At 71.0% G+C, this 56,483-nt stretch carries 51 protein-coding genes and 2 pseudogenes (1 of these 53 running past the window's edge); 25 read left to right on the top strand and 28 right to left on the bottom strand.

Annotated elements, in window-relative coordinates; translation table 11 throughout:
* Together ACIOHP_RS42545 and ACIOHP_RS42540 are read left to right on the top strand one after the other, a co-directional pair.
* Positions 1-1,450: the 3' portion of an alpha-mannosidase gene (locus ACIOHP_RS42545; protein ID WP_401895992.1), read on the top strand. 1,601 nt of this gene lie to the left of the window's left edge; only the last 1,450 of its 3,051 coding nucleotides appear in the window; the start codon falls outside the window, past its left edge; it ends in the stop codon at positions 1,448-1,450.
* A gap of 3 nt (positions 1,451-1,453) precedes the next feature.
* A complete protein-coding gene (locus ACIOHP_RS42540; RefSeq protein ID WP_401895991.1) occupies positions 1,454-2,704 on the top strand; it encodes an alpha-L-fucosidase in 1,251 nt (416 codons plus the stop codon).
* 108 nt (positions 2,705-2,812) lie between these two features.
* Here ACIOHP_RS42540 and ACIOHP_RS42535 read toward each other — a convergent pair whose 3' ends face one another.
* Both ACIOHP_RS42535 and ACIOHP_RS42530 read right to left on the bottom strand, forming a co-directional pair.
* Positions 2,813-4,492: a carbohydrate binding domain-containing protein gene (locus ACIOHP_RS42535; protein ID WP_401895989.1), complete on the bottom strand. Its 1,680-nt coding sequence runs from the start codon at positions 4,490-4,492 to the stop codon at positions 2,813-2,815.
* Positions 4,493-4,700: 208 nt separating this feature from the next.
* Positions 4,701-5,840 carry an ATP-grasp domain-containing protein gene (locus ACIOHP_RS42530; RefSeq protein ID WP_361543521.1) on the bottom strand — a complete coding sequence of 380 codons (1,140 nt, stop codon included), beginning with the start codon at positions 5,838-5,840 and terminating at the stop codon, positions 4,701-4,703.
* Between the two features lie 270 nt (positions 5,841-6,110).
* Here ACIOHP_RS42530 and ACIOHP_RS42525 point away from each other — a divergent pair, with 270 nt between their 5' ends.
* The gene (locus ACIOHP_RS42525; protein WP_401895987.1) at positions 6,111-7,019 is read left to right on the top strand and encodes a metallophosphoesterase family protein; all 909 of its coding nucleotides are present in this window, start codon (positions 6,111-6,113) and stop codon (positions 7,017-7,019) included.
* Entirely contained in the window at positions 6,967-7,641 is a 675-nt protein-coding gene (locus tag ACIOHP_RS42520; RefSeq protein ID WP_401895984.1) for a 4'-phosphopantetheinyl transferase, read from the top strand. The genes ACIOHP_RS42525 and ACIOHP_RS42520 overlap by 53 nt, the downstream gene beginning before the upstream one ends.
* A gap of 8 nt (positions 7,642-7,649) precedes the next feature.
* Here ACIOHP_RS42520 and ACIOHP_RS42515 read toward each other — a convergent pair whose 3' ends face one another.
* Positions 7,650-7,877 (bottom strand): hypothetical protein, encoded by a 228-nt coding sequence (locus ACIOHP_RS42515; protein WP_266885729.1) that lies wholly within the window; start codon positions 7,875-7,877, stop codon positions 7,650-7,652.
* A 222-nt stretch (positions 7,878-8,099) separates the two neighbouring features.
* Between ACIOHP_RS42515 and ACIOHP_RS42510 the strand changes: the two genes are divergently transcribed.
* Positions 8,100-9,122 carry an alpha/beta fold hydrolase gene (locus ACIOHP_RS42510; protein ID WP_401895982.1) on the top strand — a complete coding sequence of 341 codons (1,023 nt, stop codon included), beginning with the start codon at positions 8,100-8,102 and terminating at the stop codon, positions 9,120-9,122.
* Positions 9,123-9,138: 16 nt separating this feature from the next.
* Here the strand turns inward: ACIOHP_RS42510 and ACIOHP_RS42505 are convergent, their stop codons facing one another.
* Together ACIOHP_RS42505 and ACIOHP_RS42500 are read right to left on the bottom strand one after the other, a co-directional pair.
* Positions 9,139-9,669: a toxin-antitoxin system, toxin component gene (locus tag ACIOHP_RS42505; protein ID WP_361543506.1), complete on the bottom strand. Its 531-nt coding sequence runs from the start codon at positions 9,667-9,669 to the stop codon at positions 9,139-9,141.
* A 32-nt stretch (positions 9,670-9,701) separates the two neighbouring features.
* Positions 9,702-10,358 carry a helix-turn-helix transcriptional regulator gene (locus ACIOHP_RS42500; RefSeq protein ID WP_361494374.1) on the bottom strand — a complete coding sequence of 219 codons (657 nt, stop codon included), beginning with the start codon at positions 10,356-10,358 and terminating at the stop codon, positions 9,702-9,704.
* 237 nt (positions 10,359-10,595) lie between these two features.
* Here ACIOHP_RS42500 and ACIOHP_RS42495 point away from each other — a divergent pair, with 237 nt between their 5' ends.
* From ACIOHP_RS42495 to ACIOHP_RS42435, 13 genes are all read left to right on the top strand, one after another.
* Entirely contained in the window at positions 10,596-11,255 is a 660-nt protein-coding gene (locus ACIOHP_RS42495) for a hypothetical protein (protein WP_361543503.1), read from the top strand.
* 106 nt (positions 11,256-11,361) lie between these two features.
* A complete protein-coding gene (locus tag ACIOHP_RS42490; protein WP_401895980.1) occupies positions 11,362-12,522 on the top strand; it encodes an NAD(P)/FAD-dependent oxidoreductase in 1,161 nt (386 codons plus the stop codon).
* A complete protein-coding gene (locus ACIOHP_RS42485; protein ID WP_401895978.1) occupies positions 12,519-12,821 on the top strand; it encodes a (2Fe-2S)-binding protein in 303 nt (100 codons plus the stop codon). Before ACIOHP_RS42490 ends, ACIOHP_RS42485 begins: the two co-directional genes overlap by 4 nt.
* Positions 12,814-14,205 (top strand): FAD-dependent oxidoreductase, encoded by a 1,392-nt coding sequence (locus ACIOHP_RS42480; RefSeq protein WP_401895976.1) that lies wholly within the window; start codon positions 12,814-12,816, stop codon positions 14,203-14,205. The genes ACIOHP_RS42485 and ACIOHP_RS42480 overlap by 8 nt, the downstream gene beginning before the upstream one ends.
* Positions 14,206-14,249: 44 nt before the next feature.
* Positions 14,250-15,155, top strand: a complete 906-nt coding sequence (locus ACIOHP_RS42475) for a dihydrodipicolinate synthase family protein (protein WP_401895973.1) — start codon at positions 14,250-14,252, stop codon at positions 15,153-15,155.
* 37 nt (positions 15,156-15,192) lie between these two features.
* Positions 15,193-16,194 (top strand): proline racemase family protein, encoded by a 1,002-nt coding sequence (locus ACIOHP_RS42470; RefSeq protein WP_401895971.1) that lies wholly within the window; start codon positions 15,193-15,195, stop codon positions 16,192-16,194.
* Between the two features lie 96 nt (positions 16,195-16,290).
* Positions 16,291-16,986, top strand: a complete 696-nt coding sequence (locus tag ACIOHP_RS42465) for a GntR family transcriptional regulator (RefSeq protein ID WP_266885698.1) — start codon at positions 16,291-16,293, stop codon at positions 16,984-16,986.
* Positions 16,987-17,071: 85 nt separating this feature from the next.
* Positions 17,072-18,067, top strand: coding sequence for a LacI family DNA-binding transcriptional regulator (locus ACIOHP_RS42460; RefSeq protein WP_307023656.1), 996 nt, complete (start codon positions 17,072-17,074; stop codon positions 18,065-18,067).
* Between the two features lie 146 nt (positions 18,068-18,213).
* Positions 18,214-19,560 (top strand): ABC transporter substrate-binding protein, encoded by a 1,347-nt coding sequence (locus tag ACIOHP_RS42455; RefSeq protein ID WP_401895970.1) that lies wholly within the window; start codon positions 18,214-18,216, stop codon positions 19,558-19,560.
* Between the two features lie 5 nt (positions 19,561-19,565).
* Complete coding sequence (locus tag ACIOHP_RS42450; RefSeq protein ID WP_401895968.1) at positions 19,566-20,525, top strand: carbohydrate ABC transporter permease; 960 nt, start codon at positions 19,566-19,568, stop codon at positions 20,523-20,525.
* The gene (locus ACIOHP_RS42445) at positions 20,522-21,382 is read left to right on the top strand and encodes a carbohydrate ABC transporter permease (RefSeq protein WP_401895966.1); all 861 of its coding nucleotides are present in this window, start codon (positions 20,522-20,524) and stop codon (positions 21,380-21,382) included. Before ACIOHP_RS42450 ends, ACIOHP_RS42445 begins: the two co-directional genes overlap by 4 nt.
* Before the next feature lie 33 nt (positions 21,383-21,415).
* The gene (locus ACIOHP_RS42440; RefSeq protein WP_401895963.1) at positions 21,416-22,999 is read left to right on the top strand and encodes a glycoside hydrolase family 13 protein; all 1,584 of its coding nucleotides are present in this window, start codon (positions 21,416-21,418) and stop codon (positions 22,997-22,999) included.
* 79 nt (positions 23,000-23,078) lie between these two features.
* Entirely contained in the window at positions 23,079-25,220 is a 2,142-nt protein-coding gene (locus ACIOHP_RS42435; RefSeq protein WP_401895961.1) for a discoidin domain-containing protein, read from the top strand.
* On the opposite strand, the gene ACIOHP_RS42430 is transcribed toward ACIOHP_RS42435, so the two are convergent.
* From ACIOHP_RS42430 to ACIOHP_RS42415, 4 genes are read right to left on the bottom strand one after another with little or no spacing between them, the layout of a single operon-like run.
* The gene (locus ACIOHP_RS42430; RefSeq protein WP_401895958.1) at positions 25,189-26,001 is read right to left on the bottom strand and encodes an ABC transporter ATP-binding protein; all 813 of its coding nucleotides are present in this window, start codon (positions 25,999-26,001) and stop codon (positions 25,189-25,191) included. The genes ACIOHP_RS42435 and ACIOHP_RS42430 overlap by 32 nt on opposite strands.
* Positions 26,002-26,021: 20 nt before the next feature.
* Positions 26,022-26,834 carry an ABC transporter permease gene (locus ACIOHP_RS42425; RefSeq protein WP_401895956.1) on the bottom strand — a complete coding sequence of 271 codons (813 nt, stop codon included), beginning with the start codon at positions 26,832-26,834 and terminating at the stop codon, positions 26,022-26,024.
* Positions 26,798-27,571 carry an ABC transporter permease gene (locus ACIOHP_RS42420; protein WP_307023648.1) on the bottom strand — a complete coding sequence of 258 codons (774 nt, stop codon included), beginning with the start codon at positions 27,569-27,571 and terminating at the stop codon, positions 26,798-26,800. The genes ACIOHP_RS42425 and ACIOHP_RS42420 overlap by 37 nt, the downstream gene beginning before the upstream one ends.
* Positions 27,568-28,536: an ABC transporter substrate-binding protein gene (locus ACIOHP_RS42415; protein WP_401895954.1), complete on the bottom strand. Its 969-nt coding sequence runs from the start codon at positions 28,534-28,536 to the stop codon at positions 27,568-27,570. Before ACIOHP_RS42415 ends, ACIOHP_RS42420 begins: the two co-directional genes overlap by 4 nt.
* A gap of 146 nt (positions 28,537-28,682) precedes the next feature.
* Between ACIOHP_RS42415 and ACIOHP_RS42410 the strand changes: the two genes are divergently transcribed.
* Positions 28,683-29,537: an IclR family transcriptional regulator C-terminal domain-containing protein gene (locus ACIOHP_RS42410; protein ID WP_361543461.1), complete on the top strand. Its 855-nt coding sequence runs from the start codon at positions 28,683-28,685 to the stop codon at positions 29,535-29,537.
* Here ACIOHP_RS42410 and ACIOHP_RS42405 read toward each other — a convergent pair.
* The 3 genes from ACIOHP_RS42405 to ACIOHP_RS42395 are packed head-to-tail and all read right to left on the bottom strand — an operon-like array spanning position 29,452 to position 31,627.
* Positions 29,452-30,390, bottom strand: a complete 939-nt coding sequence (locus ACIOHP_RS42405; RefSeq protein WP_401895951.1) for a PDR/VanB family oxidoreductase — start codon at positions 30,388-30,390, stop codon at positions 29,452-29,454. The two genes, ACIOHP_RS42410 and ACIOHP_RS42405, sit on opposite strands and share 86 nt — an antisense overlap.
* Positions 30,387-30,557: a hypothetical protein gene (locus ACIOHP_RS42400; protein ID WP_266885683.1), complete on the bottom strand. Its 171-nt coding sequence runs from the start codon at positions 30,555-30,557 to the stop codon at positions 30,387-30,389. Before ACIOHP_RS42400 ends, ACIOHP_RS42405 begins: the two co-directional genes overlap by 4 nt.
* Positions 30,554-31,627, bottom strand: a complete 1,074-nt coding sequence (locus ACIOHP_RS42395; RefSeq protein WP_361543455.1) for an aromatic ring-hydroxylating dioxygenase subunit alpha — start codon at positions 31,625-31,627, stop codon at positions 30,554-30,556. Before ACIOHP_RS42395 ends, ACIOHP_RS42400 begins: the two co-directional genes overlap by 4 nt.
* A 365-nt stretch (positions 31,628-31,992) precedes the next feature.
* On the opposite strand from ACIOHP_RS42395, the gene ACIOHP_RS42390 reads away from it, so the two are divergent.
* Positions 31,993-34,044, top strand: a complete 2,052-nt coding sequence (locus tag ACIOHP_RS42390) for a phosphocholine-specific phospholipase C (RefSeq protein ID WP_401895950.1) — start codon at positions 31,993-31,995, stop codon at positions 34,042-34,044.
* 15 nt (positions 34,045-34,059) lie between these two features.
* Here the strand turns inward: ACIOHP_RS42390 and ACIOHP_RS42385 are convergent, their stop codons facing one another.
* Positions 34,060-35,064, bottom strand: coding sequence for a hypothetical protein (locus tag ACIOHP_RS42385; protein WP_401895948.1), 1,005 nt, complete (start codon positions 35,062-35,064; stop codon positions 34,060-34,062).
* Complete coding sequence (locus ACIOHP_RS42380; RefSeq protein ID WP_401895946.1) at positions 35,061-35,867, bottom strand: phosphatase PAP2 family protein; 807 nt, start codon at positions 35,865-35,867, stop codon at positions 35,061-35,063. Before ACIOHP_RS42380 ends, ACIOHP_RS42385 begins: the two co-directional genes overlap by 4 nt.
* 225 nt (positions 35,868-36,092) lie before the next feature.
* On the opposite strand from ACIOHP_RS42380, the gene ACIOHP_RS42375 reads away from it, so the two are divergent.
* A complete protein-coding gene (locus ACIOHP_RS42375; protein ID WP_361494429.1) occupies positions 36,093-36,707 on the top strand; it encodes a TetR/AcrR family transcriptional regulator C-terminal ligand-binding domain-containing protein in 615 nt (204 codons plus the stop codon).
* Between the two features lie 146 nt (positions 36,708-36,853).
* Here the strand turns inward: ACIOHP_RS42375 and ACIOHP_RS42370 are convergent, their stop codons facing one another.
* The 3 genes from ACIOHP_RS42370 to ACIOHP_RS42360 are packed head-to-tail and all read right to left on the bottom strand — an operon-like array spanning position 36,854 to position 40,284.
* Positions 36,854-37,858 carry a DUF2510 domain-containing protein gene (locus ACIOHP_RS42370; protein WP_401895944.1) on the bottom strand — a complete coding sequence of 335 codons (1,005 nt, stop codon included), beginning with the start codon at positions 37,856-37,858 and terminating at the stop codon, positions 36,854-36,856.
* A gap of 58 nt (positions 37,859-37,916) precedes the next feature.
* The gene (locus ACIOHP_RS42365) at positions 37,917-39,071 is read right to left on the bottom strand and encodes an anhydro-N-acetylmuramic acid kinase (protein WP_401895943.1); all 1,155 of its coding nucleotides are present in this window, start codon (positions 39,069-39,071) and stop codon (positions 37,917-37,919) included.
* Between the two features lie 4 nt (positions 39,072-39,075).
* On the bottom strand, positions 39,076-40,284 hold the full coding sequence (locus ACIOHP_RS42360) for an MFS transporter (RefSeq protein ID WP_401895941.1): 1,209 nt from the start codon (positions 40,282-40,284) through the stop codon (positions 39,076-39,078).
* Positions 40,285-40,529: 245 nt separating this feature from the next.
* Between ACIOHP_RS42360 and ACIOHP_RS42355 the strand changes: the two are divergent.
* Positions 40,530-43,213, top strand: a pseudogene (locus tag ACIOHP_RS42355) (ATP-binding protein).
* A 79-nt stretch (positions 43,214-43,292) separates the two neighbouring features.
* Here ACIOHP_RS42355 and ACIOHP_RS42350 read toward each other — a convergent pair.
* From ACIOHP_RS42350 to ACIOHP_RS42315, 8 genes are all read right to left on the bottom strand, one after another.
* On the bottom strand, positions 43,293-44,084 hold the full coding sequence (locus tag ACIOHP_RS42350; RefSeq protein WP_401895939.1) for an SDR family NAD(P)-dependent oxidoreductase: 792 nt from the start codon (positions 44,082-44,084) through the stop codon (positions 43,293-43,295).
* A 64-nt stretch (positions 44,085-44,148) separates the two neighbouring features.
* Positions 44,149-45,267 carry a 3-oxoadipate enol-lactonase gene (gene pcaD, locus ACIOHP_RS42345; protein WP_401895937.1) on the bottom strand — a complete coding sequence of 373 codons (1,119 nt, stop codon included), beginning with the start codon at positions 45,265-45,267 and terminating at the stop codon, positions 44,149-44,151.
* Positions 45,264-46,595, bottom strand: a complete 1,332-nt coding sequence (gene pcaB / locus ACIOHP_RS42340; protein ID WP_401895935.1) for a 3-carboxy-cis,cis-muconate cycloisomerase — start codon at positions 46,593-46,595, stop codon at positions 45,264-45,266. Before pcaB ends, pcaD begins: the two co-directional genes overlap by 4 nt.
* Positions 46,592-47,197 carry a protocatechuate 3,4-dioxygenase subunit alpha gene (gene pcaG, locus ACIOHP_RS42335; RefSeq protein WP_401895934.1) on the bottom strand — a complete coding sequence of 202 codons (606 nt, stop codon included), beginning with the start codon at positions 47,195-47,197 and terminating at the stop codon, positions 46,592-46,594. Before pcaG ends, pcaB begins: the two co-directional genes overlap by 4 nt.
* A gap of 6 nt (positions 47,198-47,203) precedes the next feature.
* Positions 47,204-47,977, bottom strand: coding sequence for a protocatechuate 3,4-dioxygenase subunit beta (gene pcaH, locus ACIOHP_RS42330; protein WP_401895932.1), 774 nt, complete (start codon positions 47,975-47,977; stop codon positions 47,204-47,206).
* A 106-nt stretch (positions 47,978-48,083) separates the two neighbouring features.
* Entirely contained in the window at positions 48,084-49,286 is a 1,203-nt protein-coding gene (locus ACIOHP_RS42325) for a thiolase family protein (protein WP_401895930.1), read from the bottom strand.
* A complete protein-coding gene (locus ACIOHP_RS42320) occupies positions 49,283-49,927 on the bottom strand; it encodes a CoA transferase subunit B (RefSeq protein WP_401895929.1) in 645 nt (214 codons plus the stop codon). Before ACIOHP_RS42320 ends, ACIOHP_RS42325 begins: the two co-directional genes overlap by 4 nt.
* Positions 49,927-50,682, bottom strand: coding sequence for a CoA transferase subunit A (locus ACIOHP_RS42315; protein ID WP_361494460.1), 756 nt, complete (start codon positions 50,680-50,682; stop codon positions 49,927-49,929). Before ACIOHP_RS42315 ends, ACIOHP_RS42320 begins: the two co-directional genes overlap by 1 nt.
* A 194-nt stretch (positions 50,683-50,876) precedes the next feature.
* Between ACIOHP_RS42315 and ACIOHP_RS42310 the strand changes: the two genes are divergently transcribed.
* Positions 50,877-51,341 carry a MarR family winged helix-turn-helix transcriptional regulator gene (locus ACIOHP_RS42310; RefSeq protein ID WP_266885666.1) on the top strand — a complete coding sequence of 155 codons (465 nt, stop codon included), beginning with the start codon at positions 50,877-50,879 and terminating at the stop codon, positions 51,339-51,341.
* Here ACIOHP_RS42310 and ACIOHP_RS42305 read toward each other — a convergent pair.
* Positions 51,338-52,351 carry a DUF3048 domain-containing protein gene (locus ACIOHP_RS42305; RefSeq protein ID WP_401895925.1) on the bottom strand — a complete coding sequence of 338 codons (1,014 nt, stop codon included), beginning with the start codon at positions 52,349-52,351 and terminating at the stop codon, positions 51,338-51,340. The two genes, ACIOHP_RS42310 and ACIOHP_RS42305, sit on opposite strands and share 4 nt — an antisense overlap.
* A 199-nt stretch (positions 52,352-52,550) precedes the next feature.
* On the opposite strand from ACIOHP_RS42305, the gene ACIOHP_RS42300 reads away from it, so the two are divergent.
* Complete coding sequence (locus ACIOHP_RS42300; protein ID WP_401895924.1) at positions 52,551-53,741, top strand: zinc-dependent alcohol dehydrogenase; 1,191 nt, start codon at positions 52,551-52,553, stop codon at positions 53,739-53,741.
* A gap of 12 nt (positions 53,742-53,753) precedes the next feature.
* Here ACIOHP_RS42300 and ACIOHP_RS42295 read toward each other — a convergent pair whose 3' ends face one another.
* On the bottom strand, positions 53,754-54,815 hold the full coding sequence (locus ACIOHP_RS42295) for an ATP-dependent DNA ligase (RefSeq protein ID WP_401895922.1): 1,062 nt from the start codon (positions 54,813-54,815) through the stop codon (positions 53,754-53,756).
* A 75-nt stretch (positions 54,816-54,890) separates the two neighbouring features.
* Here ACIOHP_RS42295 and ligD point away from each other — a divergent pair, with 75 nt between their 5' ends.
* Complete coding sequence (gene ligD, locus ACIOHP_RS42290; RefSeq protein ID WP_361543398.1) at positions 54,891-55,907, top strand: non-homologous end-joining DNA ligase; 1,017 nt, start codon at positions 54,891-54,893, stop codon at positions 55,905-55,907.
* 7 nt (positions 55,908-55,914) lie between these two features.
* Here the strand turns inward: ligD and ACIOHP_RS42285 are convergent.
* Positions 55,915-56,394 (bottom strand): annotated as a pseudogene (locus tag ACIOHP_RS42285) (methyltransferase); the annotation flags it as partial.
* Positions 56,395-56,483: the final 89 nt, after the last annotated feature.

The raw sequence follows: 56,483 nt of genomic DNA, 5'->3' as shown, positions 1-56,483 counted from the left end.
CAACCGCCGCAGCGAACACAAGCTCCGCGAGGCCGAGTTGTGGGCGACGACGGCCGCCCTGCATGCGCCGGGCTACGCCTACCCCTACGAGAAGCTCGACCGCCTCTGGAAGACGGTCCTGCTGCACCAGTTCCACGACATCCTGCCGGGCTCGTCGATCGCCTGGGTGCATCGTGAGGCGGAGGCGGAATACGCGCGGGTGGCCGTGGAGCTGGAGGAGCTGACGGCGGAGGCGGTCGCGGCCCTGGGCGGCGGCGGGGCACGGGTCTTCAATACGAGCCCGTACGACCGCACGGACGTGGTCCGGGACGGCTCGGGCGCACCGACGTTTGTGACGGTGCCCGCGAGCGGCAGCGCGCCCCTCGCCGCCGAACCCGCGCACCCGGTGACGGTCGAGGGCAGCGTCCTCGACAACGGTCTCGTCCGCGTACAGGTGGCAGAAGACGGAACACTGTCGTCTGTATACGATCTTCGGGCGAAGCGTGAAGTTCTCGCCGAGCAGGGCAACCTCCTCCGACTGCACACAGACCTCCCGAACTACTGGGACGCCTGGGACATCGACAAGCACTACAAGAACCGCTTCACCGACCTGCTGGAGGCGGACGCGGTGACGGTCGTCGAGCAGGACCCGCTGCTCGGGGCGATCCGCGTCACCCGCACCTTCGGCAAGGGCTCGAAGATCACCCAGACGATCACCGTCCGCGCCGGCAGCCCCCGCATCGACTTCGAGACCGAGATCGACTGGCACGAGGCCGAGAAGATCCTCAAGGCGGGCTTCCCGATCGACATCCGCGCCCCGCACTCCTCCGCGGAGATCCAGTTCGGCCACATCCAGCGCCCCACCCACACCAACACCAGCTGGGAGGCGGCCCGCTTCGAGGTCTCCGGCCACCGCTGGGTGCACGTTGGGGAGCCCGGCTACGGCGTCGCGGTCATCAACGACTCGACCTACGGCCACGACGTCTCCCGCACGGTCCGCGAGGACGGCGGTACGACGACCAAGGTCAGCCTGAGCCTGGTGCGCGCCCCGCGTGTCCCGGACCCGGAGGCCGACCAGGGCAAGCACCGCTTCACCTATTCCCTGCTGCCCGGCGCGAGCATCGAGGACGCGGTCGCCGAGGGGTACGCCCTCAACCTGCCCCTGCGCGTGGCCGATTCGGCGGGCGAGCCGGAGCCGGTCGTCTCCGTCGACGGTGAGGGCATCACCGTCGAGGCGGTCAAGCTCGCCGACGACACCTCGGGCGATGTGGTGGTACGGCTCTACGAGTCCCGCGGTGGCCGCGCCCAGGGCGTCCTGCGCACCGGCTTCCCGCTCGCCGGAGCAAAGGTGACCGACCTGCTGGAGCGCCCGCTGACCGAGGACGAGGCGGCCGTCGACGGCACGGTCCCCGTGACGCTGCGCCCCTTCCAGATCCTCACCCTGCGACTGAAGCGTGCCGAGGTGAGCTGACCCATGCCCATACAACCCTGGTTCACCGACGCCAAGTTGGGGATCTTCGTCCACTGGGGCATCTACGCCGTCGACGGCGTCCAGGAGTCCTGGTCGTTCTACGACGACATCGTCCCGCACGACCGGTACATGTCCCAGCTGGAGCGCTTCACCGGCGCCAAGTACGACCCTCGCGAGTGGGCCGACCTGTTCGCCCGCGCCGGCGCCCGGTACGCCGTTCTGACGACCCGTCACCATGACGGAGTGGCCCTGTGGGACACGGAGTTCGGCGACCTCAACCTCGGCAAGGACTACATCGGCCCCTACGCCGAGGCGCTGCGCGAGAAGGACCTCAAGGTCGGCTTCTACTACTCGCACTCCGACTGGAACCACCCCGACTACGCCAGCACCCGCAAGCCGGGCCGCCCACCGGAGCAGGAGGACAACCGCTACTCCGAGTGCGCGGCCGAGGACGAGGACCTGGCGGCCTGGGAGAGGTTCATCGCCTACCGGGACGGCCAGATCCGGGAGCTGGCCTCCCGCCACCGGCCGGACCTGATGTGGTTCGACGGCGAGTGGGACCGCAGCGAGGAGCAGTGGCGTATCCCCGAACTCGCCGCGCTCATCCGCTCCTACAACCCCGACGTCGTCTTCAACGCCCGCATGCTCAGCGAGGGCGACTACGCCACCCCCGAGCAGGGCGCCCCCATCGAACCGCCCAGCGGTCCCTGGGAGTTGTGCCTCACCATCAACGACTCGTGGGGCTACCAGCACCAGGACCACAACCACAAGTCGCTCTCTCAGCTGGTCCGCTACTTCACCGAGACCATCGGCGGGGGCGGCAACCTGCTGCTCGACGTCGGCCCGATGGAGGACGGCACCATCCCGCAGCCGCAGGTGGAGCGCCTCGAAGGGCTGGGGGAGTGGATCGCGAAACACGCGGAGGCGGTGTACGGCACGGTGCGCGGGCTGCCGGCCGGGCACCACTACGGCCCCAGCACCCTCTCCGCCGACGGCCGTACGCTCTACCTCACCCTGTTCGACATCCCCCGCGCCGAGATCGGCGTCCGCGGCCTGGCCACCCCGGTCCGCAAGGTCACCGTCCTCGGCAGCGGCACCGAACTCGCCCACCGTGTCGTCGGCGGACTGCACGAGGCCGTCGGCGTGCTGTGGATCGACCCGCCCGCCGAGGCCGACCTCGACCCGCACGCCACGGTGCTCGCGGTCGAACTGGACGGGGAACTGGAGCTGTACCGAGGCGCGGGACGGTTCTGACGACGCCACGGGACGACGGTTCCCCGGCCCGCGAGGCCGAGGCTGTCGTCGAACTGCCCCCACGCCTGGCCGAGTCGGCGCAGGCGTGGGGGCAGCCGGTCAGTCCGCTCAGCCGGTGAAGCCGGCCGTGATCGAGGTGAACTGCCAGTTGCTCTGGCTGATGCCGGAGCAGTTGCTGACCACGCCGCCGCCCGGGCACGGCCGGTCACGGTTGACCGACCAGAACGCGAGCCGCGCGATGTGGTGGGAGTTCGCCCAGTCCCTGATCGAGGTCCAGGTGGCGGTGGAGGTGAGCTCCTGCTGGTCGGAGAGCCCGTTCATGCCGGAGATGCCGATGTGGGCGTAGGCGGTCGCGTCGTCCCAGCCGAAGGTGGACTTCAGCTTGGTCTTCAGTCCCTCCGTCGCGCTCACGGTGTTGCCGTACATGTCGGCGCCGCCGCCGAAGTCGAACGGCATGATCGTGAACACGTCGATGCCGGCGTTCAGCGCCTTGGCCTGCTCGATGAGCCGGTTGCCCCAGTAGGTGGGACCGGTCGTCGACGTCCCGAAGGTCAGGACGGTCCGCAGCCCCGGGTTGTTCGCCTTGACGATCTTCAGGGCGTTCAGGATCCGGTCCTGCACAGTCGCGTTCTCGAATTCGTCGGTGTTCTCGATGTCGACGTCGATCGCCTTGAGCCCGTAGGCGTCGATCACCTTCTGGTAGGCGCCGGCCAGCGCCTCGGCGGTGGAGCAGTTCGGCCCGAGCTTGTTGCCGCTCCAGCCGCCGATCGACGGCACGATGTCGCCGCCCGCGGAACGGATGGAGTTGATGACGCTCTGGTCGTTGCCGCCGGTCAGCGGCCTGCTGCCGTCCCAGGCCGGGTTGCAGCCGCCGGAGGACAGGATGAACGCCATCGTGTACCACTTGATCCCGGTCGAGCTCATCACCGAGGTGGCGCTCGGCGGATCACCCCAGCCGAGGTAGAGGTAGGGCGCGGCCTGCTTGAACCCGGTACCGCCCCCGCCGCCCGCGTCCGTCGTGACGCTCACGGCGTTGGAGGCCGCCGAGGAGTTCCCGGCCGCGTCCCGCGCCCGCACGGTGAACGTGTAGGCGGTGCTGCCGGAGAGCCCGCTGACGGTGGCGCTCGTACCGGAGACGCTGAGCACCTGGTTCGACCCGCTGTAGATGTCGTACGCCGTGACACCCACGTTGTCCGTCGACGCGTTCCACGCCAGCGACACGCTCGACGACGTCTTCCCGGTGGACCGCAGACTCGCCGGCGCGGTCGGCGCCTGCGTGTCCGAACCGCCGCCGGGGCCGTCGAGGTTGATGTCATCGGCGTAGTAGGTGCCCTGCGCGTACCACCCGTGGGTGTAGACGGTGGCGCTCGTCTGCGAGGCACCGGTCGTGAAGGACACACTGAGCTGGCTGTACGCCGACGGCGACGAGGTCCACGTGGAGGAACCGCCGTCCACACCGAGGTAGACGTAACTGCCGCGCACCCAGCCGCTCAACGTGTACGCGGTGTTCGGCCGCACGGCGACGGTCTGGCTGCACTTGGCGATGTCACTCGAACTCACCGCACCCGCAAGCGCCTTGGAGCCGGCGCGCACGGGGGAGGAGACGACCGACCCGAGATTCCCGGTGCAGGACCAGGGGCTCAGGGCCCCCGACTCGAATCCGGGATTGGTCAGAACATTGGCCGCTTGGGCCGTACCGGGAAGGGCGACCGCCCCGGCCAGCGCGAGAGCCGCGGTACCCAGGAGAGCGAAGAGACGTCTGGAACGCCGTAGAAGAGGAGTACGCACGTGATCTCCCTGAAGAAATGGGGGTGTTCGGGAGTACAGCGAAGTGCGCAACACAAGTTGGTATGGACCAATCCGCCTGTCAAGGGTGAGGGAGGGAATTGGTCCATACCGGTGAGTGGAGATGCTCAAGGGGCGCGGGGCTGTATCGATGTGCGGCTCCGCCGCGTGGGCGCGACAAGCCGCGACAGGCCCGCACTCGGCCGACAGGCTACAGCGGCAGTACCTGACCCGCGGCCGAGACGGAGTCGACGGCAACCGTCTGTGCCTCCGCAGGCGCCGGCACGGGAAGAGGTTCGGAAACCTCCGCCCTCTGATGCGGAATGGCCACGGGCCGAAGCTGTCGCGGCCCCGACACCACCGTGTAGTCCTGCCCCAGGAACGGCGGAGTCATCTCTCCCGGGTCCTCGCCCAGCGCCAACTGCACAGCGGCCCAAGGTGCGTTGACCCCGCACAGCGACAGCTGGTGCAACCCGCCCGCGGGCCGCGTGTTGACATCCATCAGCACCGGCGTGTCACCGAACATCCGGAACTGGATGTTGGACAGGTAGTGCAGACCGAACCCCTCCGCGATCATCCGCGCCGGCTCCAGCCACTGCTCGTGCAGCGTGAACCCACGACGGCGCCCGTTCTTGGTGCGCCCCACCGCCAGCCGGATCCGGTTGTCGGTCCCCGTGAGACAGTCGACCGAGACCTCCGGCTGCTCCAGACGCGGCATGACCAGCCAGTCCACCGGCTTGTCGGCCTGCGTCAGCGCCTCCACGACCGTGTCCAGCGGTACGTACGGGCTGGGAAAGCCGTTGAGGTGATCGAGCGAGAAGGGGGCGCGCGTGATCACACGGAAGCCCACCCCGCCCGCACCGGACGCCGGCTTGAAGCACGCCTTGTACCCGTCCGCCTCCAACTTCTCGACGGCGACGACGAGTTCCTCCGCGGTCCGCACCCGGTACCACGGCGGCACGGGCACCCCGATGGCCTGCACGGCCTCGTACGCGATCACCTTGTCGTGGAAGACGGCCACGGCCTCCGGCGGAGGCGCGAGCAGTGCCGTACCGGCGGCCGCGAAGTCCGCGCGGTGCGCCACGATCGCCGACTGGTGAAGCCGGGGCACGAAGACGTCGATGCCGCGGCGGGTGCACTGGTCGAGCGCGTACTCGACGTACGCGGCGGGGGACAGGCCCTCCGGCTCCAGCTCGGCGGTGTCGGCGGCGGCCAGTACGGGGGAGTCCGCGTCGCCGTGCGTCGCATGGATCTTGACGGCGCGATCACAGGGATTTCGGCGCAGCTGATCCATGAAAAACACGTTCTCCGCGTACGTGCGGTTGAGCCAGACGCGTACGCGAGAGATCATGCAGGCCGCCTTTCGGGGTTTTCGGGCACGGCGAAGCAGGCCGAACCCGGCCAGGGTGTGAGGAGGGTCACCAAACCGCCCTGCGCGAAGGGAAGTTCATGGCGGTGGTGTTGGGGCGATCATACGGCTTCCGGAGGGCCCGGCGTGCAACGCGCGTGTTACGGATTATTCGATCTTGATCGATCCCTCTCCGGGCCGGGCCGGGCCGCTTGTCCGGGCGCCGTGAATGTGCTGTCGTGGTCCCATTCGTGTGCTCGGAGGAGGCCAGAGGTGACGTCGAGGGCCGGTGGTTCCGGACAGCTGCTGGCCATCAGTGACCTGCATGTCGGCTACCCGGAGAACCGCGCCCTCGTCGAGGAGATGCGCCCCGGGACGGACGAGGACTGGCTCCTGGTGGCCGGTGACGTCGCCGAGACCGTGTCCGCCATCCGCTGGACCCTCGAGACGCTCGCCGGCCGCTTCCGCAAGGTCGTCTGGGTCCCGGGCAACCACGAACTGTGGACCCACCCCGACGACGAGGTCACTCTGCGCGGTGTCGAGCGCTACGAACACCTCGTCGCCCTCTGCCGCGACCTCGGCGTCGTCACCCCCGAGGACCCCTATCCGGTCTGGGAGGGCCCCGGCGGCCCGGTCGCCGTCGCCCCGCTCTTCCTGCTGTACGACTACTCCTTCCTGCCCGCGGGCTGCGCGACGAAGGAGGAGGGGCTGGAGTACGCGTACGGCACCGGCATCGTCTGCAACGACGAGCGCCTGCTGCACCCCGACCCCTACCCGAGCCGCGAGGCGTGGTGCCGGGCCCGGGTCGAGGCGACCGCCCGCCGGCTCGCCGAGCTGCCCGACGACCTGCCCACCGTGCTCGTCAACCACTACCCGCTGGACCGGCACCCGACCGAGGTGCTCTGGTACCCCGAGTTCGCCATGTGGTGCGGCACGGAGCTCACCGCGGACTGGCACCGCAGGTTCCGCGTCGAGACCATGGTCTACGGTCATCTGCACATCCCGCGGACCACCTGGCACGACGGTGTCCGCTTCGAAGAGGTGTCGGTCGGATACCCCCGGGAGTGGCGCGAGCGCCCCGACCCGCCGGGACGGCTGCGCCGCATCCTGCCCAGGGAGGTCGGGCCCCGTGATCGAGGAGCTGCTGCCGGACACGGTGGTGGCCGTGGAGACGTACGGTGACGACGAGACCGCGCCGCTGTACCCCGAGGAAGCGGCGGTCGTGGCGCGGGCGGCGGACAAACGCCGACGCGAGTTCGCCGCGGTACGCTCCTGCGCCCGCCGGGCCATGGACAAGCTCGGCGTCCCGCCCCAGCCCGTCCTGCCCGGCGCCGGCGGCGCCCCGCGGTGGCCCGCCGGACTGGCCGGCAGCATGACCCACTGCGACGGCTACCGCGCCGCCGCCCTGGTCCGCGCCGCCGACCTGGCCTCCCTCGGCATCGACGCCGAGCCCCACGAGCCGCTCCCCGACGGGGTCCTGGCCTACACCTCCCTGCCCGCCGAGGCGGACCGGCTGCGCAGGCTGACCGGGGAGCGGCCCGACATCCACTGGGACCGGCTGCTGTTCAGCGCCAAGGAGTCCGTCTACAAGGCGTGGTTCCCGCTGACCGGGAGGTGGCTCGACTTCACCGAGGCCGACATCGAGCTCTTCGCCCACCCCGGCGAAGGACTCGGCGGCGGCCTCAGCGCCGAACTCCTCGTGCCCGGACCGACGGTGGGCGGCCGGCGGCTGGGCCGCTTCGAGGGCCGCTGGACCGTCAATCGCGGGCTGGTCGCGACGGCCGTGGTGGTGCCGCACGCCTGAGCCGGGCCTCACGGACGTGGGAACCAGCTCTGCAGAAGCCGGAAGAACTCCTCCTCGTTGCCCACGAGGCCCGCGTCCGCCAGCGCCTGCTCCGCCTCCGCGAGCACGGCGGGCGGCACGACCGGTGGCCGCGGCGCGTCCGGCGGACCGTCGAAGGCGGCGCGCACGGTGTGCAGGAGCCGCAGGTAGGCCTGGACGGCGGTGCGCTCGCGGTCGGTCAGTACGGCGGTGTGCATCGGTCGGCTCTCCCCAAGTCGGCTCATCGGTCACGCACCCGTACAAGGGGGTGCAACTCCAGCTTGCCGCCCACCACTGACAATGAGGCCCGCCCACTCCCCGGTTCGCCCGCTTAGCGGAGGCGAAACCTCGGCGAAATCCCCGGTGGGAAAGGCGTCCTACGCTGGAGACAAGGGCTTTCGGCCGCTGCTAGGCGGCCCAGGGAACGGGGAGGCACGTGCGTGGTCGACGTCCCGCACCGGCGCCCGGCGCGCACCGTACGGCTGCGCTCGGTGGGCGACGGTGAACTCGAGTTGCAGTACCGGACCGTGCACGGCTACCGACGTGCCTTCCGGATGGCCGGCGAGGGGCCCGCGCTGGTCCTCATCCACGGCATCGGGGACTCCTCCGCCACCTGGCGCGAGCTGATCCCCGACCTCGCCCGCACCCACACCGTCATCGCCCCCGACCTGCTCGGCCACGGCGCCTCGGACAAACCGCGCGCCGACTACTCGGTGGCCGCGTACGCCAACGGGGTGCGGGATCTGCTGACCACCCTCGGCGTCGAGTCGGCGACTCTGGTCGGGCACTCGCTGGGCGGCGGTGTGGCCATGCAGTTCGCCTATCAGTTCCCCGAGCGCACCGAGCGGCTCATCCTGGTCAGCGCGGGCGGCGTGGGACGCGAGGTGAATCCCGTGCTGCGGATGGTGTCGCTGCCCGGGGCCCATCTGGTGCTGTCGTCGTTGCAGCTGCCGGGGATGCGGTGGCAAGTGGGGCTCGCCGTGGGGCTGATGAAGCTGCTCGACACCGATCTCGGGCAGGACGCCCCCGACCTGCTGAACCTCGTGGACGCGCTGCCGGACGAGACCTCGCGCAACGCCTTCATCCGCACGCTGCGCGCGGTGGTCGACTGGCGGGGGCAGGTGGTGACCATGCTCGACCGGTGCTATCTGACCGAGGGCATGCCGACGATGCTGCTGTGGGGCGACCGGGACAGTGTGGTGCCGGTGCGGCACGCGTTCGGCGCGCACGAGGCGATGCCGGGGAGCCGGCTGGAGATCTTCGAGGGGGCGGGACACTTTCCGTTCCACGCCGACCCGGGACGGTTCGTCTCCCTGGTCGAGGAGTTCACCGCGACCACGGCTCCGGCGGACTGGAGCCGTGAGCACTGGCGCGAGCTGCTGTGCGAGGGACGGCCCGGCATGCCGCTCAGCCGTGCCACCGAACGCGACATGCGCGAGGCGAGCGAACGCAGCGCGACCTGACCGGCGGCGGTGCCGGTCAGCCCTGCGGACCGAGGTAGCCGAGCGACGCCTCGATACGGCCCGCGAGGCGGTCGCGCTGTACCGGTCCCCTGGCCGGCGAACCGTCGAGCCAGGTGAGGCACTTGCTGGCGAGGAGCAGGCCGAAGCGTTCGGCCTCCTTCTCGTCGGCCTGGTCGAAGCGGCTGCGGGCGGCGACCTTCAACACCGTGGCCCGCAGGTCGGCGTCGTCGCTGAGCATGCGGGCCGCGACCGCGGCGCCCTCGACATGGTGACTGCAGTGCCCGGCCTTCATGTGCCACAGCTCGTGGCCGAGGATGACCAACTGGTGCCCGGGAGCGGTGCGTTCCTCCACGACGACGAGGTCCTGGTCGGCCATGTCGAGCCACAGCCCGCTCGCGGTGTCGGGCGGGAACGCGGCCGTACGGAAGTGGACCGGGCGGCCGCGGCGCCGGCTCATCGCCTCGCAGAGTTCGGTGTACAGGTCCGCCGGACGCGCCGGTGCGGGGAGGGTCAGTTCCGCCACCAGCTCGCCGCACAGGCGGCGCATTTCCCTACCGATGCCCACAGTTATCCCCCGGCTCACGACTCGGGCCGTTTGACGCTCTCCAGGAGCATGTCCAGCCATTCGGCGACCTTGTCGCGGTGCTGGTCGGTGGGCAGCTGCGCGGCCCGCCAGGCGATCCCGCGGACGCCGTGGTCCTGCAACAGCCGCTCCAGCGGATCGCCCGCCGCGGCCGTCGCCTCCTTCTCACGGTCGGCCAGCTTCTGCAGAAGCTCCTGTTCCGTGCGTTGCAGGGCCCCGGCGAGCGCCTCGGGGTCCTCGGCCGTCAGGAAACCGGCGTGCACCCGAAAGAAGCGCTGGATGGCGTCGCAGTGCTCCATGGTGGGACGCCGGTCGCCGTTGATGAGGGCACCCGCCTGCTGCCGTGACATGAAGGCGCCGTCGGCGATCTCCTGCTGGGTGTACTTGCGGCCGTTGGGCTTGAGCCGGGTGCGGCGCAGCAGGTCCAGTCGCTGGAGGAAACGGGCCTGTACGTCGGGTTCGCCCGCGGGGCGGCCGCTGAGCAGGGACTTGACCACGGGCTCGGGGACGCCGGAGGCCACCGACAGGCGGCCGGTGTGGAAGACCTCCGCGTGCGGCACGCCGAGCCGGTCGGCGAGCGCGGTGACCCGAGCGACGACGCCCGGCAGCGTGGCCGTCACCGCGGTGGCCGGACTCGCGAAGCCATCCGTCACCGACAGATCTCCTACGTCTCTCACTGGCTTCTCACAAGAAGATCATCACAAGCGGTTGCCGTGAACTCCGGGGAGAGTAGCCCCTCGTTCGAACTTACATCCAGGTCTCGCCACAACTGTGGCCAATTTCAGCCGTCAACAGGCATGAAATGCCACGATAGTTGACACGCCTCGCGCCCGGGCAGCAGGATCAGGGCGCCGCGTGAAGGCCGCATAGGCAAGAGGGGTGACCTCCCGATGGCACAACAGGCAGGAGGGCAGCGGCCGGAGCCGCGGCCCGTCCCCGAGAGTCTTGAGGCCCGGGCGTATCTGCAGGACTACGCCACCCTCCTGGAAGCGGTTCCCTTTCCCTCGGTCGTTCTCGACCACCGGTGGGACGTCGTGCTGTCGAACACCGCTTTCGAGACACTTTTCCGTGGTGTGGGCCCGCATCCCACCGCCATGCCCGACGACAACTTCCTCAGGTTCGTCCTGTTCCACCCGGACGCGGGCACGGTGCTCGGTGAGCACGAGTCCAGTTGGTGCCTGCCGATGCTCGCCCACTTCGCGGCCGCCGTGGAGCGTCACGGCCATGACCAGGGGCTGCAGTCGATCCGCCGGGACATCGCCCAGGACCCCATCATGGAGGCCGCCTACCGGCACGGCCTGCCGCACTGGATCCGCGCCGTCGGCGAGCGGGCCTTCGCCCACGACGGCGGGGTCCGCCCGGTCCTGCACCCCGACCCGCGCTGGGGCGCCACCGACTGCCGTGTCGTCGACGAGACGTCCTCCACCCTCCGGGAGCTGGGCTACGCCCGGCTGACCCTGGTACTGCGCGAGACGCGCCCCGCGACGCCCAGGTCGCGCGGCGCACGCCGTTCCGCCGCTCACCTGACGGTGGTCCCCGCGGCGGAGTGAGGCCGCGGCCCACGCCGGTCCTCGACCGCGTCGGACACCTCTTTCCTTCTGTGCGGTGCTGTGTGGCGGCGTTCCCAGATAGAGAGGTATGTGACATAGTACTGCCGTGAGCAAGCGACTGACCTGCGATGTCGTGGTCGTCGGGGCCGGAATGGTGGGCGCGGCCTGCGCCCTGTACGCGGCCCGGGCGGGCCTCGACGTGATCCTCGTGGACCGTGGCCCGGTGGCCGGCGGCACGACCGGAGCGGGCGAGGGCAACCTCCTCGTCTCCGACAAGGAACCCGGCCCCGAACTGGACCTGGCCCTGCTGTCGGGGCGCCTGTGGGCGGAGCTCGCCGAGGAGTTGGGGGAGGCCGTCGAGTACGAGGCCAAGGGCGGCGTGGTCGTCGCCTCGACGCCGGACGGACTCGCCGGGCTCGAACGGTTCGCCGACTCCCAGCGCGCCGCCGGGGTCGTCGCCGAAACCGTCGTAGGAGACGGACTGTACGACCTCGAACCCCACCTCGCCCCGGGTCTTCCCGGCGGGGTGCTGTATCCGCAGGACTGCCAGGTCATGCCCGCGCTGGCCGCCGCTCACCTGGTCCGCGCCTCCGGCGCACGGCTGTTCACCGGCCGGACCGTCACGGACGTTCTGCTCACCCCGGACGGCGCGGTGTGCGGCGTCCGCACGGACCGGGGCGACATCGACGCCCCCGCGGTCGTCAACGCGGCCGGCACCTGGGGCGCCGAACTGGCCGCGCTCGCGGGAACCCGCCTCCCCGTCCTCCCGCGGCGCGGCTTCGTCCTGGTCACCGAACCTCTTCCGCGGATGGTCCGGCACAAGGTGTACGCCGCCGACTACGTGGCCGACGTGGCCAGCGACTCGGCCGCGCTCCAGACCTCGCCGGTCGTGGAAGGGACGGCCGCGGGGCCCGTGCTGATCGGCGCGAGCCGGGAACGGGTCGGCTTCGACCGGTCGTTCTCGCTGCCGGTCGTACGGGCCCTGGCGGCGGGTGCGACCCGGCTGTTCCCGTTCCTCACGGACGTCCGGGCGATGCGCGCCTACCTCGGATTCCGCCCGTACATGCCCGACCACCTCCCCGCGATCGGCCCCGACCCGCGCGTCCCCGGTCTGCACCACGCCTGCGGACACGAGGGCGCGGGCATCGGACTGGCCACCGGTACCGGGCAGTTGATCGCCCAGGCGCTGACCGCGAAGACGCCCGAGCTGGACCTGACGCCGTTCCGCCCCGACCGCTTCCCCGCCCCCGTGGAGGAGACCGCGTGAGATCCCCGTTCGAACTGGCCGACGCCCGGCCGGACCTGGCCTTCACGGTCACGTTCGACGGCCGCGAGATCGAGGCCCTGCCCGGACAGACCGTCGCCGCCGCACTCTGGGCCGCCGGTGTCACCTCCTGGCGCACCACCCGCGCGGAGGGCCGGCCACGCGGCGTCTTCTGCGGGATCGGCGTCTGCTTCGACTGCCTGGTGACCGTCAACGACCGCCCCAACCGGCGGGCTTGCCTCGTGCCCGTGCGGCCGGGCGACGCGATCCGTACGCAGGAGGGGACGGGCCACGATGACTGACCGGCCGCACCTCGCCGTGATCGGCGCGGGCCCCGCCGGGCTCGCCGCGGCCGTCGCCGCCGCGTCCGGGGGCGTACGGGTCACCTTGATCGACTCGGCCGCGGACGCCGGCGGACAGTTCTACCGCCGGCCCGCCGCAGGCCTCCGCGCTCGCCGCCCGCAGGCCCTGCACCACCAATGGCGCACCTGGGAACGGCTGAGGGACAGCCTGCGAACCCACGTAGAGGCGGGTGGGGTACGGCACTTGACGGAGCATCATGTGTGGTTCGTCGAGCCGCGGGACGCCGGCTTCACCGTGCACGCCCTGCTCGGCCCCGAGCAGGAGCACCCCGTCGCGGTCCGAGCCGACGCCGTGCTCCTCGCCACCGGCGGCTACGAGAAGGTCCTGCCGTTCCCCGGCTGGACCCTCCCCGGCGTCGTGACGGCGGGCGGCGCCCAGGCCATGCTCAAGGGCACCCTCGCCGTGTCCGGACGCACCGCTGTGGTCGCCGGCACCGGCCCGCTGCTGCTCCCCGTCGCGACAGGGCTCGCCGCCGCCGGTGTGGAGGTGGCCGCGCTGGTCGAGTCCGCCGACCCGAAGGACTTCGTACGGCGGACCCGCGCCCTGGCGGTGCAGCCCGGCAAAGTCGCCGAAGGCGCCCGGTACGGGGCCCAGTTGTTCCGGCACCGGGTGCGCACCCTTGTCCGCCACACCGTCGTCGAGGCGCACGGCGTGCTGCGCCTGGAGGCGGTGACCGTCGCGGCGCTCGACGCCGACGGGCGGGTCAGGTCCGGCACCGGGCGCCGTATCGCCTGCGACACGCTCGCCGTGGGGCACGGAATGCTGCCGCACACCGACCTCGCGCAGACGCTGGGCTGTCGGCTCGACGGGATGGACGTGCAGGTCGACGACGAGCAGCGCACCGACGTCCCCGGCGTCTGGGCCGCGGGCGAGACCACCGGCATCGGCGGCTCCGCCCTCTCCCTCGCCGAGGGACACATCGCCGGCCGGTCGATCGCGGCACGACTGCGCGGCATCGAGCCCGACGCGCGCGAGTGGACCGCGGCCGCGAGAACCCGCACCCGGCTGCGCGCGTTCTTCGCCGCACTGGACGCCGTATACGTGCCGCCCGCCCACTGGACCGAGCAGATCACCGACGACACCGTCGTCTGTCGCTGCGAGGAGGTGACCGGGGGAGCGATCCGCGAGGCCGTCGACGAGCTCGGCGCCGGGGACGTACGGACGGTGAAGCTGCTGACGCGGGCCGGGATGGGCTGGTGTCAGGGGCGGGTGTGCGGGCCCGCGGTCGCGGGGCTCGCCCGGTGCGCGCTCACGCCCACGCGTCGGCCGTTCGCCGGACCGGTGCCCCTCGGTGTCCTGGCCGCCGAGCCCGAGGAAGACTGAGCCACCAGTAAAATGTCACACCCTATTGATAGACGGGATCCCTGATGACCAGCACCGAGAACACCGGCGGTCGACCCTGGCGCGGCGTCCTCGTCGCCACCGCCCTCCCGCTGAACGACGACCTCTCCGTCAACCACGACAAGTTCGCCGAGCACTGCGCCTGGCTGGTCGAGAACGGCTGCGACGGCGTCGTACCGAACGGGTCCCTCGGCGAGTACCAGGTCCTCACCCCCGAGGAACGGGCCAAGGTCGTCGAGACGGCCGTGGCGGCCATCGGCGGGGAGCGCGTGATGCCGGGCGTCGCCGCCTACGGCTCCGCCGAGGCCCGCCGCTGGGCCGAGCAGGCCAGGGACGCCGGCTGCGCCTCCGTGATGCTGCTGCCGCCCAACGCCTACCGCGCCGACGAGCGGTCCGTGCTGGCCCACTACGCCGAGGTCGCGAAGGCGGGGCTCCCGGTCGTGGCGTACAACAACCCCATCGACACCAAGGTCGACCTGGTCCCGGAGCTGCTGGCAAAGCTGCACGCCGAGGGCCACATCCATGCCGTCAAGGAGTTCTCCGGCGACGTCCGCCGCGCGTACCGCATCGCCGAACTCGCCCCCGAACTCGATCTGTTGATCGGCGCCGACGACGTCCTCCTGGAGCTGGCGATCGCCGGCGCCAAGGGCTGGGTGGCGGGCTACCCGAACGCGCTGCCCCGCGCGAGCGTGGAGCTCTACCGGGCGGCCGTCGCCGGCGACCTGGCCACCGCGAAGAAGCTGTACGAGCAGCTGCACCCGCTGCTGCGCTGGGACTCCAAGGTCGAGTTCGTCCAGTCCATCAAGCTGTCCATGGACATCGTCGGCCGGCACGGCGGCCCCGTCCGTCCGCCGCGCGTCCCGCTGCTGCCCGAGCAGGAGGCCGCGGTGCGCGCGGCCACCGAGCGGGCGGTCGCCGCCGGACTCGTCTGACCGTCCCGTCGGATCCCCCAGGTTCATCAGGAGCGTCATGCGCAGCAAACTCGTCCTGCACGCCGTCGACTCGCACACCGAGGGCATGCCCACCCGCGTGATCACCGGCGGCATCGGCACGATCCCCGGCGCGACCATGAACGAGCGGCGGCTGTACTTCCGCGAGCACCGCGACGACATCAAGCAGCTCCTGATGAACGAACCCCGCGGCCACGCGGCGATGAGCGGCGCCGTCCTCCAGCCGCCCACCCGCCCGGACTGCGACTGGGGCGTCATCTACATCGAGGTCTCCGGCTATCTGCCGATGTGCGGCCACGGCACCATCGGGGTGGCCACCGTGCTGGTGGAGACCGGCATGGTCGAGGTCGTCGAGCCGGTCACCACCATCCGGCTCGACACCCCGGCGGGACTCGTCGTCGCCGAGGTCGAGGTCGAGGACGGCGCCGCGAAGACGGTCACGCTCAAGAACGTGCCGTCCTTCTCCGTGGGCCTCGACCGCAAGATCGCACTCGCCGACGGGCGCACGGTGACATATGACCTGGCATACGGCGGCAACTTCTACGCCATCCTGCCTCTGGAGGAGTTCGGGCTGCCCTTCGACCGCTCCCGCAAGGACGACATCCTCCGGGCCGGCCTCTCCCTCATGGAGGCGATCAACGCCGAGGAGGAGCCCGTCCACCCAGAGGATCCCTCGATCCGCGGCTGTCACCACGTCCACCTGTACGCCCCCGGCGCCACCGCCCGGCACTCCCGGCACGCGATGGCGATCCACCCCGGCTGGTTCGACCGCTCACCCTGCGGAACCGGCACCAGCGCGCGCATGGCCCAGCTCCACGCGCGCGGCGAACTCCCCCTGCGCACCGAGTTCGTGAACGAGTCGTTCATCGGGACACAGTTCACCGGCCGCCTCCTCGGCACCACCGAGGTCGCCGGCATCCCCGCCGTCCTGCCCAGCTTCACCGGCCGGGCCTGGATCACGGGCACCGCCCAGTACCTGCTCGATCCGGCCGACCCCTTCCCGGCAGGATTCGTCCTCTAGGCGTTCCCCGGCGGCCGTCCCTGGCGTCCCGGCAGGTATCCCTGAGGTCGATAATGACGATGTCGCGTGACATTGCACCACTAGGAGACCGCCCTCATGGCTGCCCAGCGCACCAGCGCCCCCACCCCTGCCACCGCCCCGGCCCTGCCCGTTCTCGGCGGCAAGAAGAGCAGCTACCGGGAACGCGTCGCCGACGCCCTGCGGGCCGCACTGGTCGCCGGTGAACTGCTGCCCGGCGAGGTGTACTCGGCGCCGACCCTCGCCGCCCGCTTCGGTGTCTCGGCGACGCCGGTGCGCGAGGCGATGCTGGACCTGGCCAAGGAGGGGTTGGTCGACACCGTCCCCAACAAGGGCTTCCGGGTCACCGCCGTCTCCGACAGACAACTCGACGAGTACACCCACATCCGTGCGCTCATCGAGATCCCCACGGTGACGGAGCTGGCCAGGACCGCCGACCCGGTCTCGCTGGAGGCGCTGCGCCCGGCGGCCCGGGAGATCGTGCGAGCCGCGGCGGCAGGCGACCTCGTGGCGTACGTCGAGGCCGACACCCGCTTCCACCTGGGCCTGCTGGCCCTCGCCGGCAACGCCCATCTCGTCGAGGTCGTCGGCGACCTGCGCAAGCGGTCCCGCCTCTACGGGCTCACGGCACTGGTCGAGGCCGGCCGGCTGCTGGCGTCCGCCGAGGAGCACCTCGAACTCATCGACGCACTGATCGCACGCGACGAGCAGGCGACGCGCGCGGTGATGACACGCCACCTCGGGCACGTCCGCGGTCTGTGGGCGGCGAAGTAGAGGCATTCCGGAGAGACCGAAAGATACGCAAGCCCGGTCCATCGTCACGCAAGCCGTTTGCATTTCTTGCGCTATTCTTGCGCGCATGACGCGACGACTTGCCGAGGTGGCGAAGAAGGTCGGGGTCAGCGAGGCCACGGTCAGCCGGGTGCTCAACGGCAAGCCCGGAGTCTCCGAGACCACCCGGCAGGCGGTACTGAGCGCCCTGGACGTGCTCGGCTACGAGAGGCCCACACAGTTGCGCGGGGAGCGCGCGCGGCTCGTGGGCCTCGTGCTGCCCGAGCTGCAGAACCCGATCTTCCCGGCGTTCGCCGAGGTCATCGGCGGGGCGCTGGCCCAGCTCGGCCTGACCCCGGTGCTGTGCACGCAGACCAAGGGCGGCGTCTCCGAGGCGGACTACGTGGCGCTGCTGCTCCAGCAGCAGGTCTCCGGCGTCGTCTTCGCCGGCGGCCTGTACGCCCAGGCCGACGCCCCGCACGACCACTACCGGCTGCTCGCCGACCGCAACATCCCGGTCGTCCTCGTCAACGCGTCCATCGCCGACCTCGGCTTTCCCGGGGTGTCCTGCGACGACACGGTCGCCGTCGAGCAGGCCTGGCGCCATCTCGCCTCGCTGGGCCATGAGCGCATCGGGCTGGTGCTGGGGCCCGACGACCATGTGCCGTCGGCGCGCAAGCTCGCCGCCGCCCGCGGTCTGGGGGAGCTGCCCGACGAGCATGTCGCCCGGGCCATGTTCTCCATCGAGGGCGGTCACGCCGCCGCCTCCCGGCTGATCGACCGGGGGGTCACCGGGATCATCTGCGCCAGCGACCCGCTCGCCCTCGGCGCGGTCCGGGCCGCCCGCCGCAAGGGGCTTCGGGTACCCGCGCAGGTGTCGGTCGTCGGCTACGACGACTCCGCGTTCATGAACTGCACGGAACCCCCGCTGACCACGGTCCGCCAGCCCATCGAGGCCATGGGCCGGGCGGCGGTGGAACTGCTGAACACACAGATCGGCGGCGGTTCCGTGACCCCCGAGGAGCTGCTCTTCGAGCCGGAACTGGTGGTCCGGGGCTCCACGGCCCAAGCGCCTCGCAGCTGAGATCCATCCTGCTGTCGAATAATTACAGATTCTGCGCGGCATCTTGCGGACAGATGTCGCCGGTGCTTGAGTGTGCCGCGCCAGCACGGCGGGCTCACTCCGCCCGTCGCCGTGCCCTCCTTGCTCATGCCCAGAGGGGTCCACCGATGAGAAGCACCGGGTTCCGCCGTACGTTCGTCGCGCTCAGCATCTGCTCCCTCGCCCTCACCGCCTCCGCCTGCGGGTCGGACGACGACTCGGGGAGCGGCAAGACCCGCATCACGGTCAACTGCATGCCGCCCAAGAGCGCCAAGGTCGACCGGGCGTTCTTCGAGGAGGACGTCGCCGCCTTCGAGAAGCAGAACCCGGACATCGACGTCGTCGCCCACGACGCCTTCCCCTGCCAGGACCCGAAGACCTTCGACGCCAAGCTCGCGGGCGGGCAGATGGAGGACGTCTTCTACACGTACTTCACCGACGCCAGGCACGTCGTCGACATCGACCAGGCCGCCGATCTGACGCCGTACGTCAAGGAGTTGAAGAGCTACGACACCATCCAGCAGCAGCTGAGGGACGTGTACACGGTCGACGGCAAGGTGTACGGCATCCCGCGCACCGGCTACTCCATGGGCCTGATCTACAACCGCGCCCTCTTCGAGAAGGCCGGCCTCGACCCCGACCGGCCCCCGGCCACCTGGGACGAACTCCGCGCCGCGGCAAAGAAGATCGCCGCTCTTGGCGACGGCACCGTCGGCTACGCCGACTACAGCGCCCAGAACCAGGGCGGTTGGCACTTCACCGCCGAGCTGTACTCCCAGGGCGGCGACGTCGTGAGCGACGACGGCAAGAAGGCCGCCGTCGACACCCCCGAGGGCCGGGCCGTCCTCCAGAACCTGCACGACATGCGCTGGACCGACGACTCGATGGGCAGCAAGCAGCTCCTCGTCATCAACGACGTCCAGCAGATGATGGGTTCGGGCAAGCTCGGCATGTACCTCTCCGCGCCCGACAACATCCCGATCCTGGTGAAGGAGAAGGGCGGCGCGTACCAGGACCTCGCCCTCGCCCCCATGCCCGGCGGACAGGGCACGCTCATCGGCGGCGACGGCTACATGTTCAACAAGAAGGCGAGCCCCGCCGAGATCCGCGCCGGACTGAAGTGGCTCGACCACATGTTCCTCACCCCCGGAGACGGCTTCCTCGGCGACTACGCCCGCGCCAAGAAGAGCGACGCCCCGGTCGGCCTCCCCGAACCGCGTCTGTTCACCGGCGCCGCCGACACCAAGGACCAGCAGGTCAAGAAGGCCAACGCCAATGTCCCGGTGGAGAACTACCAGGCCTTCCTCGACGGCAACCAGGACCTCGACATGAAGATCGAGCCACCGCACGCCCAGCAGATCTACTCCGTCCTCGACGGCGCCGTCTCCGCCGTCCTCACCAAGAAGGACGTCGACATCGACGGGCTCCTCAAGGACGCCTCCGCGAAGATCGACGGCATCCTGGCCCGGGGCTGACCCCGATGACCAGGACGGCCCACCGACGACCGGTCGAGACGTTCGCCGTACGACCGGTCAAGGCGCCGCCCCCGGCAGGGGACCGGAGGCGGCGCCGCCTCACCGACCAGCTCCGCGCCCACGCCTTCCTCCTCGGCGGCCTCCTCTGCTTCGCCGTCTTCTCCTGGTACCCGGCGCTCCGCGCCATCGTGATCGCCTTCCAGAAGTACACGCCGGGCTCGTCACCGGAGTGGGTCGGCACCGACAACTTCAGCCGCGTGTGGCACGACCCGGAGTTCACGGCGGCCTGGCGCAACACCCTTACCTTCACCGCGCTGGCCCTGCTGATCGGCTTCGCGATCCCCTTCGTACTGGCCCTGCTGCTCAACGAGTTGAGGCACGCGAAGGCGTTCTTCCGAGTCGTGGTCTATCTGCCCGTGATGATCCCGCCGGTGGTCAGCGCCCTGCTGTGGAAATGGTTCTACGACCCCGGGACCGGCCTCGCCAACGAGGCGCTGCGGTTCCTGCACCTGCCGACCTCGAACTGGTCCAACGGCGCCGACACCGCGCTCGTCTCCCTGGTCATCGTGGCCACCTGGGCCAACATGGGCGGAACCGTCCTGATCTACCTGGCCGCGCTCCAGTCCATCCCCGGCGAGCTGTACGAGGCCGCCGAGCTGGACGGCGCGAGCCTCCTCCAGCGCATCCGCCATGTGACGATCCCTCAGACCCGCTTCGTCATCCTCATGCTGATGCTCCTTCAGATCATCGCGACGATGCAGGTCTTCACCGAACCGTTCGTCATCACCGGCGGCGGCCCCGAGAACGCCACCGTCACCGTCCTCTACCTGATCTACAAGTACGCCTTCCTCTACAACGACTTCGGCGGCGCCTGCGCGCTGAGCGTCATGCTCCTGATCCTGCTCGGGGCCTTCTCCGCCGGATATCTGCGCCTGACCCGCTCCGGAGAGGAGGACGCCGCGTGAGCACCCGGACCCTCGTCTCCCCGGCGACCCTGGCCCGCCCCCGCGGCAAGGCCCTGTACTGGACCGTCTTCACGGGCGTCGTCCTGCTCTTCACGCTCGCCTTCCTCTTCCCCGTCTACTGGATGGTCACCGGCGCGGTGAAGTCCCCGGACGAGGTGGCGCGGACACCGCCCACCCTCGTCCCGGAGCGGTGGCACCCGGACGGCTACCGCGACGCCTGGGACCTGATGCAACTGCCCCAGCACCTGTGGAACACGGTGGTCCAGGCGGCCGGCGCCTGGGCGTTCCAGCTGGTCCTGTGCACAGCCGCCGCCTACGCGCTGTCCAGGCTGAACCCCGTCTTCGGGAAGGTGATCCTCGGCGGCATCCTGGCCACCCTCATGGTCCCGGCGCAGGCCCTGGTGGTGCCGAAATACCTGACCGTGGCCGATCTCGGCCTGCTCAACGACCCGCTCGCCATCTGGCTCCCGGCCGTCGCCAACGCCTTCAACCTCTACCTTCTCAAGCGGTTCTTCGACCAGATCCCGCGCGATGTCCTGGAGGCCGCCGAGATCGACGGCGCCGGAAAGCTGCGCGTCCTGTGGTCGATCGTGCTGCCGATGTCACGGCCGGTCCTCGGGGTGGTGTCGATCTTCGCGCTCGTCGCCGTCTGGCAGGACTTCCTGTGGCCGCTGATGGTCTTCTCCGACACCGACAAACAGCCCATCAGCGTGGCACTCGTCCAGCTGTCCCAGAACATCCAGCTGACCGTGCTCATCGCCGCGATGGTGATCGCCAGCATCCCGATGGTCGCCCTGTTCCTGGTCTTCCAGCGGCACATCATCGCCGGGATCAGCGCGGGCAGCACCAAGGGCTGACGCCGACACCCCGTCTACAGAAAGGGAAGCCCAGTGGGACAGCCCACCCAAGCCCCGAAGGAGTGGTGGCGCTCCGCCGTCATCTACCAGGTCTACGTCCGCAGCTTCGCGGACGGCGACGGCGACGGCACCGGTGACCTCGCCGGAGTCCGCGCCAGGCTGCCGTATCTCGCCGAACTCGGCGTGGACGCCCTGTGGTTCAGCCCCTGGTACCTGTCCCCGATGAAGGACGGCGGCTACGACGTCGCCGACTACCGCGCGATCGACCCCGCCTTCGGCACCCTCGCCGAGGCCGAGAAACTGATCGCCGAGGCCCGCGAACTGGGCATCCGCGTCATCGTCGACATCGTCCCCAACCACGTCTCCGACCAGCACGCCTGGTTCCGCGCCGCCCTGGCCGGCGGACCCGGACGCGAGCTGTTCCACTTCCGGCGCGGGCGCGGTCCGGAGGGCGAACTCCCGCCCAATGACTGGCAGTCACAGTTCGGCGGACCGGCCTGGAGCCGCCTCGACGACGGCGACTGGTATCTGCATCTCTTCGCCCCCGAGCAGCCCGACCTCAACTGGGCCCATCCCGCGGTCCGGCAGGAACACGAGGACATCCTGCGCTTCTGGTTCGAGCGGGGCGTCGCCGGCGTGCGGATCGACTCAGCGGCCCTTCTGGTCAAGGACCCGCGTCTGCCGGACTTCGTCGAGGGCCGCGACCCGCACCCGTACGTCGACCGGGACGAACTCCACGCCGTCTACCGCTCCTGGCGGGCGATCGCCGACGCGTACGACGGCATCTTCGTCGGCGAGGTCTGGCTCCCCGACACCGAACGCTTCGCCCGCTATCTGCGCCCCGACGAACTGCACACGGCCTTCAACTTCTCCTTCATGACCTGTCCCTGGGACGCGCGGCGACTGCGCCGGTCCATCGACGAGACGCTCGCCGAGCACGCCCCGGTGGGGGCGCCCGCGACCTGGGTCCTGTGCAACCACGACGTCACCCGGACGGTGACGCGCTACGGCCGCACGGACACCGGCTTCGACTTCGCCACCAAGGCCTTCGGCACCCCGACCGACCTCACCCTGGGCACCCGACGCGCCCGCGCCGCCGCCCTGCTGTCGCTGGCGCTGCCCGGGGCGGTCTATGTGTATCAGGGGGAGGAGCTGGGGCTGCCCGAGGCGGAGGTTCCCGTCGACCGCATACAAGATCCGATGCACTTCCGGTCGGGCGGCGTCGATCCGGGGCGCGACGGATGCCGGGTGCCGCTGCCGTGGACGGCCGAGGCGCCGTACGCGGGATTCGGTTCGCGGGAGACACCGTGGCTACCGCAGCCGGTCGACTGGACATCGTATGCGGTGGACCGACAGCAGGATGATCCCTCCTCCATGCTCGCCCTCTACCGCGAGGCGATCCGCCTCCGCCCCGCACTCGGCGACGGCCCGCTCGGCTGGCTCCCGGCACCCGAGGGCGTTCTCGCCTTCACCCGGGGCGCCACCGCCCTGTGCGTGGTGAACCTCGGCGACGCTCCCGCCCAGCTGCCCGCCCACACCGAACTGCTCCTCGCCAGCGGTCCACTGCACACGGACGGCAGTCTGCCGAGGGACACCGCGGTCTGGCTCCGCGTCTGAGCCCGGCCGCACGCACTCCCGCTATCCCCTTGCACCCCCACTCCGAAGGGATCAGCACATGCAGAGATCTGTCAGGGGCATGCCAGTCGCCTTGGTGGTGGCCCTCTCCGCCGGACTGCTCACCGCCACCGCCCCCACGGCGCACGCGGCCGCCGGCGCCACACTCCCGTTCACCTCGGTCGAGGCGGAGTCCGCGACCACGACCGGCTCGAAGATCGGCCCCGACCACACACAGGGCACCCTCGCCTCGGAGGCGTCGGGGCGCCAGGCCGTCCGGATCGCCTCCGGGCAGCGTGTGGAGTTCACCGTGCCGAGCGCGGCCAACGCGGTGAACCTCGCCTACAGCGTCCCGGACGGCCAGTCGGGCACGCTCGACGTGTACGTCAACGGCACCCGGATCTCCCGGACGCTCCCGGTCACCTCCAAGTACTCCTACGTCGACACCCCCTGGATCCCCGGCGCCAAGACCCACCACTTCTATGACAACGCCCGCCTGGTGCTCGGCCAGAACGTGCAGCCGGGCGACAAGGTCGCCTTCCAGTCCACGGGCACCCAAGTGACCCTGGACGTGGCCGACTTCGAGCAGGTCGCCGCGGCCGCCGCCCAGCCCGCCGGGTCCGTGTCCGTCGTCTCCAAGGGCGCCGACCCGAGCGGCAACGGTGACTCCACACAGGCCTTCCGGGACGCCATCGCGTCCGCTCAAGGAGGGGTCGTCTGGATCCCGCCGGGCGACTACCGGCTGACCTCCTCGCTCAGCGGCGTCCAGAACGTCACCCTCCAAGGTGCGGGCAGCTGGCACTCGGTCGTGCACACCTCCCGCTTCATCGACCAGTCCAGTTCGTCCGGCAGCGTGCACATCAAGAACTTCGCGGTCGTCGGCGAGGTCACCGAGCGCGTCGACTCCAACCCGGACAACTTCGTCAACGGTTCGCTGGGCCCGAACTCCAGCGTCTCCGGCATGTGGCTCCAGCATCTCAAGGTCGGTCTCTGGCTGCTGGGCAACAACGACAACCTCGTCGTCGAGAACAACCGCTTCCTCGACATGACGGCCGACGGCCTCAACCTCAACGGCAACGCCCGAGGCGTCCGCGTCCGCAACAACTTCCTGCGCAACCAGGGCGACGACGCGCTCGCCATGTGGTCCCTGTACGCGCCGGACACCGACAGCAGCTTCGAGAACAACACCATCAGCCAGCCGAACCTGGCCAACGGCATCGCCATCTACGGCGGCACCGACATCGCCGTGAAGAACAACCTGATCTCCGACACCAACGCCCTCGGCAGCGGCATCGCGATCTCCAACCAGAAGTTCCTGGACCCCTTCCACCCGCTGTCCGGCACCATCACGGTCGACGGCAACACGCTGGTGCGCACCGGTGCGATGAACCCCAACTGGAACCATCCGATGGGCGCGTTGCGCGTCGACTCGTACGACAGCGCGATCAACGCGACCGTCAACATCACCAACACGACCGTCACCGACAGCCCGTACAGCGCCTTCGAGTTCGTGTCCGGCGGCGGACAGGGATACCCGGTCCGCAATGTCACCGTGGACGGCGCGACCGTGCGCAACACGGGGACCGTCGTGGTGCAGGCGGAGGCCCAGGGCGCGGCCACCTTCCGCAACGTCACGGCGACGGGCGTCGGGGCCGTCGGCATCTACAACTGCCCCTATCCGGCGAACTCCGGGACCTTCAGCCTCACCGACGGCGGCGGCAACTCCGGCTGGAACAGCACCTGGTCGGACTGCTCGACCTGGCCGCAGCCCGGCCAGGGCAACCCGGACCCCGACCCGAACCGCAACCTCGCCAAGGGCCGGCCGGCCACCGCCACCGGATCACAGGACGTCTACACGCCGGGCAAGGCGGTCGACGGCGACGCCAACACCTACTGGGAGTCCACCAACAACGCCTTCCCGCAGTCCTGGACCGTCGACCTGGGCTCCACCCAAGCCGTACGGCGGCTGGTGCTGAAGCTGCCGCCCTCCTCCGCGTGGGGAGCGCGCACGCAGACCATCACGGTGCTGGGCAGCACCGATGGCTCGGCCTACGCCACGGTCGTGGGGTCCGCGGGCTACCGCTTCGACCCCGCCACCGGCAACACGGCCACCATCTCCCTTCCCGGCGGTACGAGCCTTCGCTACCTGCGCCTGTCCGTGAGCGCCAACACGGGCTGGCCGGCAGGACAGTTCAGTGAGGTGGAGGCGTATCCGACTTCGTGAGCGCGTCCTGCGGGACCCCGCGCTTCGCCGCCTGGATCTGCTCGTACACATGGGTCCGGAGCTCGGCGAAGCACGGGGCCACCCGTGTGTGCAACTGGTCGCGCTCGTCAGGGAGATCGACCTTCAGCTGCTCCTGTACGACGGTGGGGGAGGCGGACAGCACGATCACCCGCTCGCCCAGGTACACCGCCTCGTCGATGTCGTGGGTGACGAACAGGATGGTGATGCCGCGCTCCCGCCACAGCCGTCGTACCAGGTCCTCCAGATCGGCACGGGTCTGGGCGTCGACGGCCGCGAACGGCTCGTCCATCAGCAGCACTTCGGGTTCGTACGCCAGCGCGCGGGCGATCGCCACCCGCTGCTGCATCCCGCCGGACAGCTGCCAGGGATACGCCCCGGCGGCGTCCGCGAGACCCACCGACTCCAGCGCGTCGGCGACCAGCTCGCGACGCCGCGACTTGGTCAAGTCCTTCTGCTTCAGCGGGAGTTCGACGTTCTCGCCGACGCGCTTCCAGGGGAACAGGCTGCGCCCGTACTCCTGGAACACGAACGCCATGCCGGGCGGCGGGCCGTTCACCTTCCGGCCCGCCAGCAGGACTTCGCCGCCGGTCGGCGCGAGGAGGCCGCCCATGCACTTCAGCAGCGTCGTCTTGCCGCAGCCCGACGGGCCGACCAGGCAGACGAGTTCGCCCGCCTCGACGGTGAAGGTGAGGTCGCGCACCGCCTCCACGCGGCGCCCGGACCCCTCGTAGACCTTCTGCAGGCCGCGTATGTCGAGCATGGACCGCCCTTTCGTGAGCGTCACGGGGACCGCCTGGCCGAGGCCCGCAGACCGTGGTACCAGCCGAGGACCCGCCGCTCGACCAGCTGGAAGACGACGGAGAGCACAAAGCCGAGCAGACCGAGGACGAGGATGCCGGTCCACATCTCGGGGACCGCGAAACTGCGCTGGAACTGCACGACGGTGAAGCCGAGGCCGTCGCTGGCCGCGAACATCTCGCTGATGACCATGAGGATGATGCCGATCGACAGGGCCTGCCGCAGCCCCGCGAAGATCTGCGGACTCGCCGAGCGCAGCACCACGTCCTTGAGGCGGGCTACGCCCGTGATGCCGTACGAGCGGGCCGTCTCCGCCATCACGGAGTCCACCGCCCGCACCCCCTCGACCGTGTTGAGCAGGACCGGCCAGACACAGCCGCTGGCGATCACGACGATCTTCATCGTGTGGTCGATGCCCGCGAACAGCATGATGACCGGGACGAGGACCGGCGGCGGCACCGCCCGCAGGAACTCCAGGACCGGCTCGCACACCGCCCGCACCCGCCGGTAGGAGCCGATGACCATGCCGACGCCGATCCCCACGACGGCGGCCACGGCGTACCCGGCCGAGAGCCGCAGCACGCTGGGCAGCACATCGTCCTTGAACCGCTCGCCCGTCCATACGTCCGGGAAGGTCTGCAGAATGGTCCGCAGGGGCGGCCAGAACACGTCGGTACTGCTGTCGGACGCGAACCACCAGATCGTGAACAGCAGCGCGGGCAGCGCGAGCACGAAGAACAGCCGCAGCACAACGCCCTTCACACCGCCACCTCCCCGCGCACCGACTGATGCCATGCCAGGGCCCGTCGCTCCACGGTACGCGCGCCCACGTTGATGAGGAGCCCCAGCACACCGGTCACCACGATCAGCGCGTACATCTCCGGTACCGCCTGGGAGTTCTGCGCGACCGCGATGCGGGCGCCCAACCCCGGTGCGCCGATGACGAGTTCGGCGGTGATGGCGAGGATCAGGGCGACGGCCGCGGCCAGCCGGATGCCGGTCATGACGTACGGCAGCGCGGTCGGCCACAGGACGTGGCGGACCCGGGCCCAGGGTCCGAGACCGTAGGACCGTGCCGTCTCCTCGGCGACCGGGTCGACGTCCTGGACGCCGTACAGGACCTGGATGAGCACCTGCCAGAACGAGGCGTACACGACGAGCAGCAGCACCGAGCGCAGTTCGGTGCCGTACATCAGCACCGCGAGGGGGATCAGGGCGACCGAGGGGATCGGGCGCAGGAACTCGATCGTGGAGGCCGTGGCCTCGCGCAGATAGGGCACCACCGCGATGGCGACGCCGAGGACGATCCCCGCCGTCGAGGCGATGACCAGGCCCAGCGCCCAGCCGGTGAGGGTGTCGCCGAGCGCCGTCCAGAAGGTGTCGTCGGAGAGTTCGGTGCCGAGGGCGTCGGCGATGCGGCTGGTGGGCGGGAAGTAGGCCTCTTTGACGAGGCCGAGCCGCGGCACCGCCTCGCCCAGGGCGAGGAAGGCCGCGAGTCCGGCGGCGCCGAGCGCGGTGTTGAGTCCTCTCACGGCAGCAGCTTGTCCAGGTCGGGTGCCGTCTTGAAGAGGCCGTCGTCCTGGCCGAGCTTCTGCAGCGCGTCGAGGGAGGCACGGTCCGGGTCGGCCGGCCATGCGGGCAGGGTGACCTTCGCCAGTACGGCCGCCGGGATCTTCGTGTACGTGGTGACGACCTGGCGGGCCTCGTCGGGGTGGGCGTCGGCGTAGGCGAGCGACTCGGCGAGGGCGGTCCGGAACTTCTTCACGACGGCCGCGTTCTGCTGCTCGTAGGACGTCGACGTGAAGTACATCGCCACGGTGAGGTGGGGGGCGACGTCCACGAGGGGTGAGGCGATCTCCCGGGCGCCCTGGCTCTTGACGGTCGCGAGGGCCGGCTCGACCACCATGGCCGCGTCGATCTGGCCGCTGTCGAGGGCGGCCGGCATCTGGTCGAAGGCGAGCTCGACGAACTTGACCTTGTCCGGGTCACCGCCCGCCTTGCGCACCGACTCGCGCACCGCGGTCTCGTTGATGTTCTTCAGGGTGTTGATGGCGACCTTCTTGCCCTCCAGCTGGTCGGCCGACTTGACCGAGCTGTCGCCCTTCACGGTGAGGGCACCGAAGTCCTTGCCCTGCACGCCCGTTGAGGCGATGCCGTTGGAAACGACCTTCACCGGCACGTTGTTGGACTGGGCGACCATCAGCGAGGTCGAGTTGGAGAAGCCGAACTGGTACTGGCCGCTGGCGACGGCGGGCACGATCGCCGCGCCGCCCTGCGCGAGCGATACCTCCAGCTCCAGACCCTGCTTCTTGAAGAAGCCCCTCTCCTGCCCCAGATAGAGCGGGGCGACGTCGACGATGGGGATCACGCCGACCTTGACCTTGGTGGTGCCGCCGGACGACGGCTTGTCCGACCCCGTACCGTCCCCGGACGAGCCACAGGCCGACACGGTGACCAGGAATGCTCCGGCCGCTAGAGCGGCGAGCAGACGACGCATGGCTCCTCCTGCACAGACTTCATTGTTCCGACAGGGTGTGCGCACAGCGCACAATGGTGCACAGTGCGAAAGGTAGAGTTTTTGTTCTCTGCGGTCAACGCCTTTGGCTGACAATATTGTTGACAGTTGTTGAGGTGGAGGCGACGATGCCTGCAGCAGCCCGCGCCCCGCACTTCGTCCGCTCCTTCGAGCGGGGCCTCGCCGTGATCCGCGCTTTCGACGCGGAGCACCCGGTCCTGACGCTCGCCGAGGTCGCGCGCACCTGCGGACTGACCCGCGCGGCGGCACGGAGATTCCTGCTCACGCTCGTCGACCTGGGTTACGTGCACGCCGACGGCCGGGCGTTCCGGCTCACGCCACGCGTCCTGGAACTCGGCTACTCCTACCTCGCGGGCTTCTCGCTGGCACAGATCGCCGAACCGCATCTGGAGCAACTGGTCGACCGCACAAGGGAGTCGTCGTCCCTGTGCGTGCTCGACGGCGACGACATCGTGTACGTCGCCCGGGTGCCGGCCCGCCGCATCATGACGGCCGCGATCACCGTCGGGACGCGCTTCCCGGCGTACGTCACGTCGGTGGGGCGGGTGATCCTCGCCCATCTGCCGGACGAGGAACGGGAATCGAGGCTGGCACGGGCCGACCTCCGCCCCCTGACACCGCGCACGATCACCGACCCGGACCGGCTGCGAGCCGAGCTCGAAAAGGTGCGGGCGCGCGGATACGCCGTCGTCGACCAGGAGTTGGAGGAGGGGCTGCGCTCGGTCGCCGCCCCGGTGCGGGACCGGGGCGGCGAGGTGGTGGCGGCGGTGAACATCCCGGTGCACGCCAGCCGCAACACCGTGGCGTCGGTCCGCCGTGATCTGCTGCCGCATCTGCTGGACACGGTCGCCGCGATCGAGCGGGACCTGCGGATGGCTACAGGTCGAGGACGAGCCGCTTCCCCCGACACCGGGACACACAGATCATCATCGTCTCCCCGGCCTCCCGCTCCGCGTCCGTGAGCACCGAGTCCCGGTGGTCCGGGGCGCCTTCGAGGACATCGGTCTCGCACGTCCCGCAGGTGCCCTCGGTGCAGGAGAAGAGCACCTCCACACCGGCGCCGCGCACGGCGTCCAGCACGGACACATCCGCCGGTACGGTCACCGTCCGGCCGCTCTGCGCCAGCTCGACCTCGAACTCGGTGTTCTCGCCGGTCTCCTGCTCCTTCGGTGTGAACCGCTCCAGGCGCAGCACCCCGGCCGGGCAGCGCGCCTCCACCGCGTCCAGCAGGGGACCCGGGCCGCAGCAGTAGACGAGCGTGCCCTCGGGGACGTCGTCGAGCACCGACGCCAGGTCGAGCAGGCCGGTCTCATCCTGCGGCGCTACGGTGACCCGGTCTCCGTAGCGGCCCAACTCCTCGGTGAACGCGATGGAGTCGCGGGTGCGCCCGCCGTACAGCAGGGTCCACTGCGCGCCCCGGGACTCCGCTTCCGCCAGCATCGGCAGGATGGGTGTGATGCCGATGCCGCCCGCGATGAACCGGTAGCGGGGCGCGGGCTCCAGGGCGAAGTGATTGCGGGGTCCGCGCACCCGCACCTTGTCGCCCTGCCTCAACTGCTCGTGCACATGGGCGGATCCGCCGCGCCCGTCCGGCTCGCGCAGTACGGCGATCCGCCATTCGGTGCGGTCGGCCGGGTCGCCGCACAGCGAGTACTGGCGTTCCAGTCCGGGGCCGAGCACGACGTCGATGTGGCCGCCGGGCTCCCAGGCCGGGAGTTGCTCGCCGAGGGGGTGGCGCAGGGTGAGGGCGAGCACGCCGTCGGCCGCGGACTCCCTTCGGCCGACGACGAGTTCGGCTTCGTACACGTCACTCATGAAGTGTTTCCTCGCGGCTCGTGTCCTTGCGGGTGGGCGAGCATCCACTCCCACATCTCGATCGGGTCCTGCGAGGTGTGCTCGCGGCCGCAGTGACAGGTGCCGTGCAGCACATCCGTGCCGGGCAGCCAGTCGATGCGGTAGATCTCTCCCGTCGGGCTGCTCACTGGACCTTCTCCACGGGCTTGGCGCCCTCCTCGACGAGCCGGGCGAGGATACGGCGGGCGGCCAGGCCGCCGGTGTCGATGTTGATGCTCAGCTCCTGGTACCCCGTCCGCTCGCTGCCGAGCGTCTTCTGCAGCAGGTTGAGCGCGTCCACGTCCTGCATGACGACGGTGTGGTTGTTCTTCCGCAGGAACTCGGTGACCTCGTCGTCCTCCGTCGCCCAGTCGCGCGAGACCATCCAGAAGTCGTACACCTTGCCGTCCGAGGACGGCGTGATCGCGTACGTCACCTCGGTGTGAAAGCCGTTCGGGTCGCTGCCGTCCGCCTCGGGCACCACACCGACCGGGGCGACGCGACTGTGGAGCAGATACAGGCAGGGCGCGCTGTACTCGATGTCCTGCCAGCGGGTGATCCGGCCCTGTATGCCCGTGGACTTGGCGTAGAACGGCGGGCACTCGGCATCGTCCATGTGCCGGCTCACCCGCACGATCCCCGCGCCCTCGTCGACCTCGGTCGTGATGGGCGTCTCGGCGACCTCGGGAGTCCCGATGTAACCGCCGTGCAGATACGTCTCGTGGGAGAGGTCGAGGAGGTTGTCGACGAGGAGCCCGTAGTCGGCGTCGATGGGCTCCATGCCGCGCACGGTCGTCCAGCCGGGGGAGTCCAGGTGCCTGGCCCGCGGAATGGTGTCGGCGTCCGCGAGGGCCGGGTCGCCGATCCACACCCAGATCAGGGAGTCCAGCTCGGCGATCGGGTACGAGGCGACGCGCGCCGTACGCGGGACGCGCTTCTGCCCCGGCACATACACACATGTGCCCGTCGTGTCGTACGTGAACCCGTGGTACCCGCACACGATCCGGTCACCGTCGAGCCGGCTCGGCTTCTCGTGCAGCGGGAACCGGCGGTGCACACACCGGTCGGCCAGCGCGACGGGCGTGCCCTCCTCCTCGGTCCGGTAGAACACGAGCGGCTCACCGAGGATCGTCCGGCCGAGGAGCTCCTCCCGGCCCACCTCGTGGCTGTAGGCGGCGACGTACCACTGATTCCTGGCAAAAGCGGTCATGTGCGGCATGGCAGTTCCCGTCCCTGTCGGCGAGGCGCCGTCGCCCCGCGTGCCGTGGTTGGACCCAGGTTCGTGAGGCGTGCGGGGGCTCGGCAAGGCGGCTTCTGCCAGGCGGAAGACGTTCCGTGAAAAGGCAGGTCAGGAAGGAGGCGGCAAGCGACCCGGCAGGCCCGGCCCCTCGCGGGGTACGGCCGGCCGGCAGCACCGCGCCCCCGTCCCCGGGCCCCGGCCCGGCACCCCTCCCGTACCGCTGACTTTCACACGAGCGCCACCGCACCCTTCCCTGACGTTTGGTGCTCTTGGAACACTCGCACCGCGCGCATTCCGTCATGTTCCGGCCATCCGCACCCCTGGATGAGAGGCAGTACCCACCCATGCCCGAAGTCAACCGGCGCAGATTCCTTCAACTCGCGGGCGCCACCTCGGCGTTCACCGCGCTGTCGAGCAGCATCCAGCGCGCCGCCGCGCTCCCGGCGAACCATCGCACGGGGTCGATCGAGGACGTGGAGCACATCGTCGTCCTGATGCAGGAGAACCGCTCCTTCGATCACTACTTCGGCGCGTTGCGGGGCGTTCGCGGCTTCGGCGACCCGCGCCCGGTGCGGCACGAGAACGGCAGGTCCATCTGGCACCAGTCCGACGGCACCAAGGACGTCCTGCCCTTCCACCCGGAAGCCGACGACCTGGGCATGCAGTTCCTGGAGGGTCTGCCGCACGGCTGGACCGACGGCCAGCAGGCCTACAACGGGGGCAAGTACGACAAGTGGGTGCCGGCGAAGGGCACCACCACGATGGCGTACCTGACCCGTGAGGACATCCCCTTCCACTACGCGCTCGCCGACGCCTTCACCGTCTGCGACGCCTACCACTGCTCGTTCATCGGCTCGACCGACCCGAACCGCTACTACATGTGGACGGGTTACACCGGCAACGACGGCACCGGCGGCGGCCCGGTCATGGGCAACGACGAGGTCGGCTACGGCTGGACGACCTACCCCGAGCGCCTGGAGCAGGCCGGCGTCTCGTGGAAGATCTACCAGGACATCGGCGACGGCCTGGACGCGGCGGGCTCCTGGGGCTGGATCGCGGACGCCTACCGGGGCAACTACGGCGACAACTCGCTGCTCTACTTCAACAAGTACCGCAACGCCCAGCCCGGCGACCCCTGGTACGACAAGGCCCGTACCGGCACCGACGTCAAGAACGGCGACGGCTACTTCGACCGGCTGAAGGCCGACGTCAAGGCCGGCACGCTGCCCCAGATCTCCTGGATCGCCGCCCCCGAGGCGTTCTCCGAGCACTCCAACTGGCCCTCCAACTACGGTGCCTGGTACATCGCGCAGGTCCTCGACGCCCTCACCTCCAACCCGGAGGTCTGGTCGAAGACGGCCCTGTTCATCACCTTCGACGAGAACGACGGCTTCTTCGACCACGTGGTGCCGCCGCTCCCGCCGAAGTCCCCGGCGCAGGGCAAGTCGACCGTCGACGTCTCACTCGACCTCTACCCCGGCGACGGCAACCGCCCGGCGGGCCCCTACGGCCTCGGCCCCCGGGTACCGATGCTGGTCGTCTCGCCGTGGAGCAAGGGCGGCTACGTCAACTCCGAGACCCTGGACCACACCTCGATCCTGCGGTTCATGGAGCGCCGCTTCGGCGTCAGGGAGACGAACATCTCGCCCTGGCGCCGGGCCATCTGCGGCGACCTGACCTCGGCCTTCGACTTCTCCCGCAAGGACAGCCGCCCGGCCGCGCTGCCGGAGACCGACGAGTACGAGCCGCAGGACCGTGAGCGGCACCCCGACTACCGGCCGACGCCGCCGGCCGACCCGGACATGCCCAAGCAGGAACGCGGTCTGCGTCCGTCCCGCCCCCTCAAGTACGCCCCGCACGTGGACGCTTCCGTCGACGCGGCGGCCGGCAAGGTCACGCTGACGTTCGCCTCCGGCGCCAAGGCCGGTGCCGCCTTCCACGTCACCTCCGGCAACCGCACCGACGGCCCGTGGACCTACACCACGGAGGCCGGCAAGACGATCGCGGACACCTGGAACTCGGCGTACTCCGCCGGGTCGTACGACCTGACCGTGCACGGCCCGAACGGCTTCGTGCGCTCCTTCAAGGGTGCGAACAAGGCGGCCGGACCCGAGATCACCGCACGGCACTCCGGTGACGATGTCGAGCTGACCTTCACCAACAAGGGCACCGGGACGGCCCGGCTCAAGGTCATCAGCGGCTACGGCGGTCGCGCCCGCACCCTCACCGTGCGGCCCGGCAGCACCGTCAGGCACTGCGTGGACCTCGCGGCGAGCCGGCGCTGGTACGACCTGACTGTCACGTCCGACACCGACCCGGCGTTCCTGCGGAGGTTCGCCGGGCACGTCGAGAACGGGCGGCCCGGGGTGAGCGACCCGGCGATCATCACCGCGTAGCCGGAGCCGCCCGGGTCAGAGCGAGGTGAGGTGCCCCGGGTCGGGCTGCCGGGGCATCAGCACCGACTCGGGCGGCACCTTCGCGGCTTCCAGTGCCAGGACGGCCGCGACGGGGTGCTCGGCATCGGAGACCGTGATGCCGTCGTCGAGCGGCTGATCCGCCGCGACCACGTCGTCGTAGGCCTGATCCACCGCCACCACGTCCGGCGTCACCCGGCTCAGCAGCACCACACCCCATGCCGAGAGTCCCGCCCCGGCCAGTGCGAGGAGGATGCCCGTCGCGCCGCCCTGGAGGCGTTCGCCCAGCAGTGACAGTCCGATGACGGCGGCCGCCACCGGATTGGCCAGGGTCACCACCGCCAGCGGAGCGCCGAGGCCGCCCCGGTAGGCGACCTGGGACAGCAGCAGACCGCCGGCCGCGAACGCCGCGACGAGCAGCGCGACGCCGATGACCTGCACGCTGAGCACGGAGTCCGAGCGGTCGGTCGCGGCCACCGTCACGGTCTGGGTGAGCGCCGAGGCGACCCCGGAGGCGAAGCCCGACGCGGACGCGTGGCGCAGGCCGGGACGGGTGCCCCGGCGCGCCAGCAGGCCGATCACCGCGGCCGTCACACCGGCGACCGCCAGCGCCTCCGGCATGCTGAGCACGTCGTCGGGCGCCGGACCGGACGCCGTGACGAGGATCGCGGCCAGCCCGATCAGGGTGTACGCCGTCCCCCGCCACTCCGTCGCGCCGACCCGGCGCCCGGCGACCCGCGCGCCCATGGGCACCGCGGCGACCAGGGTGAGCGCGCCGAGCGGCTGGACCACGGTCAGCGGGCCGTACTTCAGGGCCACCACGTGCAGCAGCGCGGCGGAGGCGTTGAGGGCGACGGACCACCACCAGGCGCCGGAGCCGAGCAGCCGCAGCATCCCCGAGCCGGGGTTGCGGGAGGCCAGCCGCTCCTGGGCGACGGCAGCGCCCGCGTAGGCGACGGCCGAGAACAGGGACAGGACGACGGCGAGGGCGGTGGCGCTCATCGGCCGGCTCCGACCAGGACGTTCTCCTCGACCGGTGCCGAAGTCTCCTGGCTTTCCCGGGGCTGCCCTGCGGTCGGCGCCGAGGGCCGGGGCAGGCGGATCACCGCGAGCGCGATGCCGAGCATGGCCGCCGCCACGATCGCGTCGAGCCAGTAGTGGTTCGCGGTCCCGACGATCACGGTCAGTGTCAGCAGCGGATGCAGCAGCCAGAGCCAGCGCAGGCGCGACCGGGTCGCCACGATCAGTCCGATCGCCACCATCAGGGCCCAGCCGAAGTGCAGCGACGGCATCGCCGCGAACTGGTTCGACAGGTGGTCGGTCTGCGGCGGGCCGTACACCGACGGTCCGTAGATGCGCGCGGTGTCCACCAGGCCCGTCGCGGCGAGCATGCGCGGCGGGGCGAGCGGGAAGACGAGGTGCACCACGAGTGCGGCACCGGTGACGGCGGCCAGTACCCGGCGGGCCCAGACGTAGTGCGCGGGCCGGCGCAGATAGAGCCAGACCAGGAAGGCCGCGGTGGCCGGGAAATGGATCGTGGCGTAGTAGGTGTTGGCGATGTGCACGAGAGAGTCGCCGTGCAGCAGCAGATTCTGTACGTCGCCCTCGCCGGGCAGGTGGACGGCTCGTTCCAGGTCCCACACGCGGTGGGCGTTGCGGAACGCTTCGCCGGTGTGTCCGGTCGCCAGCTGACGGCCGAACTTGTAGACGAGGAAGAGTCCTGCGACAAGCAGGAGCTCACGGACGAGTGGCGGCCGCGTTATGGCGCGGGTCTCCGCTTCTGCAGGCTCGGTGCGGGCATTCATCCCCCGGCCCCTTCGCTGACGGTGGTGCGGGCTGAGCTGGAGACTCGTCTGGTGCGGCGAACTCATCGGCGCTCATCGATACGGGTGCGTACCGATACGCCAGTGTACCGATACGGTCGTGTACCGGTACACTCACGTATCGATAGACGTACGCCACACTGGAAGCAGCCCCGCACCACCTTGTATGAAGTCGCTCAAGCCCCACTCGAACGAGGAGAAGAGCCGATGACGTCGCAGGCCGCGGACGGACCGGAGACGGTCGCCGCCTCGCGCCGCTCCAAGATCACGCCCGAGCGTGAGCAGGAGTTCTACGACGCCGTGCTCGAACAGGTCCGCGAATGCGGCTATGAGGCCGTGACCATGGAGGGTGTCGCCGCCAGCACCCGCTGCAGCAAGTCCACGCTCTACCGGCAGTGGAAGACCAAGCCGCAGTTCGTGGTGGCCGCGCTGCGGTCCCGGCGCCAGTCGAAGTTCGCCGGCATCGATACAGGATCGCTCGCGGACGACTTGCGGGAGGTGGCGCGGGCCGCGGGCCGCTGGTCGAATAGCGACACCAAGCTGCTCCAGGCCCTCGGGCACGCCGTCACGCAGGACCCGGAGCTGGCGAAGGCACTGCGGGAGGCGCTCGTCGACCCGGAGATCGCGTCGCTGAAGGAGATCCTCCAGCGCGGGGTCGACCGAGGTGAGGTCGCCGCCGGGCATCCGGCGCTGGAGTACATCCCGGCCCAGATGTTCGGCGTGATCCGGGCGCGGCCCATCGTGGACGGGGAGTACGCCGATCCGCAGTACCTGGTCTGCTTCGTGGAGGCCGCGGTGCTGCCCGCACTGGGGCTCACATAAGACCCAGGCCGCCGTCCACGGGATGACTGGACGGTGACCTGCTCGCGCCGCACCGTGGGGACGGGGGCGGCGCGCACCCCCCGGCCGGGTGGGGTTCCTCTTGAGCGGAGAGGCGCCCCACCCGGCCGACGGGTTTCCCCGGGCTGTCAGACGTCCTGGCCGCTGCCGCCGCCCGTGGACACCTTGATCCCCTTGGTGATCTCGTCGATGACGGACTGCTTCTCGCCGACGTCGACGCCGAAGCGCACGACGACGATCTGCCGCGCGTTCGCGGGGGAGGGGAAGGCCAGCGACTCGACGTAGCCGTCGGCGCCCTTGCTGGTGACCGCCTTCCAGCGGACCAGGTAGCCCTTCTGCCCGGCGACGGTCACGGCCTTGGAGGCCAGCACGTCGTGCGACGTGATCGCACCGTAGGTCTTGCCGCCGTAGGACTGCTCGGCGTTCGCCTCGATGTCCGCCTTGGCGACCTGCTCGGCCGTCGAGCCGGCGGTGCCCAGCAGGGTCGCGGGAGCCGAGTACGCACCGCCCTTCGTGCAGTTCTGGGAGGTGTCGCCGGGGCACTGGTACGAGTCGTTCGACGTGACCGACGCGCCGGCCTGGATCTGCTGGCCGTACCAGCCGTCCGGGATCGGGATGCTGATCCCGCTGATCGCGTCGGTCACCGAACCGCTCTCGATCTTCGGCGCCTCGGACTGCTCGGGCGAGGGCGAGGCCCCGCCGGAACCGCCGGAGCCACCCGGACCGCCGTTCCCGCCCGGCCCGCCCTGGCCGCCCGTGGAACCGTCCTGGCCCCCGGCACCGCCCTGCCCGCCGCCCGGCCCCTGCTGCGAGGCGCTGCCGCCGTCCGAGTCGTTGCCGGCCAGCGCCCACACGCCCACACCGATGCTGGCGAGGACCGCGACCGCCACCGCCACGGCTATGCCGGTGCGCAGCCCGCGCCGTCCGCCGGCCGGTGGCTGACCCGGATAGGCCGGATACGTGGGATACGCCCCGTCGGCGGGCGCCTGCGCCGGGGGACCCCAGAGGGCGGCCGACCCCGCGGGGCGGGTCTGGTCCGTCCATGCCCTGCCGTCCCACCAGCGCTCGGTGGCGGGACCGTCACTTGTCTGTCCGGGATCGGGGTACCACCCGGGAGGAGTCACCTGCGTCATGCCCCCACCGTATGAGGCGTCGGTGAAAGGCGGATGAGAGGGGCGGACCGAATTCCGGTCACTCCAGTACGAGTCGTACAGGTTTCTCTCGCGCGGGCGGCGGCAGACGCAGTCCGTCCCGGCCGGGAGTCACCGATCCGAGGACGCGCGCGTGCCGGGCGCCGGTGCTCGCGGGCACGGTGCCGGGCAGTCCGTGGACGGTCAGGAATCCCAGGACGGCGAAGGCGTACGCCTCCTTCGCGTCCGAGGGCAGCCCCAGCTCGTCGGAGGTGCGCAGCGCGATGCCCGGCACGGACTCGGCCAGCATGCCCATCAACGTCGGATTGCGGGTCCCGCCGCCGGAGGCGATCACCTCCGTCGCGTGCACCGCCCGGACCGCGTCGGCCACCGTCCGGGCGGTGAGCGCGGTCAGCGTGGCGACGACGTCCTCGGCCGACAGCGTCCCGAACCCCGCGAGGGCCTCCTGGAGGTGCCCTAGGTGGAACAGCTCCTTGCCGGTCGTCTTGGGCGGCGCCAGCGCGTAGTACGGCTCCGCGAGCAGCCGCTCCAGCAGCGTCCCGTGCACTGTCCCGTGTGCGGCCAGCGCCCCGTCGGCGTCGTAGGCCAGGCGCCCGCCGCTGAACCCCCGGGCCGCCGCGTCGATCAGCGCGCACCCGGGGCCGGTGTCGAAAGCGGTCCCGTCGGGTGCGGTGAGGTTGGCGATGCCGCCCAGGTTGAGCGCGACCGGCGTGCCCGGGCGGCCCCGCAGCCACAGCAGGTCGACCAGGCTGACCAGCGGGGCGCCCTGACCGCCGGCGGCGATGTCGCGGGGCCGGAAGTCGGCGACCACGGGCAGTCCGGTCGCCTCGGCGATCCAGGCGGGCTGTCCGATCTGCAACGTGCCGTGCACCCGGCCACCGACGGCCCAGTGATACACCGTCTGCCCGTGCGAGGCGATCAACTCGGCACGCCCGTCGCACAGTTCACGATCGGCCCGGACGGCCGCCGCCGCGAACGCCTGTCCGATCAGGGTGTCCAGTCGGCACACCTCGGCCATCGACGCCGTCCCCGGCGGAAGAGCCGCGGCGAGCGCCTCGCGCAGTGGGTCGTCGTACGGCGCGCTCACCTTTCCCAGCGGTCTCAGGACCAGGCTGTCCCCGACGAGGTCCAGCTCGGCCGCCGCCGCGTCGATGGCGTCGTACGACGTCCCGGACATCAGACCGATCACCCGCATGCGCTCAACCCGCCTTCCGTCCGGGAGACTTGACCAGCGCCAGCACACTCACCGCACAGGTCGCCGCCGCGTAGTACCCCGGGATGTCCACGTTCCCGGTCCGCTCCACCGTCTTGGTGATGATGAGCCCCGCGCAACCCGAGAAGACCGCATTGGACAGGGCGTAGGCGAGTCCCAGACCCGTGTAGCGCACGGTGGTCGGGAACAGCTCCGCCAGCATCGCCGGCCCCGGCCCCGCCATCAGCCCCACCACGGCACCCGCGCCGCACACCGCCGCGCCCTTCACGGCGTTCGAAGTCCCGCTGTCCTGGAGGAGGTTGAGCAGCGGCACCGCCAGGACCGTCACGAGCACCGCCCCCGTCAGCATCACCGGGCGTCGTCCCACCCGGTCGCTCAGCAGCCCGGCCGGGACGATCGTCGCCGCGAAGCCCAGGTTGGCCAGCACGGTGGCGACCAGCGCCTGCCGGAAACTCGCGTTCAGGGTGCTTTGCAGATACGAGGGGAGCACGACGAGGAAGGTGTAACCGGCCGCCGCCCACCCCATGATCCGTCCGGCGCCCAGCGCGATGGCACCCACCACCTGGCGCGCGGGCGGCCGTTCGACGTCGTGCTCCTCCCGGAACGCGGGCGTCTCGTCCAGCCGCAACCTCAGCCACAGCGCCGTGAGCCCCATCGGCAGCGTCAGCAGGAACGGCAGCCGCCAGCCCCAGTCGCCCAGTTGCCGCTCCGTGAGCACGGTGGCGAGCAGCGCCGCCACCCCCGCACCGCCCAGCAGACCCAGCGCCACCGTGAACGACTGCCACGACCCGTACAGCCCCCGCCGCCCCGGCGGCGCGAACTCGGTCATCACCGACACCGCCCCGCCGAACTCCCCGCCCGCGGACAGCCCCTGAAGCACCCTCAGAAACGTGAGCAGCCAGGGTGCCAGCGCGCCGACCTGGGCGTACGTCGGCAGCACGCCGATCAGTGTCGTCGCGCCGGTCATCAGCACGATCACCAGGATCAGCACCGGACGCCGCCCGACGCGGTCCCCGAGCCGGCCGAACAGGGCCGCGCCGACGGGCCGGAAGAAGAACGCCAGGGCGAACGACGCGTACGTCTTCACCAGCGCCTCGGCCTCGCTGCCGCCCTCCGGGGTGAAGAAGCGGGCCGCGATGATCGTGGCGAAGTAGCCGTAGACGCCGAACTCGTACCACTCGATGAAGTTGCCCACCGACCCCGCGACCAGCGCACGGCGCGAGCGACCTGCCTTCCGATCCTGGAAAATGGGCTCCTCCTCCGGTTTTTGACCGTCCGTCAAACAGCAAGGGGCGGCCGGTCACAGGCCTGGTGCGTCGACTGTCCGACACCGCTGTCACCCGTCGGGGCAACAGCTGCCCGGACCGCCCTCCACTCAGCCAATAGGACGGCTACGCTCGAGGTCTGTACGTCGTTCGGGCGACTTGGGGAGGTAATGGGATGACGGAGGAAGGGCCCACGCCGGCCGCCTCGGCTTCCCTCTGGGAGCGCGACGAGGAGGTCGCCGCCGTGGAGCGGGCGATCGACATCCTTCGCGCGGACCGGTCCTCCTCGGGCAGCCTCCTGGTGTTCCGGGGCGAGGCGGGACTCGGCAAGACCGCACTGCTCACCGAGACGCGCCGGGTCGCCGAGGCACGCGGCTGCACCGTCTGGTCCGCCCGCGGCGGCGAGACCCTCAGGTCCGTCCCCTTCAACGTCGTACGCCAACTGCTCCAGCCCGCGCTGGTCTCCCTGATGCCGGAGGAGGCACGCGAGTACCTCGGCGACTGGTACGACATCGCGGGGCCCGCCCTCGGCGTGACGGACCCCGGCGAGCGCCAGGCCGACCCGCAGGGCGTGTGCGACGGTCTGGTCGCCGCGGTGCGCCGGCTCGCCCGCCGCGACTGGCCGCTCGTCCTCGTGATCGACGACGCGCACTGGGCCGACCAGGAGACCCTGCGCTGGCTCGCCGCGTTCGCCGAGCGCCTCGACGACCTCTCCGTCCTGCTCGTGGTGGCCCGCCGCCCCGGGGACGTCACCGGCGAGAGCGCCCGTCACCTCGACGCCGTCGCGGCCGCCGCGGGCGGCCCGGTCGCCACGCTCAGCGCCCTCACCCCGGACGCCACCGCGGGCCTCACCCGCGCCACCCTCGGCGCGCACGCCGACGCCCCGTTCTGCCGCGAGGTCTGGGCCGTCACCGGCGGCAACCCCTACGAGACCGTCGAACTCCTCGCCAAGGTCCAGGACAGCGAACTCGAACCCGTCGAGGCCCAGGCCTGCGAACTGCGCGCCCTGAACCGCTCCGCGCGCGGCGGCGGCCTCGTCGCCCGCCTGGAGGGACTCGGCATCGAGGCCACCCGGTTCGCCTGGGCGGCGGCCATCCTCGGCACCGGCATCTCCGTCGACCTCGTCGCCAAGCTCGCCACCATGGGCCGCGCCGACGCCGTGCGCTGCGCCGAACTCCTGCGCAACGCCCGCATCCTCACCGAACCCGACCCGGCCGTCGTACCGGCCGACGACGGCGACCTGGAGTTCGTCCACCCGCTCATCGCCACCGCCGTCTACAACTCCATCCCCGACGCCCTGCGCACCGCCATGCACGGCATCGCCGCCCAGGTCGTCGCCGACTCCGGGCTCGGCGCCGCCATGGCCTCCCGCCACCTGCTCCAGGTGCACCCGGACGACGACGAGGAACTCGTCGAGCAGCTGCGCGAGGCCGCCCGCGAACACGTCGCCGTCGGCGCACCCGACGCGGCCCGCCGCTGTCTGGAGCGTGCACTGCGGGAACCACCCCGCCCGGAGACCCACGCGCGCGTGCTCTACGAACTCGGCTGCGCCACCCTGCTGACCGCGCCCGCCGTCACCGTCGACCACCTCCAGTCAGCGCTCGCCATGCCCGGCCTGGACGGCGTCGAACGCGTGGACGCCGTCTTCCGCCTCTCCCAGGCCCTGCTCCACAACGACCAGCTGGAGGACGCCGTCCGCACGGTCGAGGCGGAGCCGCCCGGCTCGGCCCCGGGCCCGCACAACTGCGGCTGCGGGCCGTCCAGTACATGTGGGAGGGCATCCACGCGGGCGAGACCAGCTCGCCGGGGCGCTCCGAGCGGCTCGCCGAACTCGCCGCGACCTGCACCGGGCGCGACAACTCCGAGCGCGCCCTGCTCATCCTGCGCGGCTTCGACGCCATGACCCACGGCGAGAACGCGGAGATCGTCGTCGAGCTCAGCGACCGCGCCCTCGTCAACGGCCGCCTGGCACCCGGACTCGGCTGGACCGACACCGAGTGGGGCCTCGAGATCCTCATGATGCTCGCCAGCTCCTACACCTACACCGACCGGCTCGACCGCGCCGAGAGCATGTTCACCGAGGCCCTGCGCACCTACGAGTCGGCCGGCTGGAGCGGCGGCCACCTCGCCCTGGCGCACGCCTTCCTCGGCTTCGCACACCGCCGGCGCGGCCGCCTCAGGGAGGCCGAGTCCACGCTGCGCGAGTCCCTGCGCATCGCCGAGCGCGTCGGCCGGGGACTGCCCCTGTACTGGTCGGCGACGTGCAACCTCGTCGACACGCTGCTCGCCCGCGGCCACGTCGACGAGGCCTGGCAGGTTGCCGAACAGTACGGATTCGCCCCGCCCTATCCGTCCACCATCGTGCTGCCCGACCCGCAGTCCGTACGCGGCCGGCTGCTGCTCGCCGTCGGCCGCACCCAGGACGCGGTCAACGAGCTGGAGGCCGCGGAGAAGGCGGCGACCGCCCGCAGCCACCTCAACCCGGTGATGGTCCCCTGGGCGCTCGACCTCGCCCGCGCCCTCGCCACGACGGACCCGGTCCGCGCGGCCCAGCTCGCCTCCGACGCCCGGCGCCGCGCCGAGCGCTTCGGCACGGACACGGCGATCGGGGAGGCCCTGCGGTGCGCTGCCGCGCTGGAGACCGGGCAGCGGGCGGTGCGGTTGCTGTCCCAGGCGGTGACGTATCTGGAGTCCTCGCCGTGTCAGTACGAGCATGCGGCCGCGCGGGTGGAGTACGGGATCGCCGCGCGGTCAGTCGCCGAGATCAATCGCGGGCTGGCGCTTGCGCGGTCGTGCGGGGCGGACGGGCTGGTGGCGCAGGCGCGGGACGTGTTGGAGACGGGGAGAGGATTGCGCTAGAGCCCGGCAGCTGCGGTCGTCCGGCGGCTGCGGGCCCGTTGTGGCTTGTCGCGCAGTTCCCCGCGCCCCTGGAGGGGCGCTACAGCGCGAGTAGTTGGTCGGTGACCGCCGCCAGTCGCTTCTGTACGTCCCTGTCGTACGTTTCCTCGTGTGCCCGCGCCGGGCTCGTTCCGTCGAAGTAGCCGCCCGTCCCCACGTCCTGGGTGGCCAGGGCCAGGACGCCCGGCGCGCCGTCCGCCACCGTGCTCCACGGTGTGAACTCGCCCTCGCGCACCATCGCCGTGTCCATGAAGGTCGCCGGATGCAGGACGTTCACCGCGACGCCCGTACCGGCCAACTCCTCGGCCAGGGTGAACGTATGGGCCGCCAGGGCGAACTTGGCGCGTCGGTACGCCGCGAAGCCGTCGTACCCGCGCCGGAACTCGATGTCGTCGAAGTCGACGGGGTCCTGGCCGACCGAGCCCACGTTGACGATCCGGGTGGGCGCGTTCGCGCGCAGCACCGGCAGCAGGGCACGGATCAGGGCCACCGGCGCCAAGTAGTTCACGGCGAGCCGCAGTTCGTGGCCGTCGGTGCTCACCTCGCGCCCCGTGCCAGGCGCGCCCGCTCCGACGCCCGCGTTGTTGATCAGTACGTCCAGGTCGGGACGGGCGTCGGCGACCCGAGCGCCCAGCTCCCGCACCTCGGCCAGGGAGGCCAGGTCGGCCACGAACGCCTCGGCGTCGCCCTCGGTGCGCAGTTCCTCGACGAGCCGCTCGGTACGGCCCGGATCGCGGCCGTGGGCCAGGACGACATGGCCGGAGCGGACCAGCTCGAAGGCGAGGTGGCGGCCGAGTCCGGAGGTGGCGCCGGTGATCAGAATCGTGGACATGCCTCCACCGTAGGCCCGCGGCGGAGGCATGTGCGTGGTGTTGTCGAAGCTACGACCGGCAGGGTCACCCTTCTTCTTCCGCCAGCACGCGCTGCGCTGTGGCGAACGCCGAGTTGGCCGCCGGAACCCCGCAGTACACGGCCGTCTGGAGCAGTACCGCGCCGATCTCGTCCGGCGTCAGACCGTTGCGCCGGGCCGCCCGGACATGCATGGCCAGCTCGTCGTAGTGCCCGTGGGCGACCAGCGCGGTCAGGGTGATCATGCTGCGCTCGCGACGGCTGAGCGTCGGGTCGGTCCAGATCTCGCCCCACGCGTAGCGCGAGATGAAGTCCTGGAAACGCGCGGTGAACGGTGACTGCCGGGCCTGTGCCCGGTCCACGTGCGCGTCGCCGAGCACCTCGCGCCGTACCTCCATGCCCCGCTTGGCGCCACCGTCGAAGTGTGCGCGCAGAGCGGTCAGTACGGCCTCCGGGCACTGCGCGACCGCCAGGTGCGAGGCCCCGGGGATCTCGACGAGCGCGGCGCCCGGCACCGCGTCCGCGATCTCCCGCAGATGTGCCGGCGGGGTCGCCGGGTCCTCCCGGCCCGCGACGAGCAGGGTGGGTGCGGAGATCTCCGCCAGCCGCTCCCGGATGTCGAAGGCGCCGAGCGCGTCACAGCAGGCGGCGTAGGCCTCGGGGTCGGCGTCCCGGTGGTCCCGGATGAGCCGGGGCACCGTGAATCCGGGTGTGAACCAGCGGGCGTCGGCACTCTCCACGAGCCGGTCCATGCCCTCGGCGCGGACCTGCGCGGCCCGCTCCTGCCAGGACCTGGAGCCGTTGAAGTGCGACGACGAGCAGATCACGGCCAGCGACGACACCCGCTCCGGGTGGTGCACGGCCAGGTGCAGCCCGACCGCACCGCCCAGCGACACCCCCGCGTACGCGAACCGCTCGATGCCGAGCGAGTCCGCGAGCGCGAGCACCAGGTCGGCGAGGTCACCGACGGCGGCGCCGGGACCGATCAGGCCGGCCGCGCTGCCGCCGTGTCCCGGCAGATCCCAGCGGACCACCCGGTGGGTGACGGACAGCTCGGGCGCGACCCTGTCCCACAGGGCGTACGACGTCCCGAGTGACGGCCCGAGGATCAGCGGGGGAGCCGAAGCGGGCCCCTCGGCCAGGTGGTTGAGGAGTTTCTCGGTCAACGTCGCTCCAGAGCACGGTCGGTGAGGGTGGCGGCGGCCCCCGTGTAGCGGGCGGGGTCGGCGAGGCTGTCGAGGTCGACATCCTTCAACTCGGCTTCCTCCGCCAGGAGTTCGCCCAGACTGCGTTCCTCGGCATAGGTGCGCTTCGCCAGCTCGGTCAGCAGGGACTTGGCACGCGCCCGGCCCAGCACCGGCGCCAGTTCGGCGGAGAGCCGCTCGGAGACGATCAACCCATGGGTGAGGTCCAGGTGTTCACGCATCACCTCCGCGTGCACCCGCAGCCCCTCGGTGAGTTCGGCGGCGTCCCGGGCGCCGCCGCCGACCAGCCGGAGCAGGTCCCGCAGCGGTTCCCACTCCGCGTGCCAGGCCCCGGCCGGCCGCTCGTCCTCCGCGGTCAGCGACCCGTACAGCGTGGCCGCGAGCTGCGGCGCCCGCCGGGCCGCGGCCGCGATCAGCGTGGACCGTACCGGATTCGCCTTGTGCGGCATCGCCGACGAACCGCCGCCGCTGCCCTCCGACACCTCGGCGATCTCGGTACGGGCCAGCGTGAGCACATCCGTGGCGACCTTCCCCAGCGCTCCGGCCGTGAACGCCAGACATCCGGCGAGATCGGCGATCGGGGTACGCAGGGTGTGCCAGGGAAGCCCGGGCGCCTGGAGGCCGAGTTCCCGGGCGTATGCCGCCGGCAGCGCGGTCGGGTCGGCGGCGCCGTACGCGGTGAAGGCGGCCAGGGTCCCGGCCGCACCGCCGAGCTGGGCGGGCAGCGCGTTCCGTACGGCCGTGATCCGGTCCCGCGCGTCCAGTACCAGCGACCGCCAGCCGGCCGCCTTCAGCCCGAAGGTCGTCGGCACGGCGTGCTGGGTGAGTGTGCGCCCCGGCATCGGGGTGTCACGGTGCTCGGCGGCCAGCCGGGCCAGCGCCGCCTCCGTCCGTCCCAGGTCGGCACGGACCAGGTCGAGAGTGCGCACGGCCACCAGTACCGTCGCCGTGTCCATGATGTCCTGGCTCGTCGCACCCCGATGGACGTACGGCCCGTACTGCCCGCCGACCGCCTTCGTGAGGTCGGCGACGAGCGGGATCACCGGGTTGCCGCCCGTACGCGCGCGTACGGCGATGTCCCGGGCGTCGAAGTCCCCGGACCGGGCGGCCGCGGTCACCGCCGTGGCGGCCTCCTCGGGAGCCAGGCCCAGCGTCGCCTGGGCGCGGGTCAGCGCGGCCTCCGCGTCGAGCAGCGCGCGCAGATACGCGGCGTCGCTCGTCGCGGAGGCGGCGGGGGAGCCGGCCCACCCGGGAGCGAGCAGACCGGCGTCGAGTTCGGCAGAAGTCACTGGAACTCCAGGAAGACCGTCTCGCCTTCGCCCTGAAGGCGGATGTCGAAACGGTAGGTCCCCTTGCCGTCGTCCGTCGCGATGAGCGTGCCCCGGCGCGCCTCGTCCACCTGGGCGAGCAGCGGGTCGGCGGCGAGCGCCGCCTCGTCGCCCGGGAGGTAGATCCGGGTGTAGAGGTGCACGAGGAGTCCGCGCGCGAAGACGCACACGCTGAGATACGGGGCGCTCCGCCCGCGGGCGCCCGGCCGCAGCGTCCGTGCGGACCAGTGGCCGTTGGCGTCGGTCTGGACGCGCCCCCAGCCGGTGAACTCCACGCCGTTGCGGCCCAGGAAGCCGCCGCTCGCCGGGTCGCGCCGCATGGAGCCGTCGACCGTCGGGACGTTGCCGTCCGGGTCGGCGCCCCACAGCTCCACGAACGCGTCCGGCAGCGGCTTGCCCTCGCCGTCGTGGACGTATCCCTGGAGCGCGATGGTGTCGGGGTGGCCGACGGGCGCGATGTCGCCGCCGCCGGGGAAGGGGAGGGCGTGGCCGTAGAAGGGCCCGACCGTGTGCGACGGAGTGGGCAGCACCGTCTCGGGACGGCTCGTGTCGATCCTCGTCATGTCAGGTCAGCGCCCTTCTTCGATCCAGGTGGCGTTCGGGCCGTCGAGCACGACGTCCCAGTGGTAGCCCATCGAGAACTCCGGCACCGACAGGTTGTGGTCGTACGTCGCCACGAGGCGCTGCCGGGCCGCGTCGTCCGTCACCGACTGGATGATCGGGTCGTACGGGAACAGCGGGTCCGCCGGGAAGTACATCTGCGTCACGAGCCGCTGGGTGAACGCCGTGCCGAAGAACGAGAAGTGGATGTGTGCCGGGCGCCAGGCGTTGAGGTGCTGACGCCACGGGTAGGGGCCCGGCTGGATCGTCGTGAAGTGGTAGTGGCCGTCGCCGTCGGTGAGGGTGCGGCCGACGCCCGTGAAGTTCGGGTCCAGCGGGGCGTCGTGCTGCTCGCGCTGATGGGCGTACCGGCCGGCCGCGTTGGACTGCCAGATCTCGACCAACTGGCCGCGCAGTGGGCGCCCGTCGCGGTCGAGCAGCCGCCCGGAGACGGTGATCCGCTCCCCGATCGGCTCACCGTTGTGCTGCCGGGTGAGGTCGTTGTCGATCTCGGTGATGTCCCGCTCGCCGAAGGCGGGGGAGTGCAGCTCCACCAGCTCCGGGTCCTTGGACACGTCGATCGTGACCGGCGGCTGCTTGGGGTGGCGCAGGACCGAGGAGCGGTACGGCGCGTAGTCGTGGCGCGGCTGGTGCTCGACGGGGGCGCCGTCGGCGATCCGCTTCTCGTAGGCGGCGTGCTCGGCCGCGATCTCCTGGTCGATGTCGTGCTGGGTGAGTGTCATGGGAAGGTCCTGGGTTTTCCTGAAAGTCGGGGGCCGGTGTCGCGCCCCGAAGGGGCGCGGGGAACTGCGCGACCAGCCACAGCCGGCCGGCAGTCGCGATCGATGTTCAGCGCTCCAGCACGAGGGCGAGTCCTTGCCCCACGCCGATGCACAGCGTGGCGACACCGACTCCACCGCCCTGGCGGGCGAGTTGATGGGCGACAGTTCCGGCGAGGCGGGCACCCGACGCACCGAGCGGATGGCCGAGGGCGATCGCCCCGCCCTGCGGATTGAGAATCGCCGGGTCGAACTCGGGCCACTCGGCAACACATCCGAGCACCTGCGCGGCGAACGCCTCGTTCAGCTCCAGGACCGACAGATCGCCAAACCCCTTGCCCGCCTTGGCGAGTGCCCGGTTCACGGCCTCTACGGGGGCGAGTCCGAAGTAGTCCGGGTCGAGGGCGTTCACACCGGTCGCGGAGACCCGGGCCAGTGGCTCGCGCCCCGTGGCCCGCAGGCCCTCCTCGTCCACCAGCAGCAGCGCCGCCGCACCGTCGTTCAAAGGGGACGCGTTGCCCGCGGTGACCGTCCCCCCGTCGGGCCGGAAGGACGGCTTGAGCTTCGCCATCGCGGCCAGGGAGGCGTCCGCCCGTACGCACTCGTCGGCGCCGAAGACCACCGGATCGCCCTTGCGCTGCGGGATCGACACGGGCGCGAGCTCGGCGTCGAAGAGCCCGGCCTGCTGCGCCCTGGCCGCCTTCCGGTGCGAGGCCAGCGCGAACTCGTCCTGCTGCTCACGTGTGATCTTGTGCTTGTCGGCGATGAGTTCGGCCGACTCGCCCAGCGGGATCGTCCACTGCGGGTCCATCCGCGGGTTGACCATGCGCCAGCCGAGCGTGGTCGAGTACAGCTCGGTGTGCCCGGCGGGGAAGGCCCGGTCGTTCTTGGGCAGGACGTACGGCGCCCGGGTCATCGACTCCACACCACCGGCCACGGCGATGGAGGCGTCCCCGACCGCGATGGCGCGGGCCGCCTGGATCACCGCCTCCAGACCGGAGGCGCACAGCCGGTTGACGGTGACGCCGGGGACCGACGTCGGCAGGCCCGCGAGCAGGGCGCCCATGCGGGCGACGTTGCGGTTCTCCTCGCCGGCGCCGTTGGCGTTGCCGAAGTAGACGTCCTCGACGCGGGAGGGGTCCAGGCCGGGCGTACGGGCGAGGAGTTCGCGGATGGCATGGGCGGCCAGGTCGTCCGGACGCACCGAGGACAGGCCGCCGTTGTAGCGGCCGACCGGGGTGCGGACCGCGTCGACGAGGTAGACGGGCTTCACAGCAGTTCCTCCGCGACGGTCAGCTTGGCGTCGGTCTTGGCGATGATCTCGTCGGCGAGGACGCCGGGGGCGGCCTCGATCAGCACGAGCCCCTCCGGCGTCACGTCGATCACGCCGAGGTCGGTGATGGTCCGGTTCACACACGCCTTGCCGGTCAACGGCAGCGCGCACTCCTCGAGGATCTTCGCGGAGCCGTCCTTGGCGGTGTGGGTCATGACCACGATGACGGTGCGTGCGCCGTGGACGAGGTCCATCGCGCCGCCGATCCCGGTGATCATCTTGCCGGGGATGGCCCAGTTGGCGAGGTCGCCCTTGGCGGAGACCTGCATGGCGCCCAGCACGGCGACGTCGATGTGGCCGCCGCGGATCATCGAGAAGGACAGCGCCGAGTCGAAGAAGGAGGCACCGGGCAGGACCGTGACGGTCTCCTTGCCGGCGTTGATCAGGTCCGGGTCGACCTGGTCCTCGGTGGGGTAGGGGCCGGTGCCCAGGATGCCGTTCTCGGACTCCAGGATCACCTCGACACCGGACGGGAGGTAGTTGGGGATCAGCGTGGGCAGGCCGATGCCGAGGTTGACGTACTGCCCGTCCTGAAGCTCGCGCGCCGCGCGCGCGGCCATCTGCTCACGTGTCCAGGCCATCACGCACTCACCGTCCGCTGCTCGATCCGCTTGTCGGCGGCCTGCTCCGGAGTCAGGGCCACCACCCGCTGCACGAAGATTCCCGGCAGATGCACCGCGTCCGGTTCGATCTCGCCCGGCTCGACGAGTTCCTCGACCTCGGCGATCGTCACCCGCCCTGCCATCGCCGCGAGGGGGTTGAAGTTGCGCGTGGACTTGTTGAAGACGAGGTTCCCGTGCCGGTCGCCCCTGGCCGCCCGCACCAGCGCGAAGTCCGTGCGGATGCCGCGCTCCAGCACGTACTCGGTGCCGTCGAACTCCCGCACCTCCTTCGGCGGCGAGGCGAGCGCGACGCCGCCCTCACCGTCGTAGCGCCACGGCAGTCCGCCCTCGGCGACCTGGGTGCCCACCCCCGCCGGGGTGAAGAAGGCGGGGATGCCCGCGCCGCCGGCGCGCAGCCGCTCGGCGAGCGTGCCCTGCGGGATCATCTCGACCTCGAGCTCGCCGGACAGGTACTGCCGGGCGAACTCCTTGTTGGCGCCGATGTAGGAGCCGGTCACCCGTGCGATCCGGCCGGCGGCGAGCAGGACCGCGAGCCCGGACTCCATGGCCCCGCAGTTGTTGGAGACCACGCCGAGGCCGCTGACCTCACGCTCGTACAGGGCCTGGATCAGCACGTTCGGCACACCGCTGAGTCCGAAGCCGCCGACGGCGAGTGTCGCGCCGTCCGGCACATCGGCCACCGCCTCGGCGGCGGTGGCGACCACCTTGTCCATGCGTGAAGCTCCATCCCGCTGATTAATCAGGGCACTGAGTATTTCGGTGAAGTTTCCTTCACGCTGTCACCGGACGCGGGCGACGTCAAGACCTCTGAGAAGTAGGAGGTCACAAGGGCGGGCGATGTTGCAGACAGTCTGGGCCTCGCCCGGTATCGTTCAGTGCACTTACGAATCCGACCTCAGGAGCGCACATGGCCGCGGTGGATCTCACCACCCACCCCGGGCACCTGGCCCGGCGGCTCCAGCAGGCGCACTACCTGCTCTGGAACACGATGGTCTCGGAGGAGATCACCTCGCCGCAGTTCGCGGTCCTCAACGCGCTCGTCGCCGAGCCGGGCCTCGACCAGCGCACGGTGGGGGAGCGGGTGGGTCTGGACCGGTCCACCATCGCCGAGGTGATCAGCCGGCTCGGCCGCCGCGGGCTGGTCGACAAGGTGCGCGATCCGCAGGACGGCCGGCGGTTCCTGCTGCGCCTCACCGACGACGGGCTGCGCACCCACCGCAAGCTGACCGTCCGCACGGCCCGGATGAACCAGGTCTTCCTGGCCCCGCTCTCCGCCGAGGAGCAGTCCGTCTTCTTCGAACTGATCCAGCGCGTCTCGGACGCGGCCGAGGGGCTCCGCAACCCCGCGGAACCCCTCGTCGCCCAGCGCTAGGCCTTGGCGAAGAGCACCCAGACCTGACCCTTGGCGAAGTTCACCGGATCGCCGTCACCCGTCGTGAACGTCGTACCGTCCGTCGCCTTCTCGCGCTTCCAGTCGACGGTGTACGCCTTCCCGCCGCGCAGCACCTTCGCCTTCCCGGAGCCCACCGTCTCGGTGTACGGCGTGTTGTTGCCGAGGAAGTCGTAGAAGTCGGACTTGCGGATCTTCACGTACTGCACGACGACCGTCGCCGGGGCGAGCCGCTTGCCGGCGGTCGTCACGGCCGGTGTGCCGTCCATCGAGACCAGGTAGCGGTCCCGGCTCGAGGACCAGGCGAACCGGAAGGTGGCCGCCGGGTAGCGCACGGTCTCCGAGGTGTCCTTCGTCCCGCCGGACGACGGGGCGGCGCCGTAGGTGAAGCCGGTCGTCAGGGCGTCCGCGCCCGGGATGGAGGGCATCAGCCGGTCGGGGCGCAGATAGAGGTTGTGCGGGGAGGGCTTGTCGGCGCCCCGGTAGTAGGCGCCGGACGTCTTGTCGGGTGTCTGAGGGTTCAGCGGCGCCTTGTCGATCAGCGGCATCAGCTTCCCCTGGGCGCCGGAGAAGGCGAGCGTCGGGTGGTCGAACTGGCGCAGCAGCTCCAGATCGGACTCCCGGGCGCTGCGCACCGGCCCGATGACCTTGGGGAGCTTGGTCGCGTACACCGCCATCAGCCGGCTCAGTCCGCCCTCGACCTGCTCGGCGTAGATGATGTCCGCGGAATCGGTGCCCGTGTGCGGGCGGGCCGCCCGTGCGTTGTCGATCTTCACGGCGAGCGCGGACTCACCGGTCAGCCCACTCTGCGAGGGCTCCTGGCTCGGGTCGTGGTCCTGGTCCGTGTCCTGGGTCCCGTCCGTTCCTCGTCCGTCGTCGACCGGGCCGGGCTGATTGGTGCCTGTGCAGCCCGCCGCCAGGGAAATCGTCAGTGCGGCGGCCAGGAGCGCCGCCGTAGTCGTGGCGCGTCTCTTGCGCGCCCTTTGTCCCATGCCCACCGTCGCCACCCAAGTCTCGTTTCACTGATTGTGCGCTTATGTGTTCATTGGTGGCCATACCCGGTGGGATTTGATCGGCCGAGGTGAATACCTCCGAGGAGCGCGTAGCTACGCCGAGCGGCCCACAGCGCGGTTCGGCGCAGGCGCCCCGGGTACCCGGGGCGCCTGCGCAGAGCCCGAAGGGAGTGGCGTGATGAAGGCAGTGACCTGGCAGGGCAAGAGGGACGTACGGGTGGAGAACGTGCCCGATCCGGGGATCCAGGAACCCACGGACGCGGTCATCCGCGTCACCTCCACCGGGCTGTGCGGCTCGGACCTGCATCTGTACGAGGTGCTCACCCCCTTCATGACGCCGGGCGACATCCTCGGACACGAACCGATGGGCATCGTCGAGGCGGTCGGTGCGGCGGTACCGGATCTCAAGGCGGGCGACCGGGTCGTGGTGCCCTTCCAGATCGCCTGCGGCAACTGCTGGATGTGCCTCAACTCGCTGCCGACCCAGTGCGAGACCACACAGGTCACCAGCGAGGGCATGGGCGCGGCCCTGTTCGGCTACACCCGTCTCTACGGCGCGGTCCCCGGTGGCCAGGCCGAGTACCTGCGCGTCCCGCAGGCCCAGTACGGCCCCATCAAGGTGCCCGAGGGCCCGGCGGACGACCGCTTCGTCTACCTCTCCGACGTGCTGCCCACCGCCTGGCAGGCCGTCGCCTACGCGGACGTCCCCGAGGGCGGCAGCGTCGCCGTGCTCGGCCTCGGACCCATCGGCGACATGGCCTGCCGTATCGCCCAGGTGCGGGGCGCGGGACAGGTGTTCGGCGTGGACCTGGTGAGCGAGCGACTGCGCCGGGCACGCGCGCGTGGTGTGCAGACGTACGACCTGAGGAGCTTCGACAGCGAGAAGGAGCTCGTGCAGGCCATCCGTGACGAGACCGACGGCCGGGGCCCCGACGCGGTGATCGACGCCGTGGGCACCGAGGCCCACGGCAGCGCGGTCGCCCGGCTGGCCCAGCACGCCTCCGCCCTGCTGCCGCGCAGGATCAGCGGACCGTTCGCGGAACGGTTCAGCGTCGACCGGCTCGCCGCCCTGCACACGGCCATCGAGCTGGTACGCCGTGGCGGCACGATCTCCCTGTCCGGTGTTTACGGCGGCATGGCCGACCCGCTGCCCATGCTCACCATGTTCGACAAGCAGCTCCAGATCCGGATGGGCCAGGCCAACGTGCGGCGCTGGTGCGACGAGATCATCCCGTACCTGACCGACGAGGACCCGCTCGGCGTCGACGACTTCGCGACCCACCATGTGCCGCTGTCCGACGCCCCGCACGCGTACGAGATGTTCCAGAAGAAGCAGGACGGCGCGGTGAAGGTGCTGATGCGGCCCTAGGTCCCCCGCGGCTCAGCCCAGGATCTCGTTCAGGTCGTACCTGACGGGCTCCTCCAGCTGCGCGTAGGTGCAGCTCTCCGGCTCACGGTCCGGACGCCAGCGGCGGAAGCGGGCCGTGTGCCGGAACCGTACGCCGTTCTCCATGTGGTCGTACGCCACCTCGGCCACCCGCTCCGGCCGGATCGCCACCCACGACAGGTCCTTCTTGCCCGACCAGCGGCTCGGCGCCCCGGGCAGCCGGGCGCTCTCGTGGGCCGCCTCGTCCGACCAGGCCGCCCAGGGATGTCCGGTGGCGTCCTCCATGCGCAGCGGCTCCAGCTCCGCCACCAGCTCGGCCCGCCGCTTCATCGGGAAGGCCGCCGACACGCCCACGTGCTGGAGGGTGCCGGCGTCGTCGTGGAGCCCGAGCAGGAGGGAACCGACGATCGGGCCGCTCTTGTGGAAGCGGTAGCCGGCGACGACGACGTCCGCCGTCCGCTCGTGCTTGATCTTGAACATGGCGCGCTCGTCCGGGAGGTAGCGCAGGGTGAGCGGCTTGGCGATGACCCCGTCGAGGCCCGCCCCCTCGTACTGCTCGAACCACCGCTGAGCCACCTCGATGTCCGTGGTCGCCGGGGCCACGTGCACCGGGGCGGTCGCCCCGGACAGGGCCGTGGTCAGCAGCGTTCTGCGGTCGCTCTGCGGGACGTCGAGGAGTGACTCGTCCTGGAGGGCCAGCAGGTCGAAGGCCACGAAGGACGCCGGTGTCCGCTCGGCGAGCGTGCGGACCCGGGAGGCCGCCGGGTGGATGCGCTCGGTGAGCGCGTCGAAGTCCAGGCGGCCGCCGCGCGCGATCACGATCTCCCCGTCCAGCACACAGCGCTCGGGGACCCTCTCCCGGAGGGCGGCCACGAGCTCGGGGAAGTACCTGGTCAGCGACTTGCCGGTACGGCTGCCCAGCTCGACCTCGGCCCCGTCGCGGAACACGATCGCCCGGAACCCGTCCCACTTCGCCTCGTACTGCATGCCCGGCGGGATCCTGGCCACCGACTTGGCGAGCATCGGCTTCACGGGCGGCATCACCGGCAGATCCATGCTGTCGATTCTGCGCCCGTTAAGCCGCGTATGCCCGGTGTGCAAGGTTTGCGTGGTACGCCTACCGTGGCTCGCATGGGTGAAGCGGTGGAACTGGAGGTGGGCGGCCGGGCCGTCCGGCTGTCCAGTCCGGACAAGATCTTCTTCCCGGAGCGCGGGTTCACCAAGCTCGACCTGGCCCGCTACTACCAGGCGGTCGCCCCCGGCATCCTGCGCGCCCTGCGCGACCGCCCCACCACCCTGGAGCGCTATCCGGACGGCGTCACCGGCGAGTCCTTCTTCCAGAAGCGCGCGCCGAAGAACATGCCCGACTGGATCCCGACCGCCCACATCACCTTCCCCAGCGGCCGCAGCGCCGACGAGATGTGTCCCACCGAGGAGGCCGCCGTCCTGTGGGCCGCCCAGTACGGCACGCTCACCTTCCACCCCTGGCCGGTGCGGCGCGACGACGTCGACCGCCCGGACGAACTCCGCATCGACCTCGACCCGCAGCCCGGCACGGACTACGACGACGCCGTGCGCGCGGCCGGTGAACTCCGCGCCGTACTGGAGGAGTTCGGCGGACTGCGCGGCTGGCCGAAGACGTCCGGCGGACGGGGCCTGCATGTGTTCGTGCCGATCGAACCCCGCTGGACCTTCACGGAGGTCCGCAGGGCCGCGATCGCGGTGGGCCGGGAGATGGAACGGCGGATGCCGGACCAGGTGACGATCAAGTGGTGGAAGGAGGAGCGCGGCGAGCGCATCTTCATCGACTACAACCAGACCGCCAGGGACCGCACCATCGCGTCCGCCTATTCCGTACGGCCCCGCCCGCACGCCCCTGTCTCCGCACCCCTGCGCTGGGACGAGGTCGGCGAGGCGCACCCGCGGGACTTCGACCTCGCGACCATGCCCGCGCGCTTCGCCGAACTCGGCGACGTGCACGCGGACATGGACGATCACGCCTTCTCGCTCGACGCGCTGCTGGAACTGGCACGCCAGGACGAACACGACCACGGTCTGGGTGATCTGCCGTACCCGCCCGAGTATCCGAAGATGCCGGGAGAGCCCAAGCGGGTGCAGCCGAGCCGGGCCCGACACGACGAGACATGACGGTGGATCAGCCGCGGGCGGCCAGACGCCACAGCGAGGTCGTCTCCCGGCCGCGGGCCGCGTGGAGGGGATCACCGGGGTCCGCCGCGCGATGGTGACGCGGCCTGGTGTCGGTCCTCCCGCGTACCCGCAGCCCCGCGCCCTCGATCGCCGACAGCAGTTCGCCGCGTGGGCGAAGCCCCAGATGCTCGGCCAGGTCCGACAGGACCAGCCGGCCCTCGCCGCCCGGCGCGAGACGGGCGGCCAGTCCGTCCAGGAAGCCGTGGAGCATGGTGCCGCCCGGGTCGGAGACGCCCTGTTCCAGCGCGGAGGACGGCCGGGCCGGGAGCCGGGGCGGGTTGCAGACGACGAGGTCGGCGCGTCCCTCGGGGAACAGTCCCGGACCCGTCACCTCGACGCGCTCGGCAAGGCCCCGCCGTCGGGCGTTCTCACGGGCGCAGGCCAGGGCGCGCGGGCCGATGTCGGTGGCCGTGACGCGGCCGCCCCCCCCATTACCTTCTTCGTGGCCCCGCAATGGGGCGCCCGGCCTCCGGAGTTGGCATGACTTTCTCCCCCTGTCGAACGCATGGCCTGGGG

Source organism: Streptomyces sp. NPDC087859 (assembly GCF_044742595.1).
Lineage (GTDB): Bacteria > Actinomycetota > Actinomycetes > Streptomycetales > Streptomycetaceae > Streptomyces > Streptomyces canus_F.
This window is presented reverse-complemented; position numbering and strand designations above follow the sequence as displayed.

Excerpts from the sequence above, each read along its gene's own strand:
- ACIOHP_RS42390 (WP_401895950.1), top strand. The coding sequence starts at position 31,993 with ATGCCCGAAGTCAACCGGCGCAGATTCCTTCAACTCGCGGGCGCCACC.
- ACIOHP_RS42295 (WP_401895922.1), bottom strand. The coding sequence starts at position 54,815 with ATGGATCTGCCGGTGATGCCGCCCGTGAAGCCGATGCTCGCCAAGTCG.
- ACIOHP_RS42410 (WP_361543461.1), top strand. The coding sequence starts at position 28,683 with ATGCCTGCAGCAGCCCGCGCCCCGCACTTCGTCCGCTCCTTCGAGCGG.
- ACIOHP_RS42425 (WP_401895956.1), bottom strand. The coding sequence starts at position 26,834 with ATGGCATCAGTCGGTGCGCGGGGAGGTGGCGGTGTGAAGGGCGTTGTG.
- ACIOHP_RS42460 (WP_307023656.1), top strand. The coding sequence starts at position 17,072 with ATGACGCGACGACTTGCCGAGGTGGCGAAGAAGGTCGGGGTCAGCGAG.
- ACIOHP_RS42530 (WP_361543521.1), bottom strand. The coding sequence starts at position 5,840 with ATGATCTCTCGCGTACGCGTCTGGCTCAACCGCACGTACGCGGAGAAC.
- ACIOHP_RS42365 (WP_401895943.1), bottom strand. The coding sequence starts at position 39,071 with ATGCGGGTGATCGGTCTGATGTCCGGGACGTCGTACGACGCCATCGAC.
- pcaG (WP_401895934.1), bottom strand. The coding sequence starts at position 47,197 with ATGACGAGGATCGACACGAGCCGTCCCGAGACGGTGCTGCCCACTCCG.
- ACIOHP_RS42475 (WP_401895973.1), top strand. The coding sequence starts at position 14,250 with ATGACCAGCACCGAGAACACCGGCGGTCGACCCTGGCGCGGCGTCCTC.
- ACIOHP_RS42450 (WP_401895968.1), top strand. The coding sequence starts at position 19,566 with ATGACCAGGACGGCCCACCGACGACCGGTCGAGACGTTCGCCGTACGA.
- ACIOHP_RS42505 (WP_361543506.1), bottom strand. The coding sequence starts at position 9,669 with ATGCGCCGCCTGTGCGGCGAGCTGGTGGCGGAACTGACCCTCCCCGCA.
- ACIOHP_RS42380 (WP_401895946.1), bottom strand. The coding sequence starts at position 35,867 with ATGAATGCCCGCACCGAGCCTGCAGAAGCGGAGACCCGCGCCATAACG.
- ACIOHP_RS42370 (WP_401895944.1), bottom strand. The coding sequence starts at position 37,858 with ATGACGCAGGTGACTCCTCCCGGGTGGTACCCCGATCCCGGACAGACA.
- ACIOHP_RS42375 (WP_361494429.1), top strand. The coding sequence starts at position 36,093 with ATGACGTCGCAGGCCGCGGACGGACCGGAGACGGTCGCCGCCTCGCGC.
- ACIOHP_RS42395 (WP_361543455.1), bottom strand. The coding sequence starts at position 31,627 with ATGCCGCACATGACCGCTTTTGCCAGGAATCAGTGGTACGTCGCCGCC.
- ACIOHP_RS42405 (WP_401895951.1), bottom strand. The coding sequence starts at position 30,390 with ATGAGTGACGTGTACGAAGCCGAACTCGTCGTCGGCCGAAGGGAGTCC.
- ACIOHP_RS42455 (WP_401895970.1), top strand. The coding sequence starts at position 18,214 with ATGAGAAGCACCGGGTTCCGCCGTACGTTCGTCGCGCTCAGCATCTGC.
- ACIOHP_RS42315 (WP_361494460.1), bottom strand. The coding sequence starts at position 50,682 with ATGGACAAGGTGGTCGCCACCGCCGCCGAGGCGGTGGCCGATGTGCCG.
- ACIOHP_RS42470 (WP_401895971.1), top strand. The coding sequence starts at position 15,193 with ATGCGCAGCAAACTCGTCCTGCACGCCGTCGACTCGCACACCGAGGGC.
- ACIOHP_RS42540 (WP_401895991.1), top strand. The coding sequence starts at position 1,454 with ATGCCCATACAACCCTGGTTCACCGACGCCAAGTTGGGGATCTTCGTC.
- ACIOHP_RS42435 (WP_401895961.1), top strand. The coding sequence starts at position 23,079 with ATGCCAGTCGCCTTGGTGGTGGCCCTCTCCGCCGGACTGCTCACCGCC.
- ligD (WP_361543398.1), top strand. The coding sequence starts at position 54,891 with ATGGGTGAAGCGGTGGAACTGGAGGTGGGCGGCCGGGCCGTCCGGCTG.
- ACIOHP_RS42305 (WP_401895925.1), bottom strand. The coding sequence starts at position 52,351 with ATGGGACAAAGGGCGCGCAAGAGACGCGCCACGACTACGGCGGCGCTC.
- ACIOHP_RS42465 (WP_266885698.1), top strand. The coding sequence starts at position 16,291 with ATGGCTGCCCAGCGCACCAGCGCCCCCACCCCTGCCACCGCCCCGGCC.
- ACIOHP_RS42350 (WP_401895939.1), bottom strand. The coding sequence starts at position 44,084 with ATGTCCACGATTCTGATCACCGGCGCCACCTCCGGACTCGGCCGCCAC.
- ACIOHP_RS42300 (WP_401895924.1), top strand. The coding sequence starts at position 52,551 with ATGAAGGCAGTGACCTGGCAGGGCAAGAGGGACGTACGGGTGGAGAAC.
- ACIOHP_RS42515 (WP_266885729.1), bottom strand. The coding sequence starts at position 7,877 with ATGCACACCGCCGTACTGACCGACCGCGAGCGCACCGCCGTCCAGGCC.
- ACIOHP_RS42310 (WP_266885666.1), top strand. The coding sequence starts at position 50,877 with ATGGCCGCGGTGGATCTCACCACCCACCCCGGGCACCTGGCCCGGCGG.
- ACIOHP_RS42415 (WP_401895954.1), bottom strand. The coding sequence starts at position 28,536 with ATGCGTCGTCTGCTCGCCGCTCTAGCGGCCGGAGCATTCCTGGTCACC.
- ACIOHP_RS42385 (WP_401895948.1), bottom strand. The coding sequence starts at position 35,064 with ATGAGCGCCACCGCCCTCGCCGTCGTCCTGTCCCTGTTCTCGGCCGTC.
- ACIOHP_RS42480 (WP_401895976.1), top strand. The coding sequence starts at position 12,814 with ATGACTGACCGGCCGCACCTCGCCGTGATCGGCGCGGGCCCCGCCGGG.
- ACIOHP_RS42495 (WP_361543503.1), top strand. The coding sequence starts at position 10,596 with ATGGCACAACAGGCAGGAGGGCAGCGGCCGGAGCCGCGGCCCGTCCCC.
- pcaH (WP_401895932.1), bottom strand. The coding sequence starts at position 47,977 with ATGACACTCACCCAGCACGACATCGACCAGGAGATCGCGGCCGAGCAC.
- ACIOHP_RS42320 (WP_401895929.1), bottom strand. The coding sequence starts at position 49,927 with ATGGCCTGGACACGTGAGCAGATGGCCGCGCGCGCGGCGCGCGAGCTT.
- ACIOHP_RS42430 (WP_401895958.1), bottom strand. The coding sequence starts at position 26,001 with ATGCTCGACATACGCGGCCTGCAGAAGGTCTACGAGGGGTCCGGGCGC.